This is a genomic window from Pantoea hericii (assembly GCF_014155795.1).
GTDB lineage: Bacteria > Pseudomonadota > Gammaproteobacteria > Enterobacterales > Enterobacteriaceae > Pantoea > Pantoea eucalypti.
Map to the genome: position 1 here is coordinate 1 of NZ_SCKV01000003.1, position 57,671 is coordinate 57,671.

The following is a 57,671-nucleotide window of genomic DNA, read 5'->3' on the forward strand; positions in this document are numbered from 1 at the left end:
GACCCGTGAGGCTTAACCTTACAACGCCAGAGGCGTTTTTGAGAGAGACGATTTTCAGCCTGTTACCGGATACAGTTGTGTCCTGCGGACTGAAGTCCGAAGGATTTTGCGCTGAGGCAAGGCGGCAACCGACCGATGTGAAGGAGCATACTGAAGTATGTGACTGAGCAGCGCGAGGGCGGCCAACGCAGCATCAGCACAAAAGACACAGGACAGAGCACAAAGAATTTGCCTGGCGGCTTTAGCGCGGTGGTCCCACCTGACCCCATGCCGAACTCAGAAGTGAAACACCGTAGCGCCGATGGTAGTGTGGGGTCTCCCCATGCGAGAGTAGGGAACTGCCAGGCATTATATAAGTGAAGAAGCCCCGCACGAAAGTGCGGGGCTTTTTTACGTCTGCATTATTTTGCGTCTGCGCTATGTCCCTTTAATACTATGCCCATTTAAGCTGAAACATTTTCATTTTCCGCATGAAACCTCGACATCTCACAACGATCAGGCTAATGTTGGGCATCCAGATGTCTAAACGTTTATATGGTTGCGAGAGGTGAGCAGGTTATGCCAATCAGGGTTCCCGACGAATTACCGGCAGTGAATTTTTTGCGTGACGAAAACGTCTTTGTCATGACGTCGTCGCGCGCCAGTGTTCAGGAGATCCGACCGCTTAAAGTGCTCATACTGAATCTGATGCCGAAAAAGATCGAAACAGAGAATCAGTTTCTGCGTCTGCTTTCCAACTCGCCCTTACAGATCGATATTCAGCTGCTGCGCATCGACAGCCGCGAGTCACGCAATACGCCCACTGAGCACCTCAACAACTTCTACTGCAATTTTGAAGATATCCAGCATGACAACTATGACGGCTTAATCGTGACAGGTGCGCCACTGGGGCTGGTCGATTTTAATGATGTTGCTTACTGGCCTCAGATTCAGCGCGTGCTGCACTGGGCAAATGAGCACGTCACCTCAACGCTGTTTGTCTGCTGGGCCGTGCAGGCGGCGCTTAATATTCTGTATGGCATTCCCAAGCAAACCCGGCATAACAAACTGTCCGGCGTCTATGAGCATCAGATACTGCATCCTCATGCCTTACTGACCCGGGGTTTTGATGATAATTTCCTCGCACCACACTCTCGTTATGCTGATTTTCCTACTCAACTGATCACGGATTACACCGATCTTGAGCTGTTTGCTGAATCGGAACAAACCGGTGCCTATCTGATGGCGAGTAAAGACAAACGCCTGGTATTTGTTACTGGCCATCCGGAGTATGACGCGCTGACGTTGTCTGGTGAGTATCATCGTGATTATGAAGCGGGTGTGAATCCGGAAGTCCCCTATAACTATTTCCCACAGGACAATCCGGCCCTGCCACCGCGCGCGACCTGGCGTAGCCACGGTAATCTGCTGTTCTCGAACTGGCTCAACTACTACGTTTACCAGATCACGCCATTCGATCTGCGTCGCATGAATCCAACGCTGGAGTAGTCCCGCCCGAAGATCAACTGAACCGTGTTAGCCGATGGCAACACGGTTTTTTTTCGCCTGAAAAACAGCAATGAAAGTCGTTCCTTTAATAAATAAAACTTTAAATCCATATAAAACATCAGGATAGCTGGTTTAATGTATAAGAATGGAAATAGTTTTTGATTTAGAAAAATAAATGCTTATGCTCTGATCCTGTAGCTCACAAAATAAACACCGTGTGGATCCGCTGCATTCGATCCTTTGAATACAGGAGAACGCCAGCATGACAGACTCAGTGATCAGCCCTGCGCTGAATTTCAGCCAGCCCTTTAGCCATGCCGAACAACAGCTGTTAACGCCCGAAGCGGTTTCTTTTCTGGAAGCGCTGGTCGCACGCTTTGCATCGCAACGCAACGAGCTGTTGTTGGCACGCCAGCAGCGTCAGCAACGCTATGACCAGGGCTATCTGCCAGACTTCGATATGGAAACTGCTTCCATAAGAGAGGGTGCGTGGCGTATTCAATCCATTCCGGCCGACTTAGAAGATCGTCGGGTTGAGATCACCGGCCCACCGGATCGAAAAATGGTCATTAATGCCCTGAACTCAAACGTAAAAGTCTTTATGGCCGACTTTGAGGATTCGCTGTCACCGGAGTGGTCAAAGCTGATGGAAGGGCAGCTCACACTGCGCGAGGCGGTGCAGGGCACGCTGAGTTACACCAGCGACAAAGGCAAAATTTATCAGCTCGGCGCAAACCCAGCGGTGCTGATGTGCCGGGTTCGCGGTCTGCATCTGTCAGAAAAACATGTCAGCTGGCAGGGTGAGGCGATTCCGGGCGGGCTGTTTGATTTCGCGCTCTATTTCTTCCACAACGTCCGGCCTTTACTGGCCAAAGGCAGCGGGCCTTACTTCTATCTGCCGAAAACAGAGAGCTGGCAGGAGATCGCCTGGTGGCGTGAGATCTTCAGTTTCAGCGAGGATCAGTTCGATCTGCCGCGCGGTACGATCAAGGCTACCGTCCTGATTGAAACGTTACCCGCCGTGTTTCAGATGGATGAGATCCTGTGGAATCTTCGCGATCATATTGTGGGGCTCAACTGCGGCCGCTGGGATTACATCTTCAGCTACATCAAAACCCTGAAACAGCATGCGGATCGCGTTCTGCCGGATCGCCAGTCAGTCACCATGTCGCAGCCGTTTCTGGATGCTTACTCACGTCTGCTGATTAAAACCTGTCATCGTCGGGGAGCCTTCGCGATGGGGGGAATGTCAGCCCTGATTCCTGCTAAAGACCCAACACGTAATGCCTGGGTACTGCAGCGCGTGACGGAAGATAAACAGCGTGAGGCGGGCAACGGGCATGACGGTACCTGGATTGCGCATCCGGGCCTGGCAGACACCGCTATGGCGGTCTTCAATGCCGTGCTGGGCGACCAACCCAACCAGTTGCATGTTATGCGGGAAGAGGATGCCCCGATCACGGCGGAGCAGTTACTTGCGCCCTGTCAGGGTGAGCGCACCGAAGCGGGGATGCGCGCCAATATCCGCGTCGCGCTGCAATACCTTGAAGCCTGGATCAGCGGTAACGGCTGTGTGCCGATTGACGGGCTGATGGAGGATGCCGCCACTGCTGAGATTGCTCGCACCTCAATCTGGCAATGGATTCGTCATCAGCAAATCCTGAACAACGGCCAGCAGGTTACGGCCGAACTGTTTCTGCGCTGGCTGAACGAAGAGCTGCACCTGCTGCAAAACGCGCTGGGCGAAGCCCACTTCAGCGCTGGTCGCTATGACGACGCGGCACAGCTGATGGCTCAGATCACCACCGAACGCGAACTGGTTTCCTTTCTTACCCTGCCAGGCTACCGCCTGATCCCCTGAACAGAGGAGCTATTGCCATGACACGTACTCAACAGATCGATCAACTGGAACAACTCTGGCAGACCGCACGCTGGGAGGGCATTATCCGCCCTTACAGCGCAGCAGAGGTGGTTAATCTGCGCGGCTCGGTTCTGCCTGCCTGTACGCTGGCAGAGCGCGGTGCCGAAAAGTTATGGGCGCTGCTGAACGGCGAGGCGAAGAAAGGTTACATCAACAGCCTGGGTGCGCTCAGTGGCGGGCAGGCACTGCAACAGGCCAAAGCGGGCATTGAAGCGATCTATCTCTCTGGCTGGCAGGTGGCTGCGGATGCCAATGTGGCAGGACAGATGTATCCCGATCAGTCGCTCTACCCGGTGAACTCCGTACCGGAAGTGGTGACCCGCATTAACCAGACGTTTCAGCGTGCCGATCAGATTCAGTGGTCCAGCGGCATTGAAGAGGGCGACAGCCGGCATACTGATTTCTTCCTGCCGATTGTTGCCGATGCTGAAGCCGGTTTTGGCGGCGTGCTCAATGCCTATGAGCTGATGAAGGCGATGATTCAGGCGGGGGCGGCGGCTGTCCACTTCGAAGACCAGCTGGCGGCGGTTAAAAAATGCGGTCACATGGGTGGCAAAGTGCTGGTACCGACCCAGGAAGCGATTCAGAAACTGGTAGCGGCACGACTGGCGGCCGATGTAATGGGTGTGCCAACCGTGCTACTGGCTCGCACCGACGCCGACGCCGCTGACCTGATTACCTCAGACTGCGATGAATACGATCGTCCCTTTATCCGGGGCGACAGGACGGCAGAAGGCTTCTTCCGCACTCATGCCGGTATTGAACAGGCGATCAGTCGCGGACTGGCCTATGCACCTTATGCTGACATCCTGTGGTGTGAAACCTCAACACCGGATCTGGCGATGGCGCAGCGTTTTGCCGACGCTATTCATGCGCGTTTCCCCGGCAAGCTACTGGCCTACAACTGCTCGCCCTCGTTTAACTGGAAAAAGAACCTCGATGACCGCACTATCGCGCAATTTCAGCAGGCGCTCAGCGACATGGGGTATCGCTTCCAGTTCATCACGCTGGCAGGCATCCACAGCATGTGGTTCAACATGTTCGATCTGGCCCATGCCTATGCGCAGGGTGAAGGGATGCGCCACTATGTGGAAAAGGTTCAGCAGCCTGAGTTCGCGGCCCGCGATCGCGGTTATAGCTTCTCGTCACATCAGCAGGAAGTAGGCACCGGCTATTTCGATCAGGTGACCAACATCATTCAGGGCGGTAAATCCTCGGTCACCGCGCTCACCGGCTCGACCGAAGAGCACCAGTTCTGACGCTTCTCCTCTGACGGATTCCCCGCCCGCACCATGCGGGCGGGCATTGACCGGAGCTGACTATGCCGCCACGCGAATCGTTGATTGCCCACACTATCCTGCAGGGATTTGATGCTCAGTATGGCCGCTTTCTGGATATTACTGCCGGCGCGCAGCAGCGCTTTGAGCAGGCAGAATGGCAGGCAGTGCAGCATGCCATGAAGGCTCGCATTCATCTCTATGATCATCACGTCAGCCTGGTTGCCGATCAACTGCGCGTGCTGAACGGTGCGGCAAGCTGGGATGCGATGTTCTGGCTGAGGGTTAAAGATCACTATCAAAGCCTGCTACCTGGCTATCCGCGGCACGAAATTGCCGAAAGCTTCTTTAATTCCGTCTATTGCCGGCTACACGGACATGCTGACCTGCAACCTGACCGGCTGTTTATCTTCAGCTCTCAGTCCCTGACCGCGCCGGTCACACCTCTGCGCCCCTTATCACGGCGTTACCAGCCGGAGCGGGGCTGGCGGGCATTGGTAGATCAGATACTGGAGGATCTACCGCTGACGCTACCGTGGCAGCACCGCGCGCGCGATGTGGGCTGGATTGTCCGCCACCTGGAGTCGCATTTTCCCCGACTGAGCGAGGCATGGCTCGAGGTCAACAGTGAGCTCTTTTATCGCAACAAAACGGCCTGGCTGGTGGCGCGTCTGCATCTGCCAGCGGGTATCTTTCCCTGTCTGCTGCCGATCCAGCGGACGGAAACCGGCGAACTGTGGATCGACACCTGTCTGACGGATGTAAATGACGCCAGCATTGTCTTTGGTTTTGCCCGCGCCTATTTCATGGTGTATGCCCCGGTACCTGCGGCACTGGTCGCCTGGCTGCAACCCATTCTGCCCGCCAAAACACTGGCCGAACGCTATATGGCGATTGGCTGCCAGAAGCACGGTAAAACGGAAAGCTATCGCGAATATCTTCAGGCGCTGGCAGAGAGTGAAACGGCCTTTGAGATCGCGCCTGGCGTGCGCGGCATGGTGATGCTGGTCTTCACGCTGCCGGGCTTTGACTGGGTATTCAAGGTCATCAGGGATCGCTTCGCACCACAAAAAGAGGTGACGGAAGCACAGGTCCGCGCCTGTTATCAGCAGGTCAAAGAGCACGACCGTGTGGGGCGCATGGCAGATACCCAGGAGTTTGAACAGTTTGCACTGCCGCTGGCGCGCATCTCATCGGCGCTGCTGGCGGAACTCCACGCCTGTGTGGCAGAGAAGCTGTATATCGAAGGCGATCGCCTGATTATTCGTCATCTGTGGCTGGAGCGCCGTATGCAGCCGCTGAATCTCTATCTTGCCCAGGCCAGCCCAGCCGAGCGACGTCATGCCATTGAAGAGTATGGCAATGCCATTCGACAGCTGGCGGCAGCCAATATCTTTCCCGGCGATATGCTGTTTAAAAACTTCGGCATAACCCGTCATGGGCGGGTGATATTTTACGATTACGATGAGATCCGCCCGATGCAGGAGCTGAACTTCCGGGAGGTGCCCGCGGCACGCTATGAGGAAGATGAACTCAGTGCCGAGCCGTGGTACAGCGTGGGGCCAGACGATGTCTTTCCCGAAACCTTCCGCTATGCGTTATGCAGCGAAACCGCGACCGGCGCTTTGCTGCTGGAACTGCATCCGGAAATATTCGACGCCAGCTGGTGGCGCACACAGCAGCAGCGCATCGCGCAGGGCCATGTCGAAGAGGTGATCGCCTGGCGGCAGACGCAGCGTTTCAGCGTCTGCTATACGCCAGAGAGGGTTAGCGACCGCTGTACGCCAGCGTAACCTGACGCGCTTCGCGGATGACCAGCGCACCTAATTCCGTAATCCTGTCGTCTGTCATGCGGGCGATAGGGCCGGAGATGGAGAGGGCAGCAAACGCCTCGCCATGTTCATCATAGATGGGTGCAGCGACACAGCGCAGTCCGAGTGCATGCTCTTCATCATCCAGCGAAAAGCCCGCTTTACGCACCTGTGCCAGATTCTCTTTCAAACTCTGTGGCGACATCAGGGTTTTTGGCGTGTAGTAGTGCAATCCTTTCTGATGCAGCAGGGCAGTAATCTGTTCTTCACCCAGATGGGCCAGAAAGGCTTTGCCTGCACCTGACGCATGCATCGGCAGCTTGCCGCCAATCGGTGCTGACATCCGCATCAGCTGGGTGCACTGCACCTGATCAATGATCACCGCCTGATAGTCACTGAGATCCAGCACCGCCAGATTCACTGTTTCACCGGACTGCTCCATCAGGCTCCGCAACACCGGATGAACCAGCGCCAGCAGATTACGGCTTTGCAGGAAACTGCTGCCAACCACAAAGGCGTGTGCGCCAATCGTCCATAGCCCGAGATCGCCCACCTGGCGGACAAAGCCCTGCTGCTGCATGGTGCTGAGCAGGCGATGCGTGGTGGAGTTAGGCAAACCCGCCTGCTGCGCGAGCTCGGTCAGCGCCACGCTGCCATGTGAATCTGCAATCAGCTCCAGCAGCGTGAGGCCGCGCGTCAGTGATTGAACCTGACCGCCCGCGGGTGCGGCGACAGGGATGCCGCGGGGTTTCTTACCGCGCTTAAGAGGAACGGGCGTGGCCATTGTTGTCTCTCCTTTTGCATTGTGGAAATCATTTTCGTTTTAATCGCGCGGTTTGCAAACGCTGGTTTTCTGGTCAGACCTGTGAGGCGATGATCTGAAAATCTCTCAGGTGAGGTTACTTTGTCGCCAGACAGGGTTGTGCCAGAATGGAAAACAGGGTTTTCCGCCAGCAGACTGACGTGAATGGGGCAACAGTGAGCAATAAAATCGACGCGCTACATCAGCAGCTCGCACAACGCATTATGGTGTTGGATGGTGGCATGGGCACCATGATCCAGAGTTACCGGCTGGAGGAAGAGGATTATCGCGGCAGCCGTTTTGCTGACTGGCCCTGCGATCTCAAAGGCAACAACGATCTGCTGGTGCTGAGTAAACCGGACGTGATCCGCGAGATCCACGACGCTTATCTGGCTGCAGGTGCAGATATCCTCGAAACCAATACCTTTAACGCCACGTCGATTGCGATGGCGGACTACCAGATGGAAAGCCTGTCGGCGGAGATCAATTATGAAGCGGCCCGGCTGGCACGAGCCTGCGCAGATGCGTGGACGGCGAAAACACCGGACCGCCCGCGTTATGTCGCGGGGGTGCTCGGCCCGACCAACCGCACCTGCTCGATCTCACCCGACGTCAACGATCCGGCTTACCGAAACGTCACCTTTAATCAGCTGATAGAGGCATACCGCGAATCAACCCGTGCGCTGGTGGAGGGCGGTTCCGACATCATTATGATCGAAACGGTGTTCGATACGCTGAATGCCAAAGCCGCCATCTATGCAGTGCAGACCGAGATGGAAGCGCTGGGTGTCACGCTGCCGCTGATGATCTCCGGCACCATCACCGATGCGTCAGGCCGGACGCTCTCCGGTCAGACCACGGAAGCCTTTTACAACTCGCTGCGCCATGCCGAACCGCTCTCTTTTGGCCTGAACTGCGCGCTGGGACCGGATGAACTGCGTCAGTATGTGGCGGAGCTGTCACGCATTGCTGAAGGCTACGTGACTGCCCATCCTAACGCCGGTCTGCCCAACGCGTTCGGCGAATACGATCTTGATGCAGAGTTGATGGCGCAGCAGATTGGTGAATGGGCGACCTCGGGTTTCCTGAATATTATTGGCGGCTGTTGTGGTACGACGCCGAAGCATATCGCTGCCATGGTCGCGGCGGTTGAAGGTGTTGCGCCGCGTCCATTGCCGACGATTCCAGTGGCCTGTCGTCTCTCGGGTCTTGAGCCGCTGAACATCACCGCAGAGTCACTGTTTGTTAACGTTGGTGAGCGCACCAACGTCACTGGCTCCGCAAAATTTAAGCGGCTGATCAAAGAAGAGAAGTACAACGAAGCGCTTGAAGTGGCGCTGCAGCAGGTGCAGAGCGGCGCACAGATCATCGACATCAACATGGATGAAGGGATGCTCGATGCTGAAGCAGCGATGGTGCGCTTCCTGAATCTGATTGCAGGCGAGCCCGATATTGCCCGCGTGCCGATCATGATCGACTCCTCCAAATGGGAGGTCATTGAGAAAGGGCTGCAGTGCATTCAGGGCAAAGGGATCGTGAACTCGATTTCGATGAAAGAGGGTGAAGCCGCCTTTATCCACCATGCGCGGCAGGTCCGGCGTTATGGGGCGGCGATGGTAGTCATGGCGTTTGACGAAGTGGGCCAGGCGGATACGCGTGCCCGTAAAATTGAGATCTGCCGCCGTGCTTACCACATCCTCACCGAGCAGGTCGGTTTCCCGCCGGAAGATATTATCTTCGATCCCAACATTTTTGCAGTCGCCACCGGCATCGACGAACACAACAACTACGCCATGGATTTCATCGGTGCCTGTGAAGATATCAAGCGTGAACTGCCCCATGCCATGATCTCCGGCGGCGTCTCCAACGTATCGTTTTCATTCCGGGGCAACGATCCGGTTCGTGAAGCAATACACGCGGTGTTCCTCTACTACGCCATCCGAAACGGCATGGATATGGGCATCGTTAACGCAGGTCAGCTGGCCATCTATGACGATCTGCCGACAGAACTGCGCGAGGCGGTAGAAGATGTGATCCTTAACCGCCGGGATGATGGCACCGAGCGGCTGCTGGCGCTGGCGGAGAAATACCGTGGCGGCAAAAGCGATGGTGCGCAGGAAAAGCAGCTCGCCGAGTGGCGAAGCTGGGACGTGGTGAAACGACTGGAGTATTCGCTGGTTAAGGGGATCACGGAGTTTATCGAGCAGGATACCGAAGAGGCGCGCCAGCAGGTGCCGCGTCCGATAGAAGTGATTGAAGGTCCGCTGATGTCCGGCATGAACGTGGTCGGTGACCTGTTCGGCGAAGGCAAAATGTTCCTGCCGCAGGTGGTGAAATCGGCACGCGTAATGAAGCAGGCGGTGGCTTATCTGGAGCCTTTTATCGAAGCCAGCAAAGAGGCGGGGCGCAGCAACGGTAAAATCGTGCTGGCCACCGTTAAAGGTGACGTACATGACATCGGCAAAAACATTGTCGGCGTGGTGCTGCAGTGTAATAACTACGAAATTGTCGACCTTGGCGTGATGGTGCCGGGCGAAAAAATCCTTAAAACGGCGCGCGAAGTGAATGCGGACATCATTGGCTTATCCGGTCTGATTACGCCGTCGCTGGATGAGATGGTCAATATGGCGAAAGAGATGGAGCGTCAGGGGTTTACCTTACCGCTGCTGATTGGCGGCGCGACCACCTCAAAGGCACATACTGCCGTCAAAATTGAGCAGCACTACAGCGGCCCGACGGTCTACGTGCAGAACGCCTCACGCACTGTTGGCGTCGTTTCATCACTGCTCTCCGCCACCTTAAAAGACGATTTCGTTGCCCGAACGCGCAAAGAGTACGAAACCGTACGCATCCAGCATGCGCGCAAAAAGCCGCGCACGCCGCCGGTCTCGCTGCAGACGGCGCGCGATAACGCCACGTCGATTGACTGGGAAAGCTACTCGCCGCCGGTGCCACACCGTCTCGGTGTCAGCCAGGTGGAGGCCAGCATTGCCACGCTGCGCCACTACATCGACTGGACGCCATTCTTTATGACCTGGTCGCTGGCGGGCAAATATCCCCGCATTCTTGAAGATGAGGTGGTCGGTGAAGAGGCGCAGCGTCTGTTCGCCGATGCCAATGCGATGCTCGACAGATTAAGTGATCAGTCACTGCTGAAACCGCGTGGTGTGGTCGGTATTTTCCCGGCTAACCGGGTCGGCGATGATATTCATCTCTACAGTGATGAGCGGCGCGATGAAGTGTTGTGTGTGAGTCATCACTTACGTCAACAGACCGAGAAAACCGACTTCGCCAACTACTGCCTGGCGGATTTTGTCGCGCCGAAAACCTCCGGAAAAGCGGATTATCTTGGCGCGTTCGCGGTGACAGGCGGACTGGAAGAGGATGCGCTGGCGGAGGCCTATGATCGTCAGCACGACGACTACAACAAGATCATGGTGAAAGCGCTTGCTGACCGTCTGGCGGAAGCCTTCGCCGAATACCTGCACGAGCGGGTGCGTAAGGTGATCTGGGGCTTTGCGCCCAACGAGAATCTCAGCAACGAAGAGCTGATTCGCGAAAATTATCAGGGGATACGTCCGGCGCCAGGCTATCCGGCCTGCCCGGAGCATACCGAAAAAGCCGCTATCTGGCGTCTGCTGGCAGTGGAAGCGCAGACCGGCATGAAACTCACCGAATATTATGCGATGTGGCCGGGTGCGGCGGTGTCTGGCTGGTATTTCAGCCATCCTGACAGCCGCTATTTTGCCGTGGCGCAGATTCAGCGTGATCAGGTGGAAGATTATGCGGCACGCAAAGGGATGTCGGTTACGGAGGTGGAGCGCTGGCTGGCGCCGAATCTCGGCTACGATGCGGACTAAATAAAAAAAGCGGCCCGAGGTGGTTGATAAAGCCTGGTCCGCACTGCTGTGATACCGGAGCGGCGCAGGAAAGACGGTCAGATCGGAAAGGCGCTAAAGCCAGTCTTTGGCCGCTCGGCCCGCGCAATTACGCACCTCATTCCTGAGGTGCGCCCGTAAACGGACCAACGCGTTGCGTTGTTCAAAAACGCTCCTGGCGTTTTTTGCGTCTTTACGCAGGGCGTTTGCTCCCTGAGCCTGCTTCTGTAAACAGCGTTGAGCGGCCCGAAGGCCGCCTCTGCTTAGTTGAAGCGCGCGTCGCGATCCGACGTCAGATCATACAGCTGGTACTTACGGCCCAGCATCTGACCACCATCACGCGTCAGCGGCACCCAGTTCACCTGCGCGCGACCACGCGTTGGTGTCACGGTGAACAGATCCATCGGGATGGAGATATAGAAGCCTTTGGTGAAGTCGCCTTCGCCATACTCTTCAGACGACACATTAGTTTTGGTAGCATAAACACCGACCATCACGCCGCTGTCGAAGCGCTTCGACACATCAACCGTCACGCCTTTATCTTTCGCCAGATACTGACCGACGCTGGTTTTCACCAGTACATCCTGCATGAACCATGGACGCCAGTAGCCCGTCAGGTTGCCGGTTGCCGCTTTATAGCGGTTAAACTGCATCATATTGTCCCAGTCACGCTGACGAACGTAGTTGGCATCGACGCCCACCGCCCAGTTCGCATCGACCGGACGATAAAGCACCTCGCCACCCACGCCGCCGTACATTGTCTCCAGATAGCCGCCGTAGACCTGACCATAGAAGCCATTACCGAGCTGGCCCATATAGTTCGCCTGCAGATCGTTGACGTAGACATTGTTCTCAACGTAGTCGCGGATATGGGTACGCACGCGCGGCAGGGAAGAGTCCGCCGGTGCGCCGTTGTAGTTGAACTTGTCATAGTTGTTGGCGAGGTTACCAAACAGACTGCCGCCCACCAGCAGGTGGTCCGTCAGCCAGTAATCCGCGCTGGCCATCACGCCGACCTGATACATATAGAAGCTTTCCGGGCCGCCCACCGACTGATTCAGCACCGGCGACAGGCTGTAGTTCAGGCGATCTTTACGGATAAACATCCCCTGCTCAGTGGTACCCGGATCGACCGGTTCTTTGCGTGTCTGTTGCAGCGGCTTCTCATGGCCCAGCGGATAGCCTTCCAGATCGTTACGCAGGCTGGCGACTTTCGTCTCCGTGGTTACCTGCGGCATGTTAAAGCGCGACTCGGTGACATTGATCGTGTCGATGCCGTCAGGCAGGTGGTTCATGATAATGCGGTTAGCGCGATCCACCCCTTCACGGGTATCGCGATACTTCGTCTGCTCGCCTGACACATACAGCGTATGGCCCTGAGTCTGAATACGCGGACCGTCGAGACCGGCGTTGTATTTCAGATCGGTCAGCTGAGAACCCACCACCGTCGTCTCCAGCAGTTTTGGCTGCGGCTGCGGATTGTAGGCCGGCTTCTCGCTGTCGATGTGCGCCTGGCGCAGATCGTTGAAGTTGGTTCGGATGGTGACACCAAACATAAAGGTATTGCCGCGTTCGTAGCTGGCGTTGATGTCGGCCCAGTCGGTCACACGATAGATTGCCCCAACGTTGAGCTTGCTGCGCTGATCAAGGCGGCCAGCAAAGTCATTCTGGTAGTCGTTGCCTTCATATTCCATCTTAAGGCGCAGCGGCTGCCAGGGCGTCTGATACTCCACGCCGCCAAACAGCGCCGTCGGACCATGGAACATCTGCGAGCCATTGATCGAACCCGCTTCGCCCACTTTCGGACGCTGACAATAGCTGTCGCTGTATGAGCAGAAGGGGTTCTTCAGCGTGCCGCTGTTGCCGAGGTAGCCCCAGCCGACGCCCAGCGTAAAGTCGAACGGCCCCCAGGCTTTGGTTCCCACCAAGTATTCGCTGTCGAACAGGCCAGTACCGCCGAGATCGCGGGTTCCCACCGCCACCTCTGGCAGCCAGAAACCTTCCTGCCACAGGCGCAGTTTCAAATCGAAGGCTTTATCTTTGTAGCTCTGTGTGCCGCTGAATTCTGATACCGCACTGTATTGACGGGTCCGCACGTCGGTATAACGCACCGTAGTTTCCAGCCAGGGGAAGAGCTGCAGTGAGGCAGAGTAGTAACGATACTGATCGTTGTCGCGGGCGTTGAGGCTGAATTCACCCTCTCTGGACATGCGCGCCGTCGGCACCTGCATCAGGCCAACACCACCGAAATCGGATTGTGAAGGACCCACCGGCGCGGGGAAAGTGTCAGCCTGCGCCTGACAGGCTGCCGCCACGGAAACAGCCAACAGGCTGAAGAGATAACGTTTTTTCATCAGTCTGGTATCCGGTGAGTCAGTACGGAAAGGATGCGATCGTTCAGGTCTTCATCACTGCCTGGCAGGCTCCATGACGAAAAGCCCAGCCAGATAACGCTGCCTGGCTCCACTTCCGCATGGCGGCGATTCCAGTAAGCAACCGGCACCTGCTGTGTGGCGCCTGAAGGGGCAATCACCGTGACAAAATTGCGTTCTGCCCCGGAGAGTGCGTCATGACCATCCAGATAGTCGCGTACTGATTTACCCGGCTGCCAGCTCACCTTGCCTGCGCCGCTCAGTGCGCCGAGCAGCAGCACTGAATCGGTGGGCGCCTGCAAATAGAGGTCATAGCTGCCTTCCAGCCGACGGTTGTCCGCCGGATGCAGACGAATCCAGTCCGGGTCAAGCGAAGTAAACTGGCGACCTGTCACTTCGATGGCGCTCAGCTGGCGAATCACCTCATCAATGGCCACCGCCCGATCGCCGCTGCTGTCGGCACGCCAGGCCCGTAACGCGCCCAGCGTCTGTTGATATTGCTGCCGGGCGACTGCGGTTGCGCCGCGCTCGGCAATAAAGGTACCGCGCCAGTCCGTGTTGACCTGCAGTGGAGGCAGGGTCACCAGCTGTGAGAGATCAGTGATCTGGCTCAGCTCAGCCTGACCGCCATTGTGCGGTGTATGGACAGTAACCTGCGCAGCAGCCTGCGCCCCTGCGACGCTGAACAGGCTCAGCCCGGCCAGCAAAATAGTGATTTTTTTCATGATTTCGCCGGCTTCAGAATAGTGATATCAACAGGGAAGGCATCGGCCGCCAGCATCTGATGAGCCTGCACCACATCGCCGCTGCTGTTATCGATCCAGAAGGTGTTTTCCCACTCGCGGTTACTGCTGTCGATGCTCACCTGCTCATGCCAGACACGACACGGGATGCGGTTGCCTGCAACCGTCAGCACCTCGTCGGTGCCGCGCTGGAAGGTTGAACGCACGGTCGCGCCGCGAACCTTACCCTGCTCGGTCCACTGCACGATGCGGGTCCAGCCAGCGCCGTTGCTGATATGCAGACTGTCAGCGAGCGGATCCTGTTGCAGATTGCTGACGCTCAGCAGGTTATCGGGTAAGCCCAGAGTTTTAACCAGACGGCCATGCTGTGTTACCAGCATCGCCTGATCCTGAGTGACCCATTTCTGCTGTCCCTGCTCGCTGTAGCCCAGCACCACAAAAATGCGCGGACCGTCATTCAGACGAGCGTAGAGACTGGCATAGGGGAGATTGTTGACCTGTTGATCGGTAACGGTGACGTCATCCGGACCGTTAACCGCGAGCAGCAAAGTCTGTTCAAGACCTTTTTGCGTTTGTGTACAGGCCTGCAGCAGCAGGCAAGCGAGCAGCAGAGGAAGTTGGCGCACTGTGTGTCCCTGATAAGTCATGCCAAAGTAAAAATAACCACACAGGCGTGTGGTTATGTTTAAAGGTGCTCTGCCCGTCCCGTCTGGCTGCAAAGCGGCAGACAATGTGGCTCCGCTGAAATCCTCACCGTAGTCAGTTTTTCAGCCTCGCCGGTTTGTTACCGTTCAGTAATCAGACGCGTTTCGGGCATCCATCAACGAGTGGTGCTCGTCGTGGTTGTGGTTGTTGTACCGGTATTTGCACCGTCACCACCGCCAGAAGCGGCAATGCCGAGCCCGACCAACGCACCAAGTGCGCCGATACCGACAGCGGTAGAAGCACCAGCAGAGATTGCTCCCGCCTGCGCGCCTGCTGCCGTACCTGCTTCACCTGCTTCCTGCGGCGCAGCAAATGCGCTTGAGGAGGCGGCAACGAGGATCAAGGCTGCACCGGCAACCATAGTTTTTTTCATAACAACGTTTCCTGCATTGAGTGAATGAAGGATCTCTGACCAGCGACAATGGCTATGCAGACAGGCTGCGACCAGTGCGACGGACAGTCCCATTGCGGGCGCGTTCATTATAGGGCAACAAAATATCAGAGTTCAGTGCTATAAAAACCAGGTCAAATGGCGGGATGATTGCGTGATTTAATCAGTAATATTGGGGATAACTGCTTTTTATATCGGAGTATTTCCGGTTGATACCCTATATTTCGCTGCTGCTAAGGGGAATGCAAAGCGTAATGTTCTTTTTTATTTATAAATGGTACGGAATAAGAATAATCAGAATTTACTCAGAAGGTCTTAAATTAAATATGGCTATGAATCAATAGTTAACCTCGTAAAGTCGCTATTATCAGATCCACTTTATACTGGATTAAACGCTGTTCCGGAGCGTGATGTTCAGAATTATCCTGGGGTATTTTAAGACTTTTCCCGTGCTGGCAGGCATCTCTGTCCTGATGAATTACCCAATAAGATGTTAAAACAGACAAAAAAAGGGCGACAAGGTTGCCGCCCGGTAAAATTAATGCCGATTAACGCCAGGATTTATAACGATTAATTAAGGCATTGGTGGAACTGTCGTGAGTGGTAATTTCATCCTCATTTTCCAGTTCCGGCAGAATACGGTTTGCCAGCTGCTTACCTAATTCCACACCCCACTGATCGAAAGTGTAGATATTCAGGATGGCGCCCTGAGTGAAGATTTTGTGCTCATACAGGGCAATCAGCGCACCCAGGCTGTATGGGGTGATCTCACGCAGCAGGATGGAGTTAGTCGGGCGGTTCCCTTCAAACACTTTGAACGGCACGATATGGGCCACTGACTCTGCAGATTTACCGGCATCGGTAAACTCTTTCTCGACAACGTCGCGTGATTTACCAAACGCCAGCGCTTCGGTCTGGGCAAAGAAGTTAGAGAGCAGCTTCGGATGGTGATCTGTCAGCGCGTTATGGGTAATAGCCGGCGCAATAAAGTCACACGGAACCAGCTTGGTGCCCTGATGGATCAGCTGATAAAACGCGTGCTGACCGTTAGTGCCAGGTTCACCCCAGATGATGGGGCCAGTCTGGTAGTCCACCGGATGACCGGCGCGATCCACATACTTGCCGTTTGACTCCATATTTCCCTGCTGGAAATAGGCGGCAAAGCGGTGCATGTACTGGTCATAAGGCAGAATCGCTTCGGTTTCAGCACCAAAGAAATTGTTGTACCAGATGCCAATCAGCGCCAGCAGCACCGGCAGGTTCTGCTCAGCCGGGGTCGTTGCGAAATGCTGGTCCATGGCATGTGCGCCGCTCAGCAGCTGCTCGAAGTTTTCGAAGCCAATTGAGAGAATGATCGACAGACCGATGGCTGACCACAGTGAATAGCGGCCGCCAACCCAGTCCCAGAATTCAAACATGTTGTTGGTGTCGATACCGAATTCACCCACCGCTTTGGCATTGGTCGACAGCGCAGCAAAGTGTTTCGCTACGTGCTGCTGATCGCCAGCAGTTTTCAGGAACCAGTCGCGCGCACTGTGGGCGTTGGTCATAGTTTCCTGAGTCGTGAAGGTCTTGGAGGCAACCAGGAACAGGGTGGTTTCCGGGCTGAGGTCTTTCAGCGTTTCGGCGATATGGGTGCCGTCAACGTTAGAGACAAAATGCATGTTCAGATGGTTTTTATACGGGCGCAGCGCCTCTGTCACCATAAATGGGCCGAGGTCGGAGCCGCCGATGCCGATATTCACCACGTCAGTGATCGCTTTACCGGTATAGCCTTTCCATTCGCCGCTGATGATGCGCTCTGAGAAGCCTTTCATCTTGTCCAGCACCGCGTTGACGTCTGGCATCACATCTTTGCCATCCACCAGAATCGGCGTGTTGCTCCGGTTGCGCAGTGCGACATGCAACACCGCACGATCTTCAGTGCGGTTAATCTTCTCACCCGAGAACATAGACTTGATGGCACCGCTGAGATCGGTCTCTTTGGCCAGCGCCTGGAGCTTATCGAGCGTTTCCTGGGTGATGCGGTTTTTGGAGAAATCCACCAGCATCTGATCATCAAAGGTGGCAGAGAATTTGGCAAAACGATCGGCATCCTGGGCGAACAGATCGGCAATTTCTACCGATTTCATCTGCTCAAAATGCTGTTGCAGCGCTTTCCAGGCTGCGGTTTGTGTCGGATTGATATTTTTCATGGCAACACTCTTGTTGATATTAAGAACCGTCATTCCATCGGAGGCACATCATGCCCGTTTAGCGTTTCAGTATGACCACAGTTGTAACTGAAAGGAAAAATTTTGTCAGCGCGCACCGGACAGGCGATCGGCACGCTGTGGTTTATCGTCAGCATTCACTGGCGCGAACACCCCGCGGGGCACAGACCCAGCGCGCAGCAAAGTGTGGCGCAAAAGTCTGCGCAAAACGTTGTGCCGTATCAGGGATTGCTGCAGGTGCTGAACCCATTAAGCACTGTAACCGCTGCGGCGCGGGTTAATTTGTTTTCTGATGCGGCTCTCCAGCCATCGCTGACATTGACAGCAGGTCCAGAAAAGGCTAAATCTATGCGCCTACTTGCGCACCTGTGCGCAAGCCAGAAGAGGCGCGTCGCCCAGGTAGTGTGTTGGAGGAACCGTATCCGGTGAAAACACATAATGGGGAGCGACGCCGAGGTGGGTCAGCACGCGGTGTGCTGCCTGTCGGCTACAGGGGCTGAATCCTCTGGGTTGTCACCAGAAACGTCTGCAGTCGACGTTTCGCAAGGTGGGGCGCTTCTGGGTGACTCGTCTATCTGATCTTGTCCGCCCGTTTCTGCTCTTTCCTTGTGCCTGGCTGAAAGAATGTTTCTCGACCCTTTCATCGGCGAGAACAAGATAACCTGACACGAGGTCCTACATGTCTCAAACTCTGATAGTGGCAAAATTTGGCGGCACCAGCGTAGCCGATTTTGAAGCGATGAACCGCAGCGCCGATGTGGTGTTGCAGGACGCCAGTACGCGTCTGGTTGTGCTCTCTGCTTCGGCGGGCATTACCAATCTGCTGGTGGCGCTGGCTGAAGGCCAGCAGGCTCCGCAGCGCGCTGTTCTGCTTGATGATATCCGCCGTATTCAGTATGCCATTGTCGATCGCCTGCAGCATCCGGAAGTGATCCGCGATGAAATCGATCGGATGATCGACAATATCAGCATGCTCTCTGAAGCGGCTTCACTGGCCACCTCTAACGCCCTGACTGATGAACTGGTCAGCCACGGCGAGCTGATGTCATCACTGCTGTTTGTGGAAATTCTGCGTGAACGTCAGGTTAACGCGGAGTGGTTCGATGTCCGTAAAGTGATGCGCACCGACGATCATTTTGGCCGGGCTGTACCGGATGTTGAGGTGCTGGCGGAGCAGGCGACGGCGCAGTTACAGCCGCGCATCGGGCAGGCATTGGTCATTACTCAGGGCTTCATTGGCAGTGAACGTGAGGGGCGCACCACCACCTTAGGGCGTGGCGGCAGTGATTACACCGCCGCGCTGCTGGGCGAAGCGCTGAATGCGGCGCGGGTGGATATCTGGACAGATGTGCCAGGCATCTACACCACCGATCCCCGCGTGGTGCCGACGGCGAAGCGCATTGACGAGATCACTTTTGAAGAAGCCGCCGAAATGGCGACGTTTGGCGCGAAAGTGCTGCATCCCGCGACACTGCTTCCTGCTGTGCGTCGGGGTATTCCGGTCTTCGTCGGTTCCAGCAAGGATCCGGCAGCGGGCGGAACCCGCGTCTGCAACGAAACCCGTAACCCGCCGTTGTTCCGGGCGCTGGCTTTACGCCGCAAGCAGACGCTGTTAACGCTGCATAGCCTTAACATGCTGCATACGTTTGGTTTCCTCGCCGAACTCTTCAACATTCTGGCACGTCACAACGTCTCGGTTGACCTGATCACCACCTCCGAAGTAAGCGTGGCGCTGACCCTCGACACCACCGGTTCGACCTCAACCAGCGCCAGTCTGCTGACCCAGGCCTTGCTGACTGAACTCTCGTCGCTGTGCCGGGTAGAGGTGGAAGAAGATCTGGCGCTGGTGGCGATTATCGGCAATCAGCTGTCAAAAGCGTGCGGTGTCGGCAAAGAGGTGTTTGGTGTACTCGATCCGTTTAACCTGCGGATGATTTGCTACGGTGCCAGCAGCTACAATCTCTGCTTCCTGGTGCCCGGCAACGATGCGGAAAGCGTGGTACGTACCCTGCATCGCAATCTGTTCGAGTAATCTTCTGGTTAATGCCGATTATCGGTGCCGTGCCAGGTGGTTCGATCTACCGCGGTTTAGAGGAAAAAGCAGCGTAATTTCGCCAATATTCTGCGGATCGGCAGCAGTCGATCCGCATTTTGCCGCCTCGCCCCATCTTCGCCTTACGCCGTGATAATGAAATGTTATGATCCCGCCTTCGTCACGGCAGTCGTTCCTGTCTGGCGATTCTCTATGGCAAACCTGCATAAAACATAACATTCTTATAAGGAAGTCTGGCTATGCTCGCCACGTTAACCCGCCTGTTCCCGCTCTGGGCCGTGCTGTTGTCTGTCGCCGCGTATTACTCTCCTGGTACCTTTCTCGGCATCGGCCCCTGGGTCACCTATCTGCTGATGCTGATTATGTTCGGCATGGGTGTGACGCTGAATATCGACGATTTCAAACGGGTGCTGACCCGACCTGCGCCGGTAATTGCCGGAACTTTCCTGCACTATCTGGTGATGCCGTTAGCCGCCTGGGGACTGGCAAAACTGTTTCATATGCCGCCCGATCTGGCAGCCGGCATGATTCTGGTCGGCTCCGTGGCCAGCGGCACCGCCAGCAACGTGATGATCTATCTGGCGAAAGGGGATGTGGCGCTGTCGGTCACGATCTCGTCAGTTTCTGCGCTGGTGGGGGTGTTCGCCACGCCGTTGTTAACCCGCTTTTACGTTGATACCCACATTCAGGTTGATGTGGTGGGTATGCTGCTGAGTATTGTGAAGATCGTGGTGATCCCGATTAGCCTTGGACTGATCATTCATCACAGCATGAACAGCGTGGTTCGCCGGGTGGAACCCTGGCTGCCTGCATTTTCCATGGTCTGCATTCTGCTGATCATCAGCGCGGTGGTGGCGGGCAGTCAGGGCTTTATTGGATCGGTGGGTCTGATGGTGATCGCGGCGGTAATCCTGCATAACGCGATTGGCCTGCTTGGTGGTTACTGGGGTGGCAAGCTGTTTGGTTTCGATGAGTCGACCTGCCGTACGCTGGCGCTGGAAGTTGGCATGCAGAACTCCGGGCTGGCGGCGACGCTGGGCAAACTCTACTTCTCACCGCTGGCGGCATTGCCGGGCGCGCTGTTCTCGGTGTGGCACAACCTGTCAGGTTCACTGCTGGCGGGTTACTGGTCCGGTAAGCCGATTAAGAAGAAGTAACTGTGGCGGCGCATGATGATGCGCCGCTTCTCATTATTGTTGCGCCGGGTGTTTTCAGCCTGGCGCAATGGTCTGTTCACACGCCTTATTCGTAATCCCGCTCATCGTCGGGCTGTTCCAGCACGGTATAGGCCACGCTGCAGAACAGCGAATTCAGACGCTTCATGTCGCCGAGTAGACCAAGGTGCAGTGAGCTGGTCTCAATGCTCTGCACGTTCTGCTGGTGCAGGCGATCAACATGGGCGTGAGAGTAGCGGCGAATCATCAGGCGGAAGCGATGTTTCGCGCGGCGCAGCCGTTTGGCGCTGGTGACATCATGCGACAGAAACACCGACAGGCTCATTCTGAGGTTGGCAATCAACAGCTCCTGCAGCTCCTGCAGCTCTTTTAATCCCTCGGCAGAAAACGCGCGGCCCGCTGCCAGCGACTTGTCAGCCACATCGCCGCTCATCCGTTCAATAATGTCTCCGGCCTGCTCCAGATTCAGCGACATCTCGATAATTTCGCCCCAGCGGCGCGAATCCTCTTCGGGGAGATCCTCTTTTGGCATCCGCGCCAGATAGAGCTTGATGGCGGTATAGAGCACATCGACATCATCATCCAGCCGACGCACCGTACGCTCCTCGCGGGATTCGCCATGCACGACTTTATTAAACGCCTCCAGCATCTGTTCCACCACGTCACCGATGCGCAGCGCTTCGCGGGCGGCATTCACCAGCGCCAGCGCCGGGGTATCCAGCGCGCTGCGATCGAGATGCTTAGGCTTGAGGTGCAGTGCGTTATCGACGTCGTCGGCAATCATACGACGGCAAAGGCGCGCCATCAGGTCAGCAAACGGCACCATCGCCACGCAGCGAATCAGGTTGTAAAACACATGGAAGAAAATCACTAACTCTTCATCGTTAACCGGCAGCTTATCAAGCCAGGTAGCCACAATATCGACAAACGGCAGGATTACGATGCAGCCAACGAACTTAAATAGCAGGCTGCCGAGCGCCACGCGTTTACCGGCGGCATTCGAGCCGCTGGCGTTGATCATTGCCAGCAGGCCACTCCCAAGGTTGGCACCAATCACCAGACAGAGCGCGACCTTGAACGAAATGACCCCGGTGGCGGTCAGCGTTGCGGTGATCAGCACGGCGGCCAGACTGGAGTAACTGATAATGGCGAATACCGCACCCAGCAGTGCATCAAGCATCACGTCGCCGGTCAGGCTGGAGAAGAGGACCTGGACACCGGCGGCCTGGGTAATCGGACGAGCCGCTTCAACAATCAGCTGCAATGCCAGCAAAATCAGGCCCAGACCAATGCTGGCCCGGCCTAACTGACCGGCGCGGGTCTGCTTGCGGCTGAGGAAAAAGACCACGCCAAAAAAGATAAACAGCGGTGAAAGCCAGGAGAGATCAAAGGTCAGGATACGCGCCATGATGGCGGTACCGACATCCGCACCCAGAATCACTACCAGCGCGGGTGTCAGGCTGACCAGATTCTGCGCCACAAACGAGGTGACCAGCAAGGTCGTGGCGTTGCTGCTCTGCACCAGGGTGGTCACACCGATGCCCGCCAGAAACGCCATCGGTTTTTTTTCTATGCTGCGGCTCAGGACGCGGCGCAGATCGGCACCATAGACCCGCATGATGCCGGTTCGCACAATATGCGTGCCCCAGACCAGCAGGGCCACTGCAGAGAGTAGATTAAGCAGGGTTAACACGTGGTGTCGCTCCTTGTGTCAGGCTGCAAGCAGCACAGACTGCCAGCCTGACAGAGAGAGCAATCTGTGAAAGGGGATTGCCGTACTATGCGTGATTTTTTCCTGTGTTTTAAGCAACCTGGCGCAAAGTCGACATCTCTAATTGTAGACCAATCTTCCTGCCTGCGGGGTGCAAATCCGCCGCCGAGCGGTTTAGCACATCCACTGAAAGTTCGACGTCATGCGCGCGGATCCGATAGCGGATCACGTTGCCCAGCAGACTGTGGCTGAGAATTTCCGCAGGAATGCCCTGGTCTGGCGCGGTGAACAGCATCGATTCCGGACGAATGGCCACCTGGCTATTAAAAGGCTGACCGGTCAGTCGCGTTGCCTGTTCAGCACTCAACAGGTTGTAGTTGCCAATAAATCCGGCGGCGAACAGATCGACCGGCTGGGTATAGAGTGCTTCGGCGTCGCCGTTCTGCACGATTTTACCCCGGTTCATCAGCACGATGCGATCGGAGAGCGTCAGCGCCTCCTCCTGGTCATGGGTCACGAACAGGGTGGTGAGATTCAGCTCACGCTGGATGCGCCGGATCTGATCGCGCAGATGACGACGGATACGCGCATCCAGCGCCGACAGCGGCTCATCCAGTAGCAGCAGTCGCGGACGCGTCACCAGTGAACGCGCCAGCGCCACGCGCTGACACTGCCCGCCCGACAGCTGGTGCGGATAACGGCGCGCATAGTCGCTGAGTTCAACCAGCTCCAGCACCTCCAGCACCCGCTGGCGGATTTGTGCTTCGGGCAGTTTCTGCATCTTCAGGCCAAACGCGACATTCTTCTCCACCGTCATGTTGGGAAACAGCGCATAACTCTGGAACACCATGCCGATGGCGCGCTTCTGCGGGGCCAGCGGCACGATATCTTTGCCTTCCAGCCGGATTTCACCGCTGTCGACGCTGGTTAATCCCGCCAGACAGCGCAGCAGCGTTGATTTACCACAGCCGCTGGGGCCAAGCAGGGTGACAAATTCCCCTTCAGCGGCGCTGAAATCGATCTGCTCGAAGATGGGCGTCGGTCCATAGGACTTGTTCAGCTCTCTGACCTCAAGGTAACTCATATTCAGCCTCGTTCGGGATTCAGGGCGTTGGCCAGCCAGGTGACCAGCAGCACCACAAAGAAGTAGGAGATCACCAGCGCGCTGGTGAAGTGACCGCTGCCGTTACGCATGTTGAAGAGGTAAACCTGCAGGGTTTCATAGCGGTTGCCGACCAGCAGGTTAGCGAAGACAAACTCACCAATCAGAAAGGAGAAAGAGAGCAGTACGGCAATCAGCATCCCTTTGCGCAGGTTGGGGAGCACCACCCAGATCGCTGCCTGCCAGGTACTGGCCCCCAGAAGCTGTGCCGCATCAATCAGCTCTTTGAGATTGATCGCCTGCATATTGTTCGACAGTGCCCGGTAGATAAAGGGGAGTGCGATAGTGAAATAACAGCCAATCAGGATCCACGGCGTGCCGGTCAGCATCAGTGGTGACGACGAGTAGAGCTGGAGTAATCCCACGGATGACACCACTGGCGGCACGGCGAACGGCATCAGGATCAGGATGTTCATTACTGAATCCAGCCGGGGAAAGTAGTAAGCAATTACAAACATGGCAGGCAGCACCAGCGCTAGCGAGAACAGCAGCGCACCAAAGCAAATCAGCAGCGAATGGCCCAGCGCCGTCAAAAATCGCGGGTCGCTCCAGAGCTGGATGAACCACTTCAGGCTGTAGCCCTGCGGCAGAATGGTATTGCTCCAGTCGGAGGAGATTGCATAAAGCAGCGTGGCCAGCAACGGCAGCGCCAGCAGGGTAAAGAGTAACCCGACCATGATTCGATGATAGAGGTGCTCAGCACGTGACATGACGGCTCCTTTCATGGCTGTTTCGCATTGAGATAGCTGCGGCGCACCAGATACTGCTGTACCAGGGTAATCAGCGCCATGATAGCCACCAGCAACATTGCCAGCGCGCTGCCGGTGTTGGGATCCAGCGAGATATCACCGGAAACCAATGCAGCGATGCGCACCGGAACCACGTTGAAATTACCGGTGGTCAGGGCGTAAATCGTGGCGTAAGCGCCGAGGGCATTCGCCAGCAGAATCACAAAGGTTCCGAGCAGCGCCGGGAAAAGAATTGGCAGTCCGATGTGCCACCAGTAGCGCCAGCGGCTGGCGCCCAGTAGTGCGGCCGACTCCTGCCACTCTTTTTTCAGCCCGTCGAAGGCGGGATAGAGCAGCAGCACGCCCAGCGGAATCTGAAACCAGGTGTAGACCAGTACCATGCCGTTGCGCGAGAAGAGTCTGAAGCTCTCAATCACACCATAATGGCGCAGCAGCAGCGTCAGGCAGCCGTTCAGCCCCAGCAGAATCACAAAGGCAAACGCCAGCGGGACACCGGCAAAGTTACTGGTCATGTTGGTAAAGGAGATAAGAAAGCGCTGCAGTCGTCCGCCGCCGAGCTGATGCAGCGAATAGCCGGTGACCAGCGCAATCAGTAATCCCCAGACGCTGGACCAGAGCGAGATATCCAGCGAAAATCGAAATGCCTGCTGGTAGAAGGGTGAGGTGAGGATGTCGTGATAGTTATCCCAGCCCCACTGGCTGTTCATGTCACTCCAGAAGCTGTTGATGGCGATCCACAACAGCGGTGCCAGCTGGAAGGCGACCCAGAACAGGGTGAAAGGTAACAGCAGCAGCAGTGCGACGCCTTTTCCCTTCATCTTTGTGACTCCGCCAGCAGGCCGCGGCAGACCGGCTTGTCATGCGCCACCTCAAGCAGTTCACACAGCGTGCCACACAGGTCGGTTTGCTGCGGCGCAAGGTCAGGCTGCAGCGAGAAAGCATGACCAAAGACAAACAGCGGCACCGTGGTCTCCTCCGGCAGAATCCCGCCGTGGGAGCGATCGTCATTCATGCCGTGATCGGCGGTCACCATCACCTGATAGCCCTCGGCCAGCCACAGCGGCATCCACTGCGACAGCAGGCCGTCGGCGATACGTGCCCGGTTGCGGTACTGCGGCGAAGAGAGCCCCGACTTATGACCGGCATCGTCGATATTCATCGGGTGGATCAGCAGAAAATCGGGATCGTGACGCAGCCGCAGGCTCTCCGCATCTTCAAACAGATGCGAGTCAGGATAGCTATCGTCAGAGTAGAAGTGGCCGAACTGAATGGGCAGGTCCGGCGCATCGGTGTGACGATCGCGTGCCGGAACGAACGGAGTGCGGTTGTAAAGCTCACTCACCCAGTGGTAGGCCGCCGCCGCCGTAGTCAGGCCCGCCGCACGCGCAAAGTGAAACACGCTGCGCTCGCGACTTAACCGGCTGACGCCATTATGAATAATGCCGCTTCTGACCGGCGGAACCCCGGTCAGAATGCACTCATAAAGCGGGCGCGACAGCGACGGCAATTCACAGGTCATACGGTAATAGAACCCGTTGCCCTGTGAACATTCGGCATGCAGGTAACCCATTGCATGTTGTGCGACCTGATTGCTCAGGCCGTCCAGCACTACCAGGATGGTCTTCATTCCGTTCTCCCTGCCGCGAATTACTGCTGCATGTTGATGATGACGTTTTCCTGCCACAGGCGCGGCAGCATTTTCGACGATTTATCCCAGGCAGCCTGATCCTTAACCGGACGGGCATTTTTATATTCTGATTGCGGCAGCAGGCGAGCCTGAACGTCTGCTGGCAGCGTCAGATGCTCAGCACGAATCGGGCGGGCATAGCCTTTAGCCAGATTGATCTGTCCCTGGTCTGAGAAGATATATTCGCGCGTCAATTTTGCGGCGTTAGGGTGTTTCGCATATTTGTTGATGATGGTGGTGTAGCCGGAGGTCACTGAGCCATCAGACGGAATCACCACTTCGTAGCGATTTCTGTCAATCTGGTCGCGGTAGTTAAGGGCGTTAAAGTCCCACACTACTGCCATCTGCACTTCACCTTTTTCAATGTTGGCAATCACCGGATCGGTCACGCCAAGACGCCCCTGTTTTGCCAGATCGGCAAAGAAGGCCAGCGCCGGTTTCAGGTTCTTCTCATCACCGCCTAAGGCGTAGTTGGCAGCCAGGACGCCGTTGGCCGCCTGAGCTGCCACGCCGACGTCACCGATAGTAACCACATACTTACCTTTCTTCAGATCGGCCCAGCTGTGGGGGATATCTTTAACCTGCTGCTTGTCGATCAGAAAAGCGATGGTGCCGGTATAAGCCAGTGCCCAGTTACCCTCTTTATCTTTGGCCCAGGCCGGAATCTGATCCCAGTGCGTCGGTTTGTAGGGCTGGGTTACACCCTTCGCGACAGCGATTGGACCAAAGGCGGCGCCCACATCGCCGATGTCAGCGCTGGCGTTCTCTTTCTCTGCATCAAATTTCGCCAGCTCCTGCGCCGATGACATATCGGTATCGCTGTGCTTAAGGCCATATTTGGTGCTGATGTCGTTCCAGGTATCTTTCCAGTTGGCCCAGCTGTCTGGCATCCCGACGCTGTTGACCTGACCTTCACTGCGCGCCGCTTTTTCCAGCGCGGCGAGGTCGTTATCGGCGGCCTGCGCAACGGGCAGGGTGAGGACTACAGCACTGGCTACTACAGAGGCGATAAACGCTTTCATCTCAGTTGCTCCGGGTGTAAGTTGATGGGCCTGGCTGGTCTAGTCCAGCAAGAACCGAGCCAATGTAGCCCCTCTATATGAACGATTTATGACAAAGCGGCGCTGTGCGGGGAATGGGCGATGAAAGACGTGGCGCGTTCGCCCGCCACAGGCGTGTTTATCTGACCAGTAAAAGTGCGAAGTCGCACCAAAATGAGGCTACTGTTGTGGAGTCGATAGCACTCAAAACGGCGGATGCGATAGCCAGCGCACTGCTGACACGCATTCAGACAGGTGAGTTCAGCGGCGGACGCCTGCCGGCAGAGCGTGCCTTAAGCGAGGCGTTCAGCACCACGCGGATTACTCTGCGGGAAGCGCTGGGCAAGCTGGAAGCGCAGGGGATGATCTACCGTGAACTGCGTCGTGGCTGGTTTATCGCACCGCCGCGTCTGATCTACAACCCGCTGCATCACAGCCACTTTCATGCCATGGCGACGCAGCAGGGGCGTCAGGCAACCACTGAGGTGATCGCCGCTGAGCAGGTCGCGGCGCACGAGAGCGTAGCCACTGCGTTGCGGCTGGCACCCGGCTCGGCGGTTTACTGCATACGCCGCCTGCGGCGCATTGATGGGCGTGCGGTGCTCTATGTTGAGCACTACCTCAATCCCCGTTTTTTCCCTGGCCTGCTTGATGAAGACCTGACCCGTTCCCTGACCGATCTCTATGACCAGCGCTACGGTATTCGTTATGGCGGCGCGCGTTTTACGATTATGCCAGGCCCTTTACCCGAGGTCGCAGCGCCCACACTGAATGTGGCACCGGGCAGCCCCGGCTTGCTGATCACCCGCATCAACCGCAATCAGCAAGAAGAGGTGATTGACTGCGATTGTGAATACTGGCGTTACGATGCGCTCTGTGTTGATGTGGAGGCCTGAGGCGTTATTGTGATTTGCGTCACACTCGCGCATGATGCTGCGCTAATAACTCCTTTTTAAAGGCGCAACATGAGTGACAAAAATCCTTTGGCCCGCCACCTTGCAACGGTACTGCAATGGGTGCTGAATCTGGGGCTACTGAGTCTGGCGATTATCCTGATCGTCTTTTTAGGCAAAGAAACGATTCATCTGGCAAACGTGCTGTTTAACACCAGCGAGCAGGCTTCCTCCTATCTGCTGATTGATGGAATCGTCATCTATTTCCTCTATTTCGAATTTATCGCCCTGATTGTTAAGTACTTTCAGTCGGGCTATCATTTTCCCCTGCGCTATTTTGTCTATATCGGGATCACGGCGATTATCCGCCTGATCATCGTCGACCATAAAAATCCCTTCGATACGCTCTGCTACTCTGCGGCGATTCTGATTCTTGTCGTCACCCTGTGGCTGGCAAACAGCAACCGGCTGAAACGCGAGTAATCCTCCTGCCGTCTGACACGACGGCAGGTGTTCGCATCGCCTCTCTGCGCTAAACTAGCGACCTGAAAATTATCGGGAGTGGTGCTATGTCGCAAGACGCACTCAGCTTATTACGTTCGCTCAACTGGCTTTCTCCGTCGCAGGCCACCCTTGCGCCGCCATTGCTTGACTGGCTGATGGAGGAGGATTCAATGACGCGCCGTTTTGAACAGCACTGTCAGCGGGTCACGGTTCAGCCGCTGCGTGAAGGCTTTATCGACGCCAGCGAGTTGGGTGAGGAAAGGGCGTTATTGCCAGACGACGAACGCTTCTGGCTGCGTGAAGTGCTGCTGTTCGGCGACGATCAGCCCTGGCTGGCTGGCCGCACGCTGGTGCCGGAAAGTACCCTCAACGGGCCAGAGGCGATGCTGCAACAGCTGGGCACCCGTCCTCTGGGTCGCTATCTTTTCTCCTCGTCGACGCTGACCCGCGATTTTATTGATCCGGGCCAGGTAGAGGGATTGTGGGGACGGCGTTCACGCCTGCGTCTTTCCGGCAAACCGCTGCTGCTGACTGAACTGTTTTTGCCGGCATCGCCGCTCTATCGCGATCTGGTCTGAGGATTCTGTGGTGCAAAATAGCTTAAGTATGAATAAGTGGCGGGCCTATGCTCGCCTGATGCGTATTGATAAACCGATCGGTACGCTGCTGCTGATGTGGCCAACGCTCTGGGCGTTATGGCTGGCGGATATGTCGATTCCGCCGCTGCCGGTGCTGGCGGTGTTTGTGGCCGGGGTTTTCGTGATGCGAGCAGCCGGTTGTGTGATCAATGACTACGCCGATCGGAAAGTCGATGGTCACGTTGAGCGCACAAAGCACCGTCCACTGGCCAGCGGCGCGGTCAGTGCAAAAGAGGCTAAGCTGCTGTTTGTGATTCTGGCGCTGGTGGCGTTTGCGCTGGTGCTGACCATGAATCTGATGACGATTATGCTCTCCGTCGTGGGGCTGGCGCTGGCCTGGGTCTATCCCTTTATGAAGCGCTATACCCATCTGCCGCAGGTCGTTTTGGGTGCCGCGTTTGGCTGGGCAATTCCCATGGCGTGGTCCGCAGTTAGTGAGTCCTTACCTCTGGTCTGCTGGCTGGTATTTATCGCTAATATCTGCTGGACGGTGGCTTATGACACGCAGTATGCGATGGTGGACCGGGATGATGATCTGAAGATTGGTGTGAAATCGACGGCGATTTTATTTGGTCGCTTCGACAAGCTGATCATTGGCCTGCTGCAACTGGCGACCCTGCTGCTGATGGCGCTGGTGGGCATGATGCTGCATCTGAATGGTGCCTTCTACTGGACGCTGCTGCTGGCGGCTGCGCTGTTTGTTTATCAGCAGAAGCTGATTGCCGGGCGCGAACGTCAGCCCTGCTTCCAGGCTTTCCTGAATAACAACTACGTCGGGATGGTGCTGTTCCTGGGCGTACTGATGAATACGCCGCCGTTCAGTCAGCTGTTCTGAAAGTTTTGGGCATAAAAAAGGCGACCTCATGAGGTCGCCTTTTTACAATGCGCGCGGCGGTCAGTCGTGCGCCACCGCGGTTTCAATGGTCATGCGGACATCACTGGTGACCAGGTCAGCCAGAATATGCCAGGTCGCCAGGGTCTGCGCGACATCGGCATCACCGCTGTCGCTGATATACCCTTCATCACGCAACGTCAGTACCAGTGAGGTAAAGACCGCTTTGTCGAAGAACTCCGGCGCATTGATTCCGTGCAACACTGACAGACGCTGTGCCAGCGTCCGGCTCTCTTTCTCCAGCGTGCCACGGTTAATCGTCGGCTTGGCGCTGAGAATCGAGAAGGTAATGGCATAACGCTGCAGCGTTTCGCGCACACCGGCGGCCAGCAGTTGCAGCGTGCGATAGCGTGCTGCGGTAAAGCGCAACTCACCCGCTTCGACGGTAATCAGGCCCTGACGTGCCAGCTCCTGACTTACGTCAGTCAGCAGTTGTGGCAGCTCATCGGTCTGCCAGCGCAGGAACAGTTCACTCTTCAGCATCGGATAGACCAGGCTCACCTGACGCAGCAGTTCCGCTTCACTCAGCGTCTGATGTTGCTGAACAATGGCGGCAATCAGCGACGGCATCACCAGCATGTGATGAATGTTGTTACGGTAGTAGGTCATCAACACTGCCTGCTCACGTGGCAGAATGATGATGTCGCCAATACTGTCTTTTTCACTCTCAAATTTGTTCATACCCAGGGCGTGATCCAGCAGCGCTTCTGCGGAAAGATCGGGTACGGTCGCATTGGGCGAATAAGGCACATTACGCAGCAACTGGGTATAGCACTCCAGCTGTTCAATCAGCTGTTCACGGGTTAGTGAGCGCTGACGTGACGCCAGCAGCGCCGTGACACAGAGGTTCATCGCGTTAGCCGCGCCCGCTTCATTAATACGCACCATCAGACTGGCCGCGATGTCATTAACGGTCGGCGTTAACCAGCTCGGACGTTGCGGCTCAATCGGATCGATCGCGTCGCGCCATTCCGGCACCCGCTTATTGAGATAGTTGACCAGCGGCAGCGGTTCGCCGAAGTTAACGTAACCCTGACCGAGATTGCGCAGCTTGCGTAAGCCGCGCACCATCTGCATGAAGCCCTCTTTCTCTTTGGCTGCACCGCGTAGTTCTTTGGCGTAAGTGCCCACTTCCATCACGTGCTCATAACCGATGTAGATCGGCACCAGCGTGATGGGGCGATTTCCGCCGCGCAGCATCGCCTGTAAGGTCATGGCTAAGGTGCCGGTTTTAGGGTCAAGCAGGCGACCGGTACGTGAACGGCCTCCTTCGACAAAGTATTCAACTGAATAGCCGCGGGTGAACAGCTCGCCGAGATATTCGCGGAATACCGTGGCGTAAAGCTTATTGCCTTTAAAGGTACGACGAATAAAGAAGGCGCCCAGACGACGGAAAATCGGTCCGGCTGGCCAGAAGTTGAGATTGATACCCGCGGCAATGTGCGGCGGCACCAGCCCCTGATGATAGAGCACATAGGAGAGCAGCAGATAATCCATGTGGCTGCGATGGCAGGGTACATAGACAATCTCGTGGCCATCCTGCGCCAGCTGGCGAACTTTTTCACCGCCATTGACGTTGATGCCCTGATAGAGACGACTCCAGAGCCAGCCCATCACACGGTCGGTGACGCGAATGGCTTCATAGGAGAAGTTAGCAGCGATCTCTTCCATCATCTCAACAGCATTCTGCTGGGCTTTCTCATGGGAGATTTTTTTGCTGCGCGCTTCATCTTCGACGGCTTTTTCAATCGCTTTGGATTGCAGCAGACGATTAAACAGATCCTGACGCGCCGGTAAACGCGGGCCGATCGCCGCCAGTCGCTGACGGGCAAAATGGATGCGTGCCACGCGAGCCAGTTTCTGGGCAATCGACTTGTCCGTACCGTGTTCCGTTGCCATGCGGCGCAGCGAGACGGTCGGCGAGAAGCGGACAAAACTGTCACGTCCGTGCCAGATGACCGCAAAGAATTTCTGCACCCCATTCAGCACACGCAGATGCGGCGTCGCTTCGCCCTGGACTTCACGTCCTGGCGCACGGCCAAACATCACGGTGACCGGCAGCATCTGAATATCCAGCTCAGGATTATTGCGATGCAGGTCGAGGTAATCGTGAAAGATTTTTACCGATTCAACGCTGGGCACAAAATAGGGGAATACGCGTGGGCCATTATGAATAAACACGTGGCGCGGCAGCAGCGAACCATCAATCTCCAGCGGAATCAGCGGATCGGGCAGATGATGCCGCAGACACTGTGCACGTAAAGTCAGTAAGTCAGCCTTCGAATCGTAAGGCAAAACATACATAATAGGTCGGGTCGGATCCAGACCATGTTCAGACACGGGATCGGCCGGAATGGCCTTACTTTTTACCAAAAAGGAGAGTGGTAAATTAAGTAATTTGTAATAGAGTTTACGCCAACCTGACATAGACAACATGAAGCCTCTTGTTAGCAAAGCGCCGCAAGCATACCAGAAAGCGCAGCGAAGATCTGTGGTGGTGCCAATTGCACGCAGCCCAGACATTGACGTCAATTGAATGAAAGGGTTCCCACATCATGGCAAATAATGCCACCGGACTTATCAGAATAGTAAAAGCCGCAGGCTACTCCTGGCAGGGACTGCGCGCCGCCTGGCAGCATGAAGCCGCCTTTCGGCAGGAAGCCCTGGCTGCGCTGGCCGCTATTATTATCGCGTGCTGGCTGGATGTCGATGTGATCGCCCGCATCCTCATGATTGGCGCCGTGGTGCTGGTCGTCATTGTCGAAATCCTCAATAGCGCCATTGAAGCGGTGGTTGACCGGATTGGTCAGGAACATCATCCCCTGGCGGGCCGGGCCAAAGACATGGGCTCGGCGGCGGTACTGATCAGCATCTTACTGGCCCTGTTTGTCTGGGTCGCGCTGCTCTGGACACATTTGCGATAAGCCTTCCATAACGCGCCTGAGGGCGCGTTTTCCCTGACAATCGGTTTCCATTTCGCCAATACCTGTATATACTCACAGCGACTGTATAAACAACCAGGGGGCGGGATGAAAGCATTAACCAGCAGGCAGCAGCAGGTCTATGACCTGATTCGCGACCATATATCTTCAACGGGCATGCCGCCTACGCGTGCAGAGATCGCCGCGCAACTGGGCTTCCGTTCGCCAAATGCGGCTGAAGAGCATCTGAAAGCGCTGGCGCGTAAAGGCGTTATTGAGATCGTTTCGGGTGCATCACGCGGCATTCGTCTGTTAATGGAAGAAGAAGTTTCAGAAGGACTACCGCTGATTGGCCGGGTTGCTGCCGGTGAGCCGATCATGGCGCAGGAACATATCGAAACCCACTACAAAGTGGATCCGGGCCTGTTCAAGCCTTCTGCCGACTTCCTGCTGCGCGTCAGCGGAATGTCGATGAAAGATATCGGGATTATGGACGGCGACCTGCTCGCGGTACATAAAACCCAGGATGTGCGCAACGGTCAGGTTGTCGTTGCACGCATTGATGATGAAGTCACCGTTAAACGCTGGAAAAAGCAGGGTGCTATCGTGCATCTTCTGCCTGAAAACAGCGATTTTGACCCTATCGTGGTCGACACCCGTGCGCAGTCACTGACCATTGAAGGTCTTGCGGTTGGCGTGGTGCGTAACGGCGAGTGGCTTTGATTCTGAGGCCTGCGTGCATTCGCCTTTTCTGATGCTATTCTGTCTGCCCTAATTTTGTTGCCTGCTTTGCTGCAGCGACACTGAGCACGGAACGGCGAATGCGCTTTATCACGGCAACGGATAAAAATCTCTGGCGGCTTGCGCTGCCGATGATCCTTTCAAATATCACCGTTCCCTTACTGGGCGTGGTCGATACTGCAGTTATTGGTCATCTCGACAGCCCTGTCTATCTTGGCGGGGTTGCGGTCGGGACCACAGTGACCAGCTTCCTCTTTATGCTGCTGCTTTTCCTTCGAATGAGTACCACTGGCCTGACGGCGCAGGCGTTTGGTGCGGGCGATAAAACCGCTCTGGCACGCGCGCTGACGCAGCCGCTGATCATTGCGCTGCTGGCCGGCGTGCTGTTCATCGCATTGCGTTATCCGATTATTCAGCTGGCGACCCATCTGGTAGGTGGCAATCCTGATGTACTGGAACAGGCGGCGCTGTTTATTCAGATTCGCTGGCTCAGTGCACCTGCCACGCTGGCAAACCTGGTCATCCTGGGCTGGCTGTTGGGCGTTCAGTATGCGCGGGCGCCGGTAATCCTGCTGATAGTGGGCAATCTGGTGAACATCGTGCTCGATCTCTGGCTGGTGATGGGGCTGCACTGGGGTGTCGCGGGAGCAGCAACCGCCACGGCGCTGGCGGAGTACATCACGCTGGGCGTCGGCGGCATCATGGTCTGGCGGGTGTTAAAGCTGCGCGGTATTACGTTTAATCTGCTGAAGCAGAGCTGGCGCGGTGACAGCGGCCGACTGCTGCGACTGAACCGGGATATCATGTTGCGCTCTCTGATGCTGCAGCTCTGTTTCGCCTCGCTGACCGTGCTGGGTGCGCGGCTGGGTCCGGACGTGGTGGCGGTTAACGCGGTATTACTGATGTTCATTACCTTTACTGCCTACGCGCTGGATGGTTTTGCCTACGCGGTTGAAGCTTTTGCCGGCGAAGCGCATGGCGCAAAAGATGGCAGTAAATTGCAGCACGTCTGGCACTCAGCCTGTCGGCAGGCGGTGGTAGTCGCGCTCTTCTTCTCGCTGGTTTATGCCATTTTTGGCCCGCAGATTGTTACCCTGCTGACCTCTCTTGAGTCACTGCAGCAGACAGCTGACCGCTATCTGGTCTGGCAGATAATCATGCCGCTGATCGGCGTCTGGTGTTATCTGCTGGATGGAATGTTCATCGGGGCGACACGTGGACGCGAGATGCGTAACAGCATGGTCGTGGCGGCGGCTGGCTACTTTCTGACGCTTATCAGCGTACCGTTGCTGGGCAACCACGGTCTCTGGCTGGCGGTGACGGTATTCCTGGCGCTGCGCGGCCTGTCACTGTGGCTCATCTGGCGTAAGCACTGGCGTCAGAACAGCTGGTTTGAGGCGTGATCCAGCAGCGCTGACTCGGGAGGATACGGATTATTCTGTATTATTCTGCATTTTTGAAATTTACTACTACAATTAACTATAACAAGCGAAGTTAACCCGCGCTTTGTATCGTTATTTTGTTAAACAGCAAGATAATTATTTAACCCGAGGATTGGAGGTCTGCCATGAACAAAGATGAAGCGAGCGGCAACTGGAAGCAGTTCAAAGGCAAAATGAAAGAGAAATGGGGCAAGCTGACCGACGATGATATGCAGGTTATCGAAGGTAAACGCGATCAGCTGGTCGGTAAAATCCAGGAACGCTACGGCTATGCAAAAGATGAAGCAGAGCGCGAAGTAGCAGACTGGGAAGGCACCAATAAAGATTACCGCTGGTAATCAGCGCATTCCCCGATAGCCCGCTAAAATCGTTCCGGCGCGCCTGCACCGGAACAGTACAGGGACGGAACCGCACAAGGATGTGCCCGTCAGCCGCGTTTTCCCCGCTTTTTACCCTCATCCTGATGATTATGATCGCAACTCTCATGGTGCGTGCAGGCTTCAACGACGGCACAACTTTCACATAAACCATGTGCTTCAATCACGCTGTGGCGTAATGCAAACTGCGCTTCACCCGCCAGTGTCGCGATAATCTTTTCTACGCCCTGTGCCTGTTTCTCAGTAACGGCTGCACAACGGTCACAGACCAGCATGACTGACGTATGTGCCGGTGCTTCAAAGTGGTGACACATGACGTAGCTATTGTTGGATTCCACCCGATGAATGAAACCCTGTTCCAGCAGAAAGTCCAGCGCCCGATAGACCGTGGGCGGCTTAGCCTGTGGTTCGCTGACGCGAAGTTGATCCAGCAGGTCGTAGGCGCTGATAGAGCCCGGCTGTTCCGCCATCAGGCGCAAAACCTCAGCACGCTGCGAAGTCAGACGCACACCGCGCTGCAGGCACATTTTTTCGGCCTGAATCAAAATTTGCTGCGACGTCATGTTGGTCATGAAAATTCTCCGCTGGATAAGTGATGTTATTTTATCACACATAGTTTCGCGGTGCTGAGGTTGGTTTTTGTCTGATAAAACAGCATTATTCGCCTGATAAAGCAGCATATTTAGAATTCAGCCCGCTTTTTATCTCAAATATGACGATAATTCAGATCCATTCTGCAACCGTCTGAAGCGGAATTTGTTGGCATTTTGCTTTGCATCTCACTGAGTTAAGAAGTAATGTTCAGAAAGACTTAAGAAAAGTCTGGCATTGTTTGAAATGCACCGATGCAGTCTGAACTATTACAACGGTTTTTTGATTGGAAAACGTCCAATCCTTTGAATTAAGACACTGTTTCCTTTGAATTCACAGCAATAACGCGTTAGCCAGGGTTCACAATAGGGCTAACAAACTATTCAGTCGTTGAATGTTTCAATGACAATTTCTCAGGTGATGGCAGGCAAATGGTGAAAAAATCCGCTCAACGTTCAGCGCTGAAGTACTCCGCTGTAGTGACCGCGCTTTTCCTTTCTTCTTCCGCCATGGCGGCAGGGACCTGGTACGATGCACGTAATGACGCCATGGGTGGCACCGGCGTAGCATCTTCTCTTTATGGTTCCGCAGTGCTGGCGAACCCGGCATTGATGACGCGTGCTAAACCCGACGATAACGTCAGCATTATTGTTCCTTCAGCGGGTATTCAGGTTACTGACAAAGATAAGCTGCTTGATAAAGTTGATGATATTTCGGACACCGTGGATCGTTACCGCACAGTGCTGAATAACTTTACGCCAGCGGATTTCTTCCGCGGCTACCCTGAATTACGCGCCGCCTCCGGCGATGTCGCTAACAAACTCAGCGATTTGCGTGGCAACAAAGCGGATGGCAGTGCGGGTGCGGCCGTGGCCGTGACCATCCCCAATGAGACCCTGCCTTTCGCCTTTATCACCAAAGCCTACGGAACCGCGCACGTCCGCGCCAATGTCGTACAGGGTGATATCGACTATCTGCGCGGTGTTGCTGACGGTACGCGGTTCCCACGTCCTGGCGATCAAAATAACCTGCGCTCCAGCGCCAATGGCCTGGCGGCACTGACCACCGATTACGGTGTCGCGGTGGCGCATGAGTTCACCATCGCCGGTCAGCCAGTATCTGTTGGTGTGACGCCAAAAGTGCAGAAAACCTGGCTCTATAACTATACCGCCAGCATCTACAACTACGACAAGAACGACATCAACAATAGTAAGTATCGCAGCACCGACACCGGCTTTAACGTTGATGCCGGTCTGGCGACCACCTTTGCTGAAAACTGGACGCTGGGCGTGACCGGACAGAACCTGGTTTCACGCGATCTGCAGACCAAAGAAGTGAATGGTTACCGCGACACCTACCAGATTCGCCCGCTGGTCACCACCGGTCTCTCCTGGGATAAAGGTCCGTTTACCGTGACGGGCGATGTGGATCTGACTGAAACCAAACGCTTCAAAAGCCAGGATAACAGCCAGTATGCGGCGGTGGGCGCGGAATACCGCGTATTTGACTGGCTGCAGCTGCGTGGCGGTTATCGTGCGGACATGCGTTCTCACGACGAGAATGTCGCCACAGCAGGTTTTGGTGTGTCACCGTTTAACAAAGCCGTCCATCTGGATCTGGCTGGCTCAGTGGGTGCTAACAACACCTGGGGCGCGATGATGCAGCTCGGCTTTAACTTCTAACCGCGTTATTCAGGCTGTCGGGGTCGGGCGATGCACTATCGCCCGCCCTTGTGTTATCCTTGCACAGAATTCCATCATCTTTAATTACCGGATTGCCTGCGCTTCATGTCTAATTTCTCTTCGCAACGCTTCTCTATTGCCCCTATGCTCGACTGGACCGATCGTCACTGTCGCTATTTTCATCGTCAGCTGACCGGCGATACGCTGCTCTACACCGAAATGGTGACCACAGGCGCGATCATTCATGGCAAAGGGGATTACCTGGCTTACAGTGAGGCGGAACATCCGGTCGCATTGCAGCTCGGTGGAAGCGATCCGGCGGCGCTGGCGCAGTGCGCGAAGCTGGCAGAGCAGCGTGGCTACGATGAAGTGAACCTCAATGTCGGCTGTCCCTCCGATCGCGTACAAAATGGTCGTTTCGGTGCCTGCCTGATGGCCGAAGCGAATCTGGTTGCGGATGCCATTAAAGCGATGCGCGACGTGGTCTCCATTCCGGTCACGGTGAAAACCCGCATCGGGATTGATGAGCTGGATAGCTATGAATTCCTGACTGATTTCATCGGCACGGTGGCGGGACGCGGCGAGTGCGAGACATTTATCATTCATGCGCGCAAAGCCTGGCTCTCTGGCCTCAGCCCTAAAGAGAACCGCGAAATTCCCCCGCTGGATTATCCACGCGTCTATCAGCTGAAACGCGATTTTCCGCATCTGACGATCGCGCTGAATGGCGGCGTGAAAACGCTGGAAGAGGCACAGACTCATCTGCAACACCTCGATGGTGTGATGATGGGACGTGAAGCCTATCAAAACCCCGGCATTCTGGCGCAGGTCGATCAGACGTTGTTTGGTCGTCAGCATCCGGCGGCTAACCCGGTGGACGTGGTGCGCGCCATGTACCCCTACATTGAAGCGGAACTGGCGAAGGGCACCTATCTGGGGCACGTCACGCGCCATATGCTGGGACTGTTCCAGGGCATTCCCGGCGCCCGTCAATGGCGACGCCACCTGAGTGAAAACGCCCACAAACCGGGTGCTGATGTCCGTGTGCTGGAAGCCGCGCTGGCGCTGGTAGCGGATAAGATCCCGCAGGAAGCCTGATCTGCAATCCCGTCCTGAAAAACCAGCCATCAGGGCTGGTTTTTTTTACGCCACTTTATGGTTTTTTTCGCCAAAGCGTCATGCGGCTTTTGATTTTTATTATATAAAAATCAATGAGTTAATGGTTGGCACGCTTCTTGTAATAGCGATAACAATCGATTTCAAAAAAGGAGCGCTGACGTGGAAATATTATTCGTATTAGGGTTTTTCCTGATGCTGTTGCTGACCGGTGTTTCGCTGATTGGTGTGCTGGCGGCACTGGTTGTCGCAACCATCGTGATGTTTGTCGGTGGACTGTTCGCACTCGTGATCAAAGTATTGCCGTGGCTGGTGCTGGCGGTGATCGCTGTATGGCTGCATCGGGCCTTTTTTGGCGACAGCGATGCGCGAGCGCGTCGTAAGCTGAGACGTAAAATCGACAGGCTGGACCGTAAAGGCTGGCGCTAAATGCGGTGATGATCACACTGTGAGAGATTGCTCAGCGCTGAACTGCAATTAACCATACTTTTTACTTATGTTTTCTGGCAGGATGCCTGAGGTCAAATCGATGTGCCATCGACTCGACATGAATTCATCGCCGCTGTCCCTACACCAGCGCGAACAAAAAATAAAAAACAGAAGAGGGCTTCCCATGGGAAGCCCTTTTTGTTGCCTGCAATTACGGGATTAACAGACAGGATCCCTGCGTGGCGCGGCTCTCCAGCAACTGGTGCGCTTTGCTGGCCTCTTTCAGCGCAAACTTCTGCTGTTCCGGCACATCCACTTTAATTGCGCCACTCGCCAGCAGAGAGAACAGTTCGGCGCTGGCGATTTCCAGCTCCTGACGGTTGGTGACATAGCCAAAGAGTGAAGGGCGTGTCACAAACAGTGAGCCTTTTTTATTCAGAATACTGAGATCAACGCCGGTTACCGGCCCCGATGCGTTACCAAAACTGACCATCAGGCCATGACGGCGCAGCGAGTCCAGCGACGCCTCCCAGGTATCTTTACCCACGGAGTCATACACCACGGCCACTTTTTTCCCTTCAGTCAGCTCGCTGACGCGCTGTGCAATGTTCTCTTCGCGGTAATTAATGGTCGCCCAGGCGCCGGCATTTTTCGCCATGGTGGCTTTTTCCGCTGAACCCACGGTGCCGATCAAATGCGCGCCCAGCGCTTTTGCCCACTGACAGGCGATTAATCCGACGCCGCCGGCGGCAGCATGAAACAGGAAGGTCTCACCGGCGCTGATTTTATAGGTCTGGCGCAACAGATATTGCGTGGTGAGTCCTTTCAGAAAGCTGGCTGCGCCCTGCTCAAAGCTGATGGCTTCCGGAAGATGCATCAGGCGATCTTCCGCCACGTTGTGCACGTCACTGTAAGCACCCATAGCCGCCATGCAGTAGACCACGCGATCGCCGGGTTTAAACAGGGTCACACCATGGCCTACGCGCGACACCACGCCCGCGGCTTCTGTCCCCAGGCCTGAGGGAAAATCGGCAACCGGATAGAGCCCGCTGCGAACATAAGTATCGATGTAATTAATCCCGATAGCGCGATTTTCAACTTGCACTTCATGTTCAGCGGGGTCAGCAGGTTCAAAATCCGTCCACGCTAAAACGTCCGGACCGCCATGTGCGCTGAACTGAATACGCTTTGCCATTCTGACTCCTGTGATTGTTTCATCATGAGGGTGAGGCACGCACCCCAACTAAGGTATACTTGCGCGTCCCCACAGAAGATCGGTAATGCATTCACTATGGCAGGAAATAAACCCACCAACAAATCGAACGAAACGCAGGATCGCCAGCTCGCAGGCGTGAAAATGCCCCCGCATTCTCTGGAAGCGGAGCAGTCGGTGCTCGGTGGGTTAATGCTGGATAACGAGCGCTGGGATAACGTCTCTGAGCGCGTCGTCGCGAATGACTTTTACAACCGCTCGCATCGGCTGATTTTTTCCGAGATGCAGCGGCTGCTGGAAAACAGCAAACCCATAGACCTGATTACGCTCTCCGAATCGCTGGAAACCCGTGGTGAACTGGAGATGGCGGGCGGATTCGCCTATCTGGCTGAACTGGCGAAAAACACCCCGAGCGCGGCAAACATTGGCGCGTATGCTGACATCGTGCGTGAACGTGCGGTGGTGCGTGAGATGATCTCCGTCGCCAACCAGATTGCCGATGCCGGTTACGATCCGCAGGGACGTAACAGCGAAGAGCTGCTCGATTTTGCCGAGTCGAACGTCTTTAAAATTGCGGAAGCGCGTGCGGATAAAGATGCTGGCCCGAAAAACATTGAGCAGATTCTGGAATCGACCGTCTCCCGTATCGAATCGCTCTATCAGACGCCGCACGATGGTGTCACCGGCGTCGATACCGGCTATCAGGATCTGAATAAAAAGACCGCAGGCCTGCAGGGCTCTGACCTGATTATTGTCGCCGCACGTCCGTCGATGGGTAAAACCACCTTTGCGATGAACCTGTGCGAAAACGCCGCCATGCTGCAGGAAAAGCCGGTGCTGATATTCAGTCTGGAGATGCCCAGCGAGCAGATCATGATGCGTATGCTGGCCTCGCTCTCTCGCGTCGATCAGACCCGCATCCGAACCGGACAGCTGGATGATGAGGACTGGGCGCGAATCTCCGGCACCATGGGCATCCTGCTGGAGAAGAAGAACATGTACATTGATGACTCTTCTGGCCTGACGCCTACCGAAGTGCGTTCGCGCGCCCGGCGCATCTACCGTGAAAACGGTGGCTTAAGCATGATCATGATCGACTACTTACAGCTGATGCGTGTGCCGGCGCTGTCGGACAACCGTACGCTGGAAATTGCGGAGATCTCCCGCTCGCTGAAAGCACTGGCCAAAGAGCTGAATGTACCGGTGGTGGCGCTGTCGCAGCTCAACCGCTCACTGGAACAGCGTGCTGACAAGCGTCCGGTCAACTCGGATCTGCGTGAATCGGGCTCGATCGAGCAGGATGCGGATTTGATCATGTTTATCTACCGCGATGAGGTTTACCACGAAAACAGCGATCTCAAAGGGATCGCCGAGATCATTCTGGGTAAACAGCGTAATGGTCCCATCGGTACGGTGCGCCTGACCTTTAACGGTCAGTGGTCGCGCTTTGATAACTACGCGGGCCCGCAATACGACGACGAATAATCGCCGGTTTGTGCTGTCATGCACGATCTGTGCATGACAGCACCCATCATCAGAAAATAGTGTTGGACAACCTCTCGGGTAATCGGGTTATCTGTAATAAAGCGACGCCCGGACCGATGTGGAAACGGAATGACTCACGTAGACGATTACGACCTTAAAATCCTCACTTTATTACAAACTAACGGCCGTCTGACCAATCAGGAACTCAGCGATCTGGTCGGCCTTTCCGCCTCACAATGTTCCCGCCGCCGTATCAATCTGGAACAGGCTAATCTCATCCTGGGTTATCACGCCCGGCTGTCGCCCGATGCGATCGGACTTGGCATGGTGGGATTAATCGAGGTGCGCTTAATTAACCACACCGCAGAATATGTCGAGAGCTTTCACCGCATGGTGGAGCAGGAGCAGGCGATCGTGGATGCTTACAAAACGACCGGCGACGCTGACTATCTGCTTAAAGTGGCAGTGGCCGATCTCAATTCTCTCAGTGCACTAATCAGCCAGTTAGTCGCGGGCCACCAGAGTGTTTCCCATGTGAAAACCTCGGTAGTACTGGGACGAATGAAAGAGAACGGGCTGATGATGATCCCCGGAGAGAAGACGCGCTAAAAAGGTGCGTGATGTGCGGTTTTGGTGCACACTTGCGGCAATAAATGCAAGTAACGCGCATGTTAACGGACTTTAATGCATAGGTTGATGGTGCAGGCCAGAATTTGTGCACACGTTTCCGTTATAAAGCGCCTTAGATATCAACAGGATATCGCGGGCACTTCGTTTACAGCCGTTAAGGGTTGTGACGCTGGTGTGTTTTTTGCATAGAAACGGCATCTTTTGCACTGAGAAAACCTCCATGGATAACATCGCAGAACCCTCCCGCGTCCCACATTCGCGCATTGAAGATGCGCTGGCGATGGTGCTCGGCACCCTGATGGTCTCGTTCGGCGTCATTATGCTGAAACAGGCGGGCGCGCTGACCGGCAGCACCGCAGGCATCGCCTTTCTGATCAGTTATCTCTCGCCGCTTTCGTTTGGCAGCGCGTTCTTCCTGATCAACATCCCTTTTTACTGGCTGGCGGTAAAACGCATGGGCTGGGAATTTACCCTTAAAACGTTCTGTGCCGTCGGACTGGTATCGCTGTTTACCCAGCTGCACCCGCTGTTCGTCCACTTTTCTGACCTTAACCCCTTCTATGCGACACTGTTCGGTAACGTCATCATGGGAATCGGGTTTATAGTGTTATTTCGTCATAAGGCGAGCCTGGGCGGCATCAATATTCTGGCCCTGTGGCTACAGGATCGCTTTGGGATCCGCGCGGGTAAACTGCAAATGGCGGTTGATACCTGCGTCGTGCTGGCCTCACTGTTTGTGGTGAGCGGCCCCATCCTGCTTGCGTCTATTGCGGGCGCGGTGATCCTGAATCTGATAATTGCAATGAACCATCGTCCGGGACGCTATCGGGTTTAATCCGCCTCTGACTTCTGGACCAATCATGGAGACCTACACCGTGTTTCAAAACGTTGATGCCTATGCTGGCGATCCGATTCTGTCGTTGATGGAAGCGTTCAAACAAGATCCACGCGAACACAAAGTTAACCTGAGTATCGGGCTCTATTACGACGAACAGAATATCATCCCGCAGCTGAAGGCCGTCGCCGCTGCCGAAGAGCAGATCTATGCTGAGCCGCATCAGGCTTCCCTCTATCTGCCGATGGAAGGGCTGAACAGTTACCGCAGTGCGATTGCACCACTGCTGTTTGGTGCCGATCATCCGCTGTTAAACGCGGGCCGGATTGCATCGATTCAGACGCTAGGTGGTTCTGGCGCGCTGAAAGTGGGTGCGGATTTCCTGAGGCGCTACTTCCCGCAATCTGCAGTCTGGGTCAGCGATCCGACCTGGGAAAACCACATCGCGATCTTTAATGGCGCAGGTTTTGAGGTCAATACCTATCCCTGGTATGACGCAGAGACCCACGGTGTGCGATTTGATGCCTTCATCAGCACGCTGAAAACCTTGCCTGCGCAGAGCATCGTGCTGCTGCATCCCTGCTGCCATAACCCGACCGGCGCTGACCTGACTGATGCGCAGTGGGATCAGACCGTTGAGGTGCTGAAAGCACAGCAGCTGATTCCTTTCCTTGATATCGCCTATCAGGGCTTTGGTGCCGGTATGCAGCAGGACGCTTATGCACTGCGTGCGGTCGCGGCGGCGGGTCTGCCTGCGCTGGTAAGTAACTCCTTCTCCAAAATCTTTTCGCTCTATGGCGAGCGCGTAGGCGGTCTCTCCATCGTCTGTGACAGCGCCGAAGAGTCAGCGCGCGTACTGGGCCAGTTGAAAGCCACCGTTCGCCGCAACTACTCCAGCCCGCCTAACTTTGGTGCGCAGGTGGTTGCGCGCGTTCTCAATGATGAGGCACTGAAAGCCAGCTGGCTGGCTGAAGTGGAAGCGATGCGTCTGCGTATTCTCGCGATGCGTCAGTCGCTGGTGGATGTGCTGAGTACCGCGCTGCCAGGTAAAAACTTTGACTACCTGCTGAAACAGCGTGGCATGTTCAGCTATACCGGCCTGAGTGCGCAACAGGTCGATCGTCTGCGTAACGAGTTTGGCATCTATCTGGTGGGCAGCGGCCGCATGTGTGTGGCCGGTCTGAACAGCAAAAACGTGCATCAGGTCGCTGAAGCCTTTGCCGCCGTGATGTAATGGCTGTCTGGCTGTAAATAAAACCGTCAGGGTTCGCTCTGGCGGTTTTTTTATGGGTCAGGGTTTACCTTTCGGCGTCATGCTGCACACTTAAACGGGATAACCGTTTCAGGAATACGCTATGTGGCATCAACAAACTATTACGCTGAGCGCGAAGCCGCGTGGATTTCATCTGGTCACCGATGAGATCGTCAACTCGCTCTCCGGACTGCGTGATATCAAAACCGGTCTGCTGCATCTGCTGTTACAGCACACCTCGGCGTCGTTAACCTTAAATGAGAATTGTGATCCGACGGTGCGCAGCGACATGGAGCAGCATTTCATGCGGCATGTGCCGGAGAACGCACCTTATCAGCATGACTACGAAGGGCGTGACGATATGCCGGCGCATATCAAATCATCGATTGTAGGCGTTTCGCTGTTATTGCCGGTTCAGCGGGGGCGTCTGGTGCTGGGCACCTGGCAGGGTATCTGGCTGGGCGAGCATCGCATTGAGGGCGGTGCCAGGCGGATTGTCGCTACGTTACAAGGGGAGTCGTAATGAATAACTCAGATTTATTGACCTACTGCATGAGCAAGCCGGGCGCGGAGCAGAGCGTCCACAGTGACTGGAAGGCAACGCAGATTAAAAGCAACGGTGTGCTGTTTGCAATGGTGCATGAGGCAAAAGGGCGGCCAGCCGTTTCGCTGAAATCGACGCCTGCGCTGGCCGAATTACTGCGCGAAGAGCATAGCGACATCATTCCCAGTGAGCATCTGAACAAGTCACACTGGAGCACGCTGTTTCTGGACGGCTCGCTGAAAGATTCGCAGATTTACTATCTGGTCGATGCTTCATTCCAGCAGGTTGCGGCTGCCCGATAAACGGCAATAAAAAAACCCTCTTACCCGAGCAAGAGGGTGTCAGATCTGACGGGTTACGCGGCAGGCTGCTCGCGCAGGGTATTGATGTCGATAACAAAGCGGTATTTCACATCGCTTTTCAGCATGCGCTCATAGGCTTCGTTAATCTGATCCATCGCGATCAGTTCAATGTCTGACGTAATGCCATGCTCACCACAGAAATCGAGCATCTCCTGGGTTTCTGCGATGCCGCCAATCAGTGAACCGGCGATGCTGCGACGCTTGAAGATCAGGTTAAACACCTGTGGTGCCGGGTGATCGTGCTCCGGTGCACCGACCAGCGTCATGTTGCCGTCCAGTTTCAGCAGGGTGATGAACGGGTTGAGATCGTGCTGAGCAGCCACGGTGTTCAGAATGAAGTCAAAGCTGTTCGCGTGCTGCGCCATCTGCTCTGGATCTTTAGAAATCACCACTTCATCGGCACCCAGACGTTTGCCATCTTCAATTTTGGACGGCGAGGTGGTGAACAGCACCACATGTGCGCCCATTGCATGGGCAATTTTCACGCCCATATGACCCAGGCCGCCTAAACCGACGATACCCACTTTCTTGCCAGGACCGACATTCCAGTGACGCAGCGGTGAGTAGGTGGTGATACCGGCACACAGCAGCGGTGCAACGCCCGCCAGCTCCAGGTTCTCCGGAATGCGCAGCACAAAGCTCTCATCAACCACCATCGACGTTGAGTAACCGCCGTAGGTAATGGCGCCGGTTTCACGATCTTCGCCGTTATAGGTGCCGACAAAGCCGTTTTCACAATACTGCTCCAGACCCTGCTGACAGCTCGGACAGCTGCGGCATGAATCGACCATACAGCCGACGCCGACCAGATCGCCGACTTTATATTTCTGCGTCTGCGGGCCAACAGCGGTCACGCGACCGACAATTTCATGACCCGGAACCACAGGGAAAATGGTGTTTTTCCACTCATTACGGGCCTGGTGCAGGTCTGAGTGGCAAACGCCACAGAACAGCACTTCAAGCTGAACGTCATGGGCGCGCAGCTCACGCGGCTTAAAATCGAACGGTGCCAGTTTGGATTTTGCATCCTGAGCAGCATACGCATGCGTAATATTCATGGTGTCTCCAGTTTCGATGTGTCGTGAGTGTTATTCGATGAAGTGCAGCAGCGTTAATGTGCTGCGAAAACAGGGCGACGCCAGGGACGTGCCAAAGAGGAACTGCTTAAGGATAGTCAGCCTGGGGAAAAGCGTATATGCCTATACATGTCTGAATCTTGCCTGATTCTGCATTTTAGCAGATGACATGAAAAGGCCCGCACGCGGCGGGCCTGCAGGAATTACTTCTGTAACAGAGGCTTCAGGAAGCGTGCAGTATGGGATTTCTCACACTCCGCCACGGTTTCTGGCGTGCCGGCAACCAGGATTTCACCGCCGCCGCTGCCGCCTTCCGGACCGAGATCCACAATCCAGTCTGCGGTTTTGACCACGTCAAGATTGTGCTCAATGACCACGATGGTGTTGCCCTGATTGCGCAGCTGATGCAGCACTTCCAGCAGCTGCTGGATATCGGCAAAGTGCAGACCGGTGGTCGGCTCATCAAGAATATAGAGTGTCTGACCGGTGCCGCGCTTCGACAGTTCACGCGCCAGCTTCACACGCTGGGCTTCACCGCCGGACAGGGTCGTGGCGGACTGACCGAGGCGGATATAGGTAAGACCCACATCGATCAGCGTCTGCAACTTACGCGCCAGCGCCGGCACGGCATCGAAGAACTCACGTGCTTCTTCGATAGTCATCTCCAGCACTTCGTGAATGCTCTTGCCTTTGTACTTCACTTCCAGCGTTTCACGGTTATAGCGTTTGCCTTTGCACTGGTCGCACGGCACATAAATGTCCGGCAGGAAGTGCATTTCGACTTTCAGCACACCATCACCCTGACAGGCTTCACAACGTCCGCCTCGAACGTTAAAGCTGAAGCGACCCGGATTGTAGCCACGCGAACGCGCTTCCGGCACGCCCGCAAACAGTTCACGCACCGGCGTGAAGATGCCGGTGTAGGTGGCTGGGTTAGAGCGCGGTGTACGACCAATCGGACTCTGATCGATGTCGATCACTTTGTCGAAGTGCTCCAGCCCCGCCACTTCGCGGTAAGGTGCCGGTTCGGCGATAGTCGCGCCATTCAGCGCTCGCTGGGCAATCGGGAACAGCGTATCGTTGATCAGGGTCGATTTACCCGAGCCGGACACACCGGTAATGCAGGTGAAAAGCCCGACCGGCAGCGTCAGCGTGACATCTTTGAGGTTGTTGCCGCGTGCGCCGGTAATCTTCAGCACTTTGGCCGGATCGCCTTTGACGCGTTCCTCTGGCACCGTAATACCCCGCTTGCCGCTCAGGAACTGGCCCGTCAGTGACGCGTCTTCCGCCATAATCTGATCGACGGTACCTTCAGCCACCACCTGTCCGCCATGGACGCCTGCACCCGGACCGATGTCGATGACATGATCAGCGGCACGAATCGCATCTTCATCATGCTCAACTACGATCACGGTGTTACCGAGGTCTCGCAGATGAATCAGGGTGCCAAGCAGACGTTCGTTGTCGCGCTGATGCAGGCCGATTGAAGGCTCATCCAGCACATACATGACACCGACCAGGCCGGCACCAATCTGGCTGGCCAGACGGATACGCTGCGCTTCTCCACCGGACAGGGTCTCGGCGGAACGGGACATCGAGAGATAGTTCAGGCCGACGTTGACCAGGAAGCTCAGGCGATCGCCAATCTCTTTCAGAATCTTCTCGGCGATCTGCGCGCGCTGGCCGCTGAGTTTCATGTTTTCAAAGAAGGACATCGCATGGCCGATGCTCATCTCAGAGATGGTCGGCAGCGTAGTGTTCTCGACGAAGACGTGGCGCGCTTCACGACGCAGACGGGTGCCTTCACAGCTGGCACAGGCGCGGTTGCTGATAAATTTCGCCAGCTCTTCGCGTACCGCTGAAGACTCGGTCTCTTTGTAGCGGCGCTCCATGTTATTGAGCACGCCTTCAAACGGATGACGGCGAACAGACGTATCGCCGCGATCGTTGATGTATTTAAATTCGATGCTCTCTTTGCCTGAACCGTAGAGAATCACTTTCTGCACGTTCTCGGGCAGGCTGCCGAACGACGCTTCGATATCAAAATCGAGGTGTTCCGCCAGCGAACGCAGCATCTGGAAGTAGTAGAAATTGCGGCGATCCCAGCCACGGATTGCGCCGCCTGCCAGAGAAAGTTCAGGATTCTGCACCACGCGGTCAGGATCGAAGTATTGCTGTACGCCCAGGCCGTCGCAGGTTGGACAGGCGCCTGCCGGGTTGTTAAACGAGAACAGGCGCGGCTCCAGCTCGCTCATGCTGTAACCACAGATGGGGCAGGCGAAGTTAGCCGAGAAGAGCAGCTCTTCTGCGGCGCTGTCATCCATGTCCGCCACGATAGCCGTGCCGCCGGAGAGCTCCAGCGTGGTTTCAAACGACTCCGCCAGACGGGTCGCCAGATCGTCACGCACTTTAAAGCGGTCAATCACCACTTCAATGGTGTGCTTCTTCTGCAGCTCAAGTTTCGGCGGATCGGAGAGGTCACACACTTCGCCATCGATACGTGCACGGATATAGCCCTGCGTCGCCAGATTTTCCAGCGTCTTGGTGTGCTCACCCTTGCGATCTTTCACCACCGGTGCCAGCAGCATCAGGCGACGGCCTTCGGGCTGGGAAAGCACCTGATCCACCATCTGGCTCACGGTCTGCGCCGCCAGCGGCACATCATGATCCGGGCAGCGCGGTTCGCCTACGCGGGCAAACAGCAGACGCAGATAATCGTGAATCTCAGTGATGGTTCCCACGGTTGAACGTGGGTTATGCGAGGTGGATTTCTGTTCGATGGAAATGGCGGGCGACAAACCTTCGATATGATCGACGTCCGGCTTCTCCATTAACGAAAGAAACTGGCGCGCATACGCAGAGAGCGACTCTACATAGCGGCGCTGACCTTCCGCATACAGCGTATCAAACGCCAGTGAGGATTTACCTGAACCTGACAGGCCGGTCACCACAATGAGTTTGTCGCGTGGGATGGTCAGGTTGATGTTTTTCAAATTATGGGTGCGGGCACCACGAACTTCGATCTTATCCATTCACCTTTCCCGGATTAGCAGCACTCACCGCGCCTTGCCGACACGGCCAGAATAAACGTGTCATTATGGCACAAAAAATAGACTGAATAAATATCCAGTACTCTTGCGCGCCAGAACAGAGAGCGTTAAAACTGGAACCTCGCTCGAAAGTGGGAAACAGTCCGCAGGACGTGTTAGAATTGATAGATTAGACTGTATGCATTAACTCATCGGGAGACAGCAACATGGCCAGTCGTGGCGTTAACAAAGTGATTCTTGTCGGGAATCTGGGTCAGGATCCGGAAGTACGTTACATGCCAAATGGTGGCGCTGTTGCCAACATTACGCTGGCTACATCAGAGAGCTGGCGCGACAAGCAGACCGGTGAAAACAAAGAGATCACTGAGTGGCACCGTGTGGTGCTGTTTGGCAAACTGGCTGAAGTCGCAGGCGAATACCTGAAAAAAGGTTCGCAGGTTTACATCGAAGGCCAGCTGCGTACCCGTAAATGGCAGGATCAGGGCGGCCAGGAACGTTACACCACCGAAGTCGTGGTTAACGTCGGCGGCACCATGCAGATGCTGGGTGGACGTCAGCAGGGTGGAAATGCGGGTGCACCAGCAGGTGGCGGCGCGCAGGGTGGCAACAACAATGGCTGGGGTCAGCCGCAGCAGCCGCAGGGCAACAACAACCAGTTCAGTGGCGGCGCGCAGTCTCGTCCGCAGCAGCCACAGAGCGCGCCGGCCAGCAACAACAACGAACCACCAATGGATTTCGACGACGATATTCCATTCTGATTTCGCTGGCTGGAATTTCTCTGGCAAAGAGTGCAAAAAGCCCGCTTATGCGGGCTTTTTTTATGCGCGGCTTTTGCGGCCTATTACGACCATTCTGCCAGAATGGCCTCCGTGCTCAGCACACGCGGCACGTTGCCGGGGATCAGCAGTGAAGCCCACACCTCATTGTGCTGGTTAATCAGCGCATCGGCGCTGACCCAGCGGCGATCTGCCGTGGTGTGTGCATCCGCAGCGACGGTGATGGCATAGCCCGCACTGGCTCCGATTTTTATTGTGGTATCCAGGCAGTAGTCTGTGGCACAGCCGCACACCACAAATTCCTTAATCGCCAGCCTTTCTAACAGCGCGCCCAGCTCGGTTTGCCAGAAGCTGTCGCAGGCGGTTTTGGTGATGTAGTGCGCGCCAGCAGGCTGAGCGATTTCCGGCAGCAGCTCAAACGCTTCATTCCCCTCACACATCGTGCCTTCACGATGTTGTATAAAGAGGGTGATGTCGGCGCGTGCGGTCAGCCGGTTAATCTGCGCCACTCGTCCCGCTTTATCGAAGCGTGGCGTGCTGAATACGCCATTCTGCATATCGACAACCAATACCACCCGCTGTGCCATGCTTAACTCCATCTGGTTTAAAAAAACAGTGTTACCTGCGGCGTGATGGATAGCAATCTTTTGCATTTCCACCCGGGTCACAGGCATGCTTAACCCACTGGTTAAATAAGGAGAGAGAAGTGGAAGGTGTTCCGGCGAGTTTCCCCTATGAGAAAGATCGCGCCCGCTTTCAGCAACTCGCAGAGCTGCCTGGTGTGGAGCTTTATCAGGCTCACATCTCCCGCTACGCCTTTGAACCGCATACCCATGAAGCTTTCGGAATTGGCACCATCGAAGCGGGTGCACAGCGCTTTCGCTATCGTGGCACTGAATATACGGCGCCGGAGAACTCGCTGGTCATGATGAATCCGGATGAGCTGCACACCGGTGAGTCCGCTTGCGAAGAGGGCTGGCGCTATCAGATGATCTACATTCAGCCGCAGCTGATGGACGAACTGACCGGCGATCGCGGCTGGTGGTTTAATGAGGCGCTGCTGACCGATTCACGTGTGGCGCAACCGCTCTCCCGAACACTTGCCGCACTCTGGCAGGCGGAGTCTGAACTGGCACGTCAGAGCCTGATCGCGGAACTGCTGCTGCAGATCCGTCCGCTGGCATGCATGTCTTCACAGGGCAGACCCGACACCCGGCATCGTTTTGATCAGGTAAAAGATTTCCTGCGCGCCAACCTTGCTGAACCCGTGCGGCTGGATGAGCTGGCAGCGCTGGCATCGTTATCGCCATGGCACTTTTTACGCGCTTTTCGCCAGCACTATCACGTGACGCCCCATCAGATGCTGATGGCTTTCCGGCTCTATGACGCCAAGCAAAGGCTGGCTCAGGGAGAAGCGGCCGCCAGCGTCGCGGCGGCGGTGGGATTAACCGATCAGGCTCATCTCACCCGCGCTTTTGCCAATCGGTACGGCATCACGCCGGGCCGCTATCAGAAGCAGGTGCGCCAATCCTGATATCACCGCAATCTGCTACAAGCATTCCTCGCCCGAACCCGCCACACTCTGTCAAAAAGCTATATAAGGAAGGAATCATGTTTGCTGGTGTCATGTTTGCCGTCACCGCCGGGCTGATGTGGGGGCTGATCTTTGTCGGGCCACTGCTGGTGCCTGACTACCCCGGCGCGCTGCAGTCGGCGGGACGCTATGTGGCGTTTGGATTGATTGCGCTGCCGCTGGCCTGGCATGGTCGTCATCGCCTGCGTCAGCTGGCTCGCGCCGACTGGCTTGAGGCCGTAAAACTCTCGCTGGTGGGAAACCTCTTCTACTATGCTTTTCTGGCGAACGCCATTCAGCGCACTGGCGGCCCGGTCTCGACCATGATTATTGGCACACTGCCGGTGGTGATCGCCGTGACGGCCAATCTCTGTTACGGCCATCTTGAAGGAAGATTGCCGTGGCGGCGGCTGTTTCCGGCGCTTGTCATGATGGCGGCCGGCTTACTCTGCGTAAACGCGGCGGAGCTAAAAAGTCAGGGCCAGTTGCTTGATCTGAGCCGTTATCTCACAGGTATCGTGCTGGCGCTACTGGCCGTAGTCTGCTGGACCTGGTATCCGCTGCGTAATGCCCGCTGGCTGCGCACACATCCCGAGCTGCGGCCGTCGACCTGGGCCACCGCGCAGGGTCTGGTCACATTGCCCATGGCGTTGATCATGTATGCGCTGGTCAGTGTGCAGCTCACCTGGCTACAGCCCGACTTTTCGTTGCCATTTGGGCCGCGTCCCGGCGTGTTTATCTCTCTGATGCTGACCATTGGCCTGCTCTGCTCCTGGCTCGGCACCTTATGCTGGAACGCTGCCAGCCAGCGTCTGCCGACCGTATTGATGGGGCCACTGATCGTTTTCGAGATTCTTTTTGGCCTGTTGTGGACTTTTCTCTGGTATCAAAGCTGGCCACCGCAGCTCACTGTGACCGGCATTGTTTGTCTGCTGGCTGGGGTGCTGTGGGCAATGCGTATTAAACCTCAACCTCTTGTGGTCTCATTGAACGAGTAAACCGCAACGTCCATCCAAATCGCTCTGCCGCGCGAACAGCATGTCGCGCGGCTTTTTAAGATTAAACCCTATGCCGATTTGCACGCTCTCCGACAGATTTATGCCGCGAAATCGATTTCATTCCACCAGGTGATAGTACCGTCTCCCGCAATTGTCTCTCTCATCCCCCATTTTTAAGTGAAAAAACGGTACTTACGGTCTGCGGAGAACACGCCTTTTCGGGTCTGACCGTGTTTTATTGCTCAGATATCGGTCATTAATCAGGAAAAATAGCGCAGCATTATGGACGTTATGCTTTCTCTCACGGCTTTTTATTGCATGATGGCACTGAGAACGAGAGGCGAAAAACCACCATTAACTTCACTCAGTGATAAATGAGTAAGAGAATTCCGCCTTTGCGTTATTAATTAAAGATTAATCTCTGGCATCAATGATGCGCAATGATGAGAGTGAAAAGAGAAGCGCGTAACGTTAGTGATAAGGAGCAATAAACTATTTATCCCGGATTAATCCTGGAGAAAGTTTATGCAATAAACCCATCATCGGAAATTAAAGCGCAGCCGCAGAATTTGAGTCAGGGCCACCGTTAACTTAAAACGGCGACGGCTGTTTTTCGCACGATGTTTAAAGCAGCTTAATAGTATTAAGCAGAATTAGTTCCGACGATTAGCTGGGCTTACGTAAGAAATAGAGGGCCCAATCCCGTGTCAACGAGATTGGGAAGGGAAGAATAGGCGTAGAATGCGAGACTTTTGCTGTTGTGAATCAATTTTACCGCAAAAAAAGAAGCTTAGCCGTGAAGCCATTCATTAGTTATAAATGGAGCGGAAAAGGGTGCCGCAATTGTCCTGTTAAATGATCTTCATCTCTTCTGGTAAGAACAAATCTCAGCGTTAAGTCTAAAAAGCGCGGTAGCATTGGGTTTAGCGGTTCTCCGTGCCTGACGGATAATGGTACACACTGCGACTGATATCTAATAGTCTGCAGCTACGGCGTGTACCGATGTCGAAGGTGGCCTGCAGGAAATCCACAGCCTGACGTTTTTCATTTGTCGTAAAGAAGTGCTTCAGAACGCTCTGCAGCATCTCTTTATCGGAGTTGAGCGTCTGCAACTCACGCGTGATGTTTTGCAGTTTTTCTTCCAGCTCCTTGATTTTTCTGCCTTCTTCCGAAGACAACCCAGAAAACTTCTTTTTCCAGCTATAGAACGTGGCTTCAGAGATACCTAACTCTTCACAGATCTCTCTGACTTTCACGCCCGATTCAGAAGCTTTAATGGCATTTGTGATTTGATCTTCGCTGTATCGTGACTTTCTCATAAATGCTCTTACCTTTCTTATCGATTAATGGATGAGAATGACTTTAATAATTTCTGGCACTGTAAGGTTTTATTAAGGCAGTATTAAAGTGCGCGAATTGAATTGCGAAGCCTAAATTAAGATATTTAGAAGAAATATCATCATGGGATAAATCTTATTTTATTCTTATCGGGGGGGCGTACCTTCCTGGAGGGGCATTTTTGTTATAAATTCATCGCATCCAAAATACGAAATAAATACAACGTATGCGGGATATTTAGCCTGAGCGATGTGATTAATATGGCGGTCAGGCGCTTTAGGGTTGTTTTATTTTCAGCCTGAAATCGTTTCCATTTGAAGTGATTCGCACCATTTATAATAAGAATTATCCTGAATTCACTCTCCGGATTATGACTTGCATCTCAATTTTCGGACCAGTTTGGTCTGAAGTCTTACATTTTCGCCAGGCCCACTGAGCGCTTATTAATTCGTTACAGGGATGTTGTACCGAAGCGGTTGTAGTTGAGTAATACTAAGGAAGAGTCGATGAAATTGAGCGTAATGTCTAATGCCGCCTGGATGATGTCTGAGAAGATCATCTCCGTTTTTGGCGTCATTTTTGTGACGTCTTACGTGGCGAAGTCTTTTGGCCCAACGGTGTTTGGTCAGATGGCGTTTTCAACCTCACTATTTGCGATGGTGCAAACCGTTGCGATTTTTGGCACCGAAACCATTCTGTTTAAGCGCGTCAGCAAAAATGCGTCAAAAGGCCTGCGCCTGATGACCATTGCCCGTACGCTGCGAATGGTGTTATTGCTGGTCACTTCGGTGCCAGTCTTAATCTGGGTCTGGTACAACATGCAGGAAAATTTCCTGGCGTTTGCACTGGCCTCATTTGTTGCCTCCGTTTTTGTCACCCAGGACACCTTCAGCGTTTATAACAACGCGCGTCTTGCTTCGCGTCTTAACACCATTGCTAACGCCGTGGGCATGCTGCTGAGTTTCAGCATCAGCTTTATCGTCGCCTGGCTGCGTCTCAATCCACTCTGGCTGACGCTGTCGATTGTCGCCGTCACGCTGGTGCCTTACCTGATCAAGCGTCGCAACTTTTATCAGGACCATCAGGATCAGATGCCGCCCCGCGAGAAGCGTACCGCTTATCTGCGCTATCTGATGTATGCCGGACTGCCGCTGGCCATCTCCAGCATCTTTATTTCGGTGCAGGTCAAAGCCGCACAGATGTTTCTGGCAGGCACGGCTCCCGCCCGCGATCTGGGTCTGTTTGCGGCGGCGAATACCATTTCCGCTTCCTGGATTTTTATCCCGGTAGCGCTCATCACCTCCTGCTTCACTGAGATCTTCAGGGAGCGCGGTGAGGTCGCCATTAAGCTGGCTGCGCGGCTCAATGGTTACGTTATGGGTGTTTCATTGTTGATGCTGCTTGTTATTTCGCTGTACGGCGAGCGGATCATCATTGCGTTGTACGGACCGGCATACACACAGTCAGGAAGTCTCATTACGTTGCTGTCGATAGCGACCAGCTTTTCGGCAATGGGGACCGTAGCGTATCGCTACATGGTCAAAGAGGGAGGATTTAACTACTTACTGAGGAAAATCATCTGCCTGATGGTCATCAGTCTGCCGCTCTCCTGGTGGTTGATCCAGGGTCACGGCATCATGGGGGCCGCGTGGAGCGTTTTCCTTTCAGAACTTTTGTCCCTGACCGTAATGAATTACTTCTTTAAAAACGGCGTCATTCAAAAGATTCAGGTTTCCTCACTCAACTACAAAACATACAAATGAGGTCAGATATGCTCAAGTTGAAAGAAGAACTCAGAAGAAGTGTGCAGTACTTTATTAAGAAGATGCCCTGGGCTTATCAGGACCGCATTTACTACTTCCACAAGTTCAGAAAGCTGCCCAATCTGCGTCAGCCAAAAGTGTTCAATGAGAAGGTGCTGTACCGTAAGTTTATCTTCGGCGATTACCAGAATTACGGTCGTCTGTCAGATAAGTACTCGGTGCGCGAATTCATTGCTGAAAAAATCGGTAATGAATACCTGATTCCGTTGGTACACGAAACCACTGACCCGACAACGCTGAACAGCTTACCCTGCTGGAAGGGGACGGTGATCAAGCCGAACCACGCCTCCAACATGGTTGAGATTTTGCTGGAAGAGCCGGATGCCCTGCGCAAGCAGCAGATCATTCATGACTGCTATCGCTGGCTGAAGACTGACTTTGCCAACGAAGCGCGTGAGATTCACTATCGCTACATCAAGCCACGTATCCTGGTTGAGAAGTACATTGGTGATGGCAAGAGCGCGCCGATTGATTACAAGTTCCATATGTTCAACAAGCGGGATGGCAAGTTCGAATATGTGCTGCAGGTGATCTACAACCGCTGTCAGCCGCTGCTGTCGATGAATTTCTACGTGAACAACCTCAACGAGGCCTATCACAAAATTCGCGATACCGGTCTGGATGTGTCACCGATTATGCCGTCACTGGAACATGCGCTCGAACTGAGTAAAAAACTGGCCAGTGATTTCGACTACGTACGTGTGGACTGGTATATCCATGACGAACGGATCTACTTTGGCGAACTGACCTTCACCCCAGGTGCAGGACTGGTCACCGGCTTAGATCGTGGTTTAAATCAGATGATGGGAGATATGTGGATTCAGGACCGCCGCGGAACGCAGAGCCCGGGCGCTACCGTGCAGGATGTTAATATTCCTGCCATGTTGAAGAAAATTTAAGCACACACAGCAATATAAAAAACCCCGCTTAGCGGGGTTTTTTATGCGCAAAATTCAGGCAATCAATCAGGGCATCGGCCAGTCAGCAGGCGCCTGGCTCATTGCTTCAATAAAGGCATGCTTTGAGATTTCCACGAAGTTATGCACGTTATCCATACTCAGGGTAATGCCCATCAGACCGGTGACAAACCAGCAGGTCATGCCTAAACCAATCCCGCCACACATAAATGCCATCACGTGACGGCTATCCTGACGAAGTTTAGTTTTCAGGGTGCTGGCAAAAAACATCATGACTGCGCTCAGCAATTCCCAACGCATAACAAGAAAACTGGTGGTTAACGTAGCCATTGGCCGGACCTCAATATCAACAGGTAATCCTGACAATCTGCAGACATCACCGGCGGCGAAAAAGT

Annotated in this window: 49 protein-coding genes, 1 rRNA gene and 1 riboswitch; of the genes, 30 read left to right on the top strand and 20 right to left on the bottom strand. The window is 55.1% G+C overall.

Annotation, left to right across the window (positions count from 1 at the left end; translation table 11 throughout):
• The first annotated feature begins 231 nt into the window (after positions 1-231).
• The 5 genes from rrf (at position 232) to aceK (ending at position 6,479) form a co-directional block, all read left to right on the top strand.
• A 5S ribosomal RNA gene (gene rrf, locus H7K52_RS07100) occupies positions 232-347 on the top strand.
• A 211-nt stretch (positions 348-558) separates the two neighbouring features.
• Positions 559-1,488, top strand: a complete 930-nt coding sequence (gene metA / locus H7K52_RS07105) for a homoserine O-acetyltransferase MetA (protein WP_090963629.1) — start codon at positions 559-561, stop codon at positions 1,486-1,488.
• Positions 1,489-1,750: 262 nt separating this feature from the next.
• Positions 1,751-3,349, top strand: a complete 1,599-nt coding sequence (gene aceB, locus H7K52_RS07110; protein WP_008926590.1) for a malate synthase A — start codon at positions 1,751-1,753, stop codon at positions 3,347-3,349.
• A gap of 17 nt (positions 3,350-3,366) precedes the next feature.
• On the top strand, positions 3,367-4,668 hold the full coding sequence (aceA, locus tag H7K52_RS07115; RefSeq protein ID WP_003852771.1) for an isocitrate lyase: 1,302 nt from the start codon (positions 3,367-3,369) through the stop codon (positions 4,666-4,668).
• Between the two features lie 62 nt (positions 4,669-4,730).
• A complete protein-coding gene (aceK, locus tag H7K52_RS07120) occupies positions 4,731-6,479 on the top strand; it encodes a bifunctional isocitrate dehydrogenase kinase/phosphatase (RefSeq protein ID WP_182629877.1) in 1,749 nt (582 codons plus the stop codon).
• Here aceK and iclR read toward each other — a convergent pair.
• A complete protein-coding gene (gene iclR / locus H7K52_RS07125) occupies positions 6,454-7,281 on the bottom strand; it encodes a glyoxylate bypass operon transcriptional repressor IclR (RefSeq protein WP_182629878.1) in 828 nt (275 codons plus the stop codon). The genes aceK and iclR overlap by 26 nt on opposite strands.
• Before the next feature lie 242 nt (positions 7,282-7,523).
• On the opposite strand from iclR, the gene metH reads away from it, so the two are divergent.
• On the top strand, positions 7,524-11,159 hold the full coding sequence (gene metH, locus H7K52_RS07130; RefSeq protein WP_476641276.1) for a methionine synthase: 3,636 nt from the start codon (positions 7,524-7,526) through the stop codon (positions 11,157-11,159).
• 281 nt (positions 11,160-11,440) lie between these two features.
• Here the strand turns inward: metH and H7K52_RS07135 are convergent, their stop codons facing one another.
• The 5 genes from H7K52_RS07135 to pgi form a co-directional block, all read right to left on the bottom strand.
• Positions 11,441-13,531, bottom strand: coding sequence for a YjbH domain-containing protein (locus H7K52_RS07135; protein ID WP_039660686.1), 2,091 nt, complete (start codon positions 13,529-13,531; stop codon positions 11,441-11,443).
• Positions 13,531-14,274: a capsule biosynthesis GfcC family protein gene (locus H7K52_RS07140; RefSeq protein WP_182629879.1), complete on the bottom strand. Its 744-nt coding sequence runs from the start codon at positions 14,272-14,274 to the stop codon at positions 13,531-13,533. Before H7K52_RS07140 ends, H7K52_RS07135 begins: the two co-directional genes overlap by 1 nt.
• A complete protein-coding gene (locus H7K52_RS07145; RefSeq protein WP_003852764.1) occupies positions 14,271-14,918 on the bottom strand; it encodes a YjbF family lipoprotein in 648 nt (215 codons plus the stop codon). The genes H7K52_RS07140 and H7K52_RS07145 overlap by 4 nt, the downstream gene beginning before the upstream one ends.
• Positions 14,919-15,112: 194 nt before the next feature.
• The gene (yjbE, locus tag H7K52_RS07150; protein ID WP_008926598.1) at positions 15,113-15,370 is read right to left on the bottom strand and encodes an exopolysaccharide production protein YjbE; all 258 of its coding nucleotides are present in this window, start codon (positions 15,368-15,370) and stop codon (positions 15,113-15,115) included.
• A gap of 566 nt (positions 15,371-15,936) precedes the next feature.
• Entirely contained in the window at positions 15,937-17,583 is a 1,647-nt protein-coding gene (gene pgi / locus H7K52_RS07155; protein ID WP_008926599.1) for a glucose-6-phosphate isomerase, read from the bottom strand.
• 391 nt (positions 17,584-17,974) lie between these two features.
• A riboswitch (Lysine riboswitch) is annotated at positions 17,975-18,167 on the top strand.
• A gap of 113 nt (positions 18,168-18,280) precedes the next feature.
• Here pgi and lysC point away from each other — a divergent pair.
• Both lysC and panS read left to right on the top strand, forming a co-directional pair.
• A complete protein-coding gene (gene lysC / locus H7K52_RS07160) occupies positions 18,281-19,633 on the top strand; it encodes a lysine-sensitive aspartokinase 3 (protein WP_003855819.1) in 1,353 nt (450 codons plus the stop codon).
• 260 nt (positions 19,634-19,893) lie between these two features.
• Positions 19,894-20,811: a ketopantoate/pantoate/pantothenate transporter PanS gene (gene panS / locus H7K52_RS07165; RefSeq protein ID WP_003855809.1), complete on the top strand. Its 918-nt coding sequence runs from the start codon at positions 19,894-19,896 to the stop codon at positions 20,809-20,811.
• Positions 20,812-20,896: 85 nt separating this feature from the next.
• Here panS and H7K52_RS07170 read toward each other — a convergent pair whose 3' ends face one another.
• The 6 genes from H7K52_RS07170 to H7K52_RS07195 all read right to left on the bottom strand — a co-directional run bounded on the left by H7K52_RS07170 (position 20,897) and on the right by H7K52_RS07195 (position 27,160).
• A complete protein-coding gene (locus tag H7K52_RS07170) occupies positions 20,897-22,522 on the bottom strand; it encodes a Na/Pi cotransporter family protein (RefSeq protein ID WP_003855807.1) in 1,626 nt (541 codons plus the stop codon).
• Positions 22,523-22,631: 109 nt separating this feature from the next.
• Entirely contained in the window at positions 22,632-23,624 is a 993-nt protein-coding gene (locus H7K52_RS07175) for an ABC transporter ATP-binding protein (RefSeq protein ID WP_003855804.1), read from the bottom strand.
• A 2-nt stretch (positions 23,625-23,626) separates the two neighbouring features.
• Positions 23,627-24,412 (bottom strand): ABC transporter permease, encoded by a 786-nt coding sequence (locus tag H7K52_RS07180; RefSeq protein ID WP_003855803.1) that lies wholly within the window; start codon positions 24,410-24,412, stop codon positions 23,627-23,629.
• 11 nt (positions 24,413-24,423) lie between these two features.
• Positions 24,424-25,269 carry an ABC transporter permease gene (locus H7K52_RS07185; RefSeq protein ID WP_003855801.1) on the bottom strand — a complete coding sequence of 282 codons (846 nt, stop codon included), beginning with the start codon at positions 25,267-25,269 and terminating at the stop codon, positions 24,424-24,426.
• Positions 25,266-26,078 (bottom strand): alkaline phosphatase family protein, encoded by an 813-nt coding sequence (locus tag H7K52_RS07190; protein ID WP_003855799.1) that lies wholly within the window; start codon positions 26,076-26,078, stop codon positions 25,266-25,268. Before H7K52_RS07190 ends, H7K52_RS07185 begins: the two co-directional genes overlap by 4 nt.
• Positions 26,079-26,098: 20 nt before the next feature.
• The gene (locus tag H7K52_RS07195; protein ID WP_008926600.1) at positions 26,099-27,160 is read right to left on the bottom strand and encodes an ABC transporter substrate-binding protein; all 1,062 of its coding nucleotides are present in this window, start codon (positions 27,158-27,160) and stop codon (positions 26,099-26,101) included.
• A 206-nt stretch (positions 27,161-27,366) separates the two neighbouring features.
• Here H7K52_RS07195 and H7K52_RS07200 point away from each other — a divergent pair, with 206 nt between their 5' ends.
• The 4 genes from H7K52_RS07200 (at position 27,367) to ubiA (ending at position 30,048) form a co-directional block, all read left to right on the top strand.
• Entirely contained in the window at positions 27,367-28,074 is a 708-nt protein-coding gene (locus H7K52_RS07200) for a UTRA domain-containing protein (protein ID WP_182629880.1), read from the top strand.
• A gap of 69 nt (positions 28,075-28,143) precedes the next feature.
• Positions 28,144-28,554, top strand: coding sequence for a phosphate-starvation-inducible protein PsiE (gene psiE / locus H7K52_RS07205; protein ID WP_003855792.1), 411 nt, complete (start codon positions 28,144-28,146; stop codon positions 28,552-28,554).
• 86 nt (positions 28,555-28,640) lie between these two features.
• Positions 28,641-29,153 carry a chorismate lyase gene (gene ubiC, locus H7K52_RS07210; protein WP_003855790.1) on the top strand — a complete coding sequence of 171 codons (513 nt, stop codon included), beginning with the start codon at positions 28,641-28,643 and terminating at the stop codon, positions 29,151-29,153.
• Between the two features lie 10 nt (positions 29,154-29,163).
• Entirely contained in the window at positions 29,164-30,048 is an 885-nt protein-coding gene (gene ubiA, locus H7K52_RS07215) for a 4-hydroxybenzoate octaprenyltransferase (RefSeq protein ID WP_039660681.1), read from the top strand.
• Positions 30,049-30,108: 60 nt separating this feature from the next.
• Here the strand turns inward: ubiA and plsB are convergent, their stop codons facing one another.
• A complete protein-coding gene (gene plsB / locus H7K52_RS07220) occupies positions 30,109-32,532 on the bottom strand; it encodes a glycerol-3-phosphate 1-O-acyltransferase PlsB (protein ID WP_105099482.1) in 2,424 nt (807 codons plus the stop codon).
• 128 nt (positions 32,533-32,660) lie between these two features.
• On the opposite strand from plsB, the gene H7K52_RS07225 reads away from it, so the two are divergent.
• The 4 genes from H7K52_RS07225 (at position 32,661) to H7K52_RS07240 (ending at position 35,547) form a co-directional block, all read left to right on the top strand.
• Positions 32,661-33,029 carry a diacylglycerol kinase gene (locus H7K52_RS07225; protein WP_003855779.1) on the top strand — a complete coding sequence of 123 codons (369 nt, stop codon included), beginning with the start codon at positions 32,661-32,663 and terminating at the stop codon, positions 33,027-33,029.
• A gap of 105 nt (positions 33,030-33,134) precedes the next feature.
• A complete protein-coding gene (gene lexA / locus H7K52_RS07230) occupies positions 33,135-33,749 on the top strand; it encodes a transcriptional repressor LexA (RefSeq protein ID WP_003855777.1) in 615 nt (204 codons plus the stop codon).
• Positions 33,750-33,847: 98 nt separating this feature from the next.
• Positions 33,848-35,170 carry an MATE family efflux transporter DinF gene (dinF, locus tag H7K52_RS07235; protein WP_182629881.1) on the top strand — a complete coding sequence of 441 codons (1,323 nt, stop codon included), beginning with the start codon at positions 33,848-33,850 and terminating at the stop codon, positions 35,168-35,170.
• A gap of 164 nt (positions 35,171-35,334) precedes the next feature.
• Entirely contained in the window at positions 35,335-35,547 is a 213-nt protein-coding gene (locus tag H7K52_RS07240) for a CsbD family protein (protein WP_003855774.1), read from the top strand.
• Between the two features lie 89 nt (positions 35,548-35,636).
• On the opposite strand, the gene zur is transcribed toward H7K52_RS07240, so the two are convergent.
• A complete protein-coding gene (gene zur, locus H7K52_RS07245; protein ID WP_033763401.1) occupies positions 35,637-36,158 on the bottom strand; it encodes a zinc uptake transcriptional repressor Zur in 522 nt (173 codons plus the stop codon).
• 450 nt (positions 36,159-36,608) lie between these two features.
• Here zur and H7K52_RS07250 point away from each other — a divergent pair, with 450 nt between their 5' ends.
• The 3 genes from H7K52_RS07250 (at position 36,609) to pspG (ending at position 39,404) form a co-directional block, all read left to right on the top strand.
• Positions 36,609-37,859 carry a conjugal transfer protein TraF gene (locus H7K52_RS07250; RefSeq protein ID WP_039660677.1) on the top strand — a complete coding sequence of 417 codons (1,251 nt, stop codon included), beginning with the start codon at positions 36,609-36,611 and terminating at the stop codon, positions 37,857-37,859.
• Between the two features lie 105 nt (positions 37,860-37,964).
• Positions 37,965-38,957, top strand: a complete 993-nt coding sequence (gene dusA, locus H7K52_RS07255; RefSeq protein ID WP_003855761.1) for a tRNA dihydrouridine(20/20a) synthase DusA — start codon at positions 37,965-37,967, stop codon at positions 38,955-38,957.
• Positions 38,958-39,137: 180 nt separating this feature from the next.
• Positions 39,138-39,404, top strand: a complete 267-nt coding sequence (gene pspG, locus H7K52_RS07260; RefSeq protein ID WP_003855759.1) for an envelope stress response protein PspG — start codon at positions 39,138-39,140, stop codon at positions 39,402-39,404.
• Positions 39,405-39,615: 211 nt separating this feature from the next.
• Here pspG and H7K52_RS07265 read toward each other — a convergent pair whose 3' ends face one another.
• Positions 39,616-40,599: a quinone oxidoreductase gene (locus H7K52_RS07265; RefSeq protein WP_003855757.1), complete on the bottom strand. Its 984-nt coding sequence runs from the start codon at positions 40,597-40,599 to the stop codon at positions 39,616-39,618.
• Positions 40,600-40,695: 96 nt separating this feature from the next.
• On the opposite strand from H7K52_RS07265, the gene dnaB reads away from it, so the two are divergent.
• The 6 genes from dnaB (at position 40,696) to H7K52_RS07295 (ending at position 45,665) form a co-directional block, all read left to right on the top strand.
• Positions 40,696-42,102, top strand: a complete 1,407-nt coding sequence (gene dnaB, locus H7K52_RS07270) for a replicative DNA helicase (RefSeq protein WP_003855755.1) — start codon at positions 40,696-40,698, stop codon at positions 42,100-42,102.
• 129 nt (positions 42,103-42,231) lie between these two features.
• Positions 42,232-42,711 carry an Lrp/AsnC family transcriptional regulator gene (locus tag H7K52_RS07275; protein WP_008926607.1) on the top strand — a complete coding sequence of 160 codons (480 nt, stop codon included), beginning with the start codon at positions 42,232-42,234 and terminating at the stop codon, positions 42,709-42,711.
• Positions 42,712-42,952: 241 nt separating this feature from the next.
• Positions 42,953-43,567 carry a YitT family protein gene (locus H7K52_RS07280; RefSeq protein WP_003855751.1) on the top strand — a complete coding sequence of 205 codons (615 nt, stop codon included), beginning with the start codon at positions 42,953-42,955 and terminating at the stop codon, positions 43,565-43,567.
• A gap of 40 nt (positions 43,568-43,607) precedes the next feature.
• Positions 43,608-44,801, top strand: coding sequence for an amino acid aminotransferase (locus tag H7K52_RS07285; RefSeq protein ID WP_182629976.1), 1,194 nt, complete (start codon positions 43,608-43,610; stop codon positions 44,799-44,801).
• 121 nt (positions 44,802-44,922) lie between these two features.
• Positions 44,923-45,342 carry a secondary thiamine-phosphate synthase enzyme YjbQ gene (locus H7K52_RS07290; protein ID WP_003855749.1) on the top strand — a complete coding sequence of 140 codons (420 nt, stop codon included), beginning with the start codon at positions 44,923-44,925 and terminating at the stop codon, positions 45,340-45,342.
• A complete protein-coding gene (locus tag H7K52_RS07295) occupies positions 45,342-45,665 on the top strand; it encodes an MmcQ/YjbR family DNA-binding protein (RefSeq protein WP_003855748.1) in 324 nt (107 codons plus the stop codon). The genes H7K52_RS07290 and H7K52_RS07295 overlap by 1 nt, the downstream gene beginning before the upstream one ends.
• A 53-nt stretch (positions 45,666-45,718) precedes the next feature.
• On the opposite strand, the gene H7K52_RS07300 is transcribed toward H7K52_RS07295, so the two are convergent.
• A complete protein-coding gene (locus H7K52_RS07300; RefSeq protein WP_003855747.1) occupies positions 45,719-46,783 on the bottom strand; it encodes an NAD(P)-dependent alcohol dehydrogenase in 1,065 nt (354 codons plus the stop codon).
• 221 nt (positions 46,784-47,004) lie between these two features.
• A complete protein-coding gene (uvrA, locus tag H7K52_RS07305) occupies positions 47,005-49,833 on the bottom strand; it encodes an excinuclease ABC subunit UvrA (protein ID WP_003855745.1) in 2,829 nt (942 codons plus the stop codon).
• Between the two features lie 224 nt (positions 49,834-50,057).
• On the opposite strand from uvrA, the gene ssb1 reads away from it, so the two are divergent.
• Positions 50,058-50,609: a single-stranded DNA-binding protein SSB1 gene (ssb1, locus tag H7K52_RS07310; RefSeq protein ID WP_003855743.1), complete on the top strand. Its 552-nt coding sequence runs from the start codon at positions 50,058-50,060 to the stop codon at positions 50,607-50,609.
• A gap of 83 nt (positions 50,610-50,692) precedes the next feature.
• On the opposite strand, the gene H7K52_RS07315 is transcribed toward ssb1, so the two are convergent.
• Positions 50,693-51,214 (bottom strand): isochorismatase family protein, encoded by a 522-nt coding sequence (locus H7K52_RS07315; RefSeq protein WP_182629882.1) that lies wholly within the window; start codon positions 51,212-51,214, stop codon positions 50,693-50,695.
• 119 nt (positions 51,215-51,333) lie between these two features.
• Between H7K52_RS07315 and H7K52_RS07320 the strand changes: the two genes are divergently transcribed.
• Positions 51,334-52,161: an AraC family transcriptional regulator gene (locus H7K52_RS07320; protein WP_182629883.1), complete on the top strand. Its 828-nt coding sequence runs from the start codon at positions 51,334-51,336 to the stop codon at positions 52,159-52,161.
• Between the two features lie 77 nt (positions 52,162-52,238).
• The gene (locus H7K52_RS07325; protein ID WP_003855735.1) at positions 52,239-53,198 is read left to right on the top strand and encodes a DMT family transporter; all 960 of its coding nucleotides are present in this window, start codon (positions 52,239-52,241) and stop codon (positions 53,196-53,198) included.
• A gap of 923 nt (positions 53,199-54,121) precedes the next feature.
• Here H7K52_RS07325 and H7K52_RS07330 read toward each other — a convergent pair.
• The gene (locus H7K52_RS07330) at positions 54,122-54,517 is read right to left on the bottom strand and encodes a transposase (protein WP_003855733.1); all 396 of its coding nucleotides are present in this window, start codon (positions 54,515-54,517) and stop codon (positions 54,122-54,124) included.
• Positions 54,518-55,042: 525 nt separating this feature from the next.
• Between H7K52_RS07330 and H7K52_RS07335 the strand changes: the two genes are divergently transcribed.
• Complete coding sequence (locus H7K52_RS07335) at positions 55,043-56,299, top strand: oligosaccharide flippase family protein (protein ID WP_003855732.1); 1,257 nt, start codon at positions 55,043-55,045, stop codon at positions 56,297-56,299.
• Between the two features lie 8 nt (positions 56,300-56,307).
• Complete coding sequence (locus H7K52_RS07340; RefSeq protein WP_008926611.1) at positions 56,308-57,258, top strand: ATP-grasp fold amidoligase family protein; 951 nt, start codon at positions 56,308-56,310, stop codon at positions 57,256-57,258.
• Between the two features lie 66 nt (positions 57,259-57,324).
• Here the strand turns inward: H7K52_RS07340 and H7K52_RS07345 are convergent, their stop codons facing one another.
• On the bottom strand, positions 57,325-57,606 hold the full coding sequence (locus H7K52_RS07345; RefSeq protein WP_008926612.1) for a YjcB family protein: 282 nt from the start codon (positions 57,604-57,606) through the stop codon (positions 57,325-57,327).
• Positions 57,607-57,671 lie beyond the last annotated feature (65 nt).

Coding starts and splice junctions, on each gene's coding strand:
- metA (WP_090963629.1), top strand. CDS start 559: ATGCCAATCAGGGTTCCCGACGAATTACCGGCAGTGAATTTTTTGCGT.
- aceB (WP_008926590.1), top strand. CDS start 1,751: ATGACAGACTCAGTGATCAGCCCTGCGCTGAATTTCAGCCAGCCCTTT.
- aceA (WP_003852771.1), top strand. CDS start 3,367: ATGACACGTACTCAACAGATCGATCAACTGGAACAACTCTGGCAGACC.
- aceK (WP_182629877.1), top strand. CDS start 4,731: ATGCCGCCACGCGAATCGTTGATTGCCCACACTATCCTGCAGGGATTT.
- iclR (WP_182629878.1), bottom strand. CDS start 7,281: ATGGCCACGCCCGTTCCTCTTAAGCGCGGTAAGAAACCCCGCGGCATC.
- metH (WP_476641276.1), top strand. CDS start 7,524: ATGGTGTTGGATGGTGGCATGGGCACCATGATCCAGAGTTACCGGCTG.
- H7K52_RS07135 (WP_039660686.1), bottom strand. CDS start 13,531: ATGAAAAAACGTTATCTCTTCAGCCTGTTGGCTGTTTCCGTGGCGGCA.
- H7K52_RS07140 (WP_182629879.1), bottom strand. CDS start 14,274: ATGAAAAAAATCACTATTTTGCTGGCCGGGCTGAGCCTGTTCAGCGTC.
- yjbE (WP_008926598.1), bottom strand. CDS start 15,370: ATGAAAAAAACTATGGTTGCCGGTGCAGCCTTGATCCTCGTTGCCGCC.
- pgi (WP_008926599.1), bottom strand. CDS start 17,583: ATGAAAAATATCAATCCGACACAAACCGCAGCCTGGAAAGCGCTGCAA.
- lysC (WP_003855819.1), top strand. CDS start 18,281: ATGTCTCAAACTCTGATAGTGGCAAAATTTGGCGGCACCAGCGTAGCC.
- panS (WP_003855809.1), top strand. CDS start 19,894: ATGCTCGCCACGTTAACCCGCCTGTTCCCGCTCTGGGCCGTGCTGTTG.
- H7K52_RS07175 (WP_003855804.1), bottom strand. CDS start 23,624: ATGAGTTACCTTGAGGTCAGAGAGCTGAACAAGTCCTATGGACCGACG.
- H7K52_RS07180 (WP_003855803.1), bottom strand. CDS start 24,412: ATGTCACGTGCTGAGCACCTCTATCATCGAATCATGGTCGGGTTACTC.
- H7K52_RS07185 (WP_003855801.1), bottom strand. CDS start 25,269: ATGAAGGGAAAAGGCGTCGCACTGCTGCTGCTGTTACCTTTCACCCTG.
- H7K52_RS07190 (WP_003855799.1), bottom strand. CDS start 26,078: ATGAAGACCATCCTGGTAGTGCTGGACGGCCTGAGCAATCAGGTCGCA.
- H7K52_RS07195 (WP_008926600.1), bottom strand. CDS start 27,160: ATGAAAGCGTTTATCGCCTCTGTAGTAGCCAGTGCTGTAGTCCTCACC.
- psiE (WP_003855792.1), top strand. CDS start 28,144: ATGAGTGACAAAAATCCTTTGGCCCGCCACCTTGCAACGGTACTGCAA.
- ubiC (WP_003855790.1), top strand. CDS start 28,641: ATGTCGCAAGACGCACTCAGCTTATTACGTTCGCTCAACTGGCTTTCT.
- plsB (WP_105099482.1), bottom strand. CDS start 32,532: ATGTCAGGTTGGCGTAAACTCTATTACAAATTACTTAATTTACCACTC.
- H7K52_RS07225 (WP_003855779.1), top strand. CDS start 32,661: ATGGCAAATAATGCCACCGGACTTATCAGAATAGTAAAAGCCGCAGGC.
- lexA (WP_003855777.1), top strand. CDS start 33,135: ATGAAAGCATTAACCAGCAGGCAGCAGCAGGTCTATGACCTGATTCGC.
- dinF (WP_182629881.1), top strand. CDS start 33,848: ATGCGCTTTATCACGGCAACGGATAAAAATCTCTGGCGGCTTGCGCTG.
- H7K52_RS07240 (WP_003855774.1), top strand. CDS start 35,335: ATGAACAAAGATGAAGCGAGCGGCAACTGGAAGCAGTTCAAAGGCAAA.
- zur (WP_033763401.1), bottom strand. CDS start 36,158: ATGACCAACATGACGTCGCAGCAAATTTTGATTCAGGCCGAAAAAATG.
- H7K52_RS07250 (WP_039660677.1), top strand. CDS start 36,609: ATGGTGAAAAAATCCGCTCAACGTTCAGCGCTGAAGTACTCCGCTGTA.
- dusA (WP_003855761.1), top strand. CDS start 37,965: ATGTCTAATTTCTCTTCGCAACGCTTCTCTATTGCCCCTATGCTCGAC.
- H7K52_RS07265 (WP_003855757.1), bottom strand. CDS start 40,599: ATGGCAAAGCGTATTCAGTTCAGCGCACATGGCGGTCCGGACGTTTTA.
- dnaB (WP_003855755.1), top strand. CDS start 40,696: ATGGCAGGAAATAAACCCACCAACAAATCGAACGAAACGCAGGATCGC.
- H7K52_RS07275 (WP_008926607.1), top strand. CDS start 42,232: ATGACTCACGTAGACGATTACGACCTTAAAATCCTCACTTTATTACAA.
- H7K52_RS07280 (WP_003855751.1), top strand. CDS start 42,953: ATGGATAACATCGCAGAACCCTCCCGCGTCCCACATTCGCGCATTGAA.
- H7K52_RS07290 (WP_003855749.1), top strand. CDS start 44,923: ATGTGGCATCAACAAACTATTACGCTGAGCGCGAAGCCGCGTGGATTT.
- H7K52_RS07295 (WP_003855748.1), top strand. CDS start 45,342: ATGAATAACTCAGATTTATTGACCTACTGCATGAGCAAGCCGGGCGCG.
- H7K52_RS07300 (WP_003855747.1), bottom strand. CDS start 46,783: ATGAATATTACGCATGCGTATGCTGCTCAGGATGCAAAATCCAAACTG.
- uvrA (WP_003855745.1), bottom strand. CDS start 49,833: ATGGATAAGATCGAAGTTCGTGGTGCCCGCACCCATAATTTGAAAAAC.
- ssb1 (WP_003855743.1), top strand. CDS start 50,058: ATGGCCAGTCGTGGCGTTAACAAAGTGATTCTTGTCGGGAATCTGGGT.
- H7K52_RS07315 (WP_182629882.1), bottom strand. CDS start 51,214: ATGGCACAGCGGGTGGTATTGGTTGTCGATATGCAGAATGGCGTATTC.
- H7K52_RS07325 (WP_003855735.1), top strand. CDS start 52,239: ATGTTTGCTGGTGTCATGTTTGCCGTCACCGCCGGGCTGATGTGGGGG.
- H7K52_RS07330 (WP_003855733.1), bottom strand. CDS start 54,517: ATGAGAAAGTCACGATACAGCGAAGATCAAATCACAAATGCCATTAAA.
- H7K52_RS07335 (WP_003855732.1), top strand. CDS start 55,043: ATGAAATTGAGCGTAATGTCTAATGCCGCCTGGATGATGTCTGAGAAG.
- H7K52_RS07340 (WP_008926611.1), top strand. CDS start 56,308: ATGCTCAAGTTGAAAGAAGAACTCAGAAGAAGTGTGCAGTACTTTATT.
- H7K52_RS07345 (WP_008926612.1), bottom strand. CDS start 57,606: ATGGCTACGTTAACCACCAGTTTTCTTGTTATGCGTTGGGAATTGCTG.